Source organism: Pseudomonas sp. NFPP24, from assembly GCF_900112095.1.
GTDB classification, from domain to species: Bacteria; Pseudomonadota; Gammaproteobacteria; order Pseudomonadales; family Pseudomonadaceae; genus Aquipseudomonas; species Aquipseudomonas extremorientalis.
Map to the genome: position 1 here is coordinate 109,903 of NZ_FOKD01000008.1, position 55,723 is coordinate 165,625.

The 55,723-nt window shown below is 62.2% G+C and carries 57 protein-coding genes (2 of these 57 running past the window's edge); 31 read left to right on the plus strand and 26 right to left on the minus strand.

What is annotated here, in order from left to right:
* The 12 genes from nadD to BM026_RS18585 form a co-directional block, all read left to right on the plus strand.
* A protein-coding gene (nadD, locus tag BM026_RS18530; protein WP_071489888.1) for a nicotinate-nucleotide adenylyltransferase crosses the window boundary here: on the plus strand, positions 1–208 show its 3' portion. 437 nt of this gene lie to the left of the window's left edge; only the last 208 of its 645 coding nucleotides appear in the window; its start codon lies off the left edge, out of view; its stop codon occupies positions 206–208.
* 69 nt (positions 209–277) lie between these two features.
* Positions 278–772 (plus strand): ribosome silencing factor, encoded by a 495-nt coding sequence (gene rsfS / locus BM026_RS18535; protein WP_003176298.1) that lies wholly within the window; start codon positions 278–280, stop codon positions 770–772.
* A 9-nt stretch (positions 773–781) separates the two neighbouring features.
* A complete protein-coding gene (gene rlmH, locus BM026_RS18540; RefSeq protein ID WP_003176297.1) occupies positions 782–1,249 on the plus strand; it encodes a 23S rRNA (pseudouridine(1915)-N(3))-methyltransferase RlmH in 468 nt (155 codons plus the stop codon).
* A gap of 15 nt (positions 1,250–1,264) precedes the next feature.
* A complete protein-coding gene (gene mrdA, locus BM026_RS18545; protein WP_071489890.1) occupies positions 1,265–3,163 on the plus strand; it encodes a penicillin-binding protein 2 in 1,899 nt (632 codons plus the stop codon).
* A 31-nt stretch (positions 3,164–3,194) separates the two neighbouring features.
* Complete coding sequence (gene rodA / locus BM026_RS18550; protein ID WP_042570827.1) at positions 3,195–4,298, plus strand: rod shape-determining protein RodA; 1,104 nt, start codon at positions 3,195–3,197, stop codon at positions 4,296–4,298.
* A 17-nt stretch (positions 4,299–4,315) separates the two neighbouring features.
* Complete coding sequence (mltB, locus tag BM026_RS18555) at positions 4,316–5,326, plus strand: lytic murein transglycosylase B (protein ID WP_071489891.1); 1,011 nt, start codon at positions 4,316–4,318, stop codon at positions 5,324–5,326.
* Positions 5,326–6,324: a septal ring lytic transglycosylase RlpA family protein gene (locus BM026_RS18560; protein ID WP_071489892.1), complete on the plus strand. Its 999-nt coding sequence runs from the start codon at positions 5,326–5,328 to the stop codon at positions 6,322–6,324. The genes mltB and BM026_RS18560 overlap by 1 nt, the downstream gene beginning before the upstream one ends.
* A gap of 179 nt (positions 6,325–6,503) precedes the next feature.
* Positions 6,504–7,661: a D-alanyl-D-alanine carboxypeptidase family protein gene (locus BM026_RS18565; protein ID WP_071489893.1), complete on the plus strand. Its 1,158-nt coding sequence runs from the start codon at positions 6,504–6,506 to the stop codon at positions 7,659–7,661.
* A gap of 84 nt (positions 7,662–7,745) precedes the next feature.
* Positions 7,746–8,027 carry a DUF493 domain-containing protein gene (locus BM026_RS18570; protein WP_071489894.1) on the plus strand — a complete coding sequence of 94 codons (282 nt, stop codon included), beginning with the start codon at positions 7,746–7,748 and terminating at the stop codon, positions 8,025–8,027.
* Positions 8,027–8,674 (plus strand): lipoyl(octanoyl) transferase LipB, encoded by a 648-nt coding sequence (gene lipB, locus BM026_RS18575; RefSeq protein WP_093514307.1) that lies wholly within the window; start codon positions 8,027–8,029, stop codon positions 8,672–8,674. Before BM026_RS18570 ends, lipB begins: the two co-directional genes overlap by 1 nt.
* A 26-nt stretch (positions 8,675–8,700) precedes the next feature.
* Complete coding sequence (gene lipA / locus BM026_RS18580; RefSeq protein ID WP_166794335.1) at positions 8,701–9,702, plus strand: lipoyl synthase; 1,002 nt, start codon at positions 8,701–8,703, stop codon at positions 9,700–9,702.
* A gap of 148 nt (positions 9,703–9,850) precedes the next feature.
* Positions 9,851–10,771, plus strand: a complete 921-nt coding sequence (locus tag BM026_RS18585) for a S66 peptidase family protein (protein ID WP_093529647.1) — start codon at positions 9,851–9,853, stop codon at positions 10,769–10,771.
* A gap of 111 nt (positions 10,772–10,882) precedes the next feature.
* Here the strand turns inward: BM026_RS18585 and BM026_RS18590 are convergent, their stop codons facing one another.
* From BM026_RS18590 to leuS, 5 genes are all read right to left on the minus strand, one after another.
* Complete coding sequence (locus BM026_RS18590) at positions 10,883–12,208, minus strand: lytic murein transglycosylase (protein ID WP_093529649.1); 1,326 nt, start codon at positions 12,206–12,208, stop codon at positions 10,883–10,885.
* Between the two features lie 61 nt (positions 12,209–12,269).
* Positions 12,270–12,434 carry an alternative ribosome rescue factor ArfA gene (gene arfA, locus BM026_RS18595; RefSeq protein WP_071489899.1) on the minus strand — a complete coding sequence of 55 codons (165 nt, stop codon included), beginning with the start codon at positions 12,432–12,434 and terminating at the stop codon, positions 12,270–12,272.
* A gap of 83 nt (positions 12,435–12,517) precedes the next feature.
* Positions 12,518–13,555 carry a DNA polymerase III subunit delta gene (gene holA, locus BM026_RS18600; RefSeq protein WP_058427766.1) on the minus strand — a complete coding sequence of 346 codons (1,038 nt, stop codon included), beginning with the start codon at positions 13,553–13,555 and terminating at the stop codon, positions 12,518–12,520.
* 39 nt (positions 13,556–13,594) lie between these two features.
* On the minus strand, positions 13,595–14,200 hold the full coding sequence (gene lptE / locus BM026_RS18605) for an LPS-assembly lipoprotein LptE (protein ID WP_092248148.1): 606 nt from the start codon (positions 14,198–14,200) through the stop codon (positions 13,595–13,597).
* An 88-nt stretch (positions 14,201–14,288) separates the two neighbouring features.
* A complete protein-coding gene (leuS, locus tag BM026_RS18610) occupies positions 14,289–16,895 on the minus strand; it encodes a leucine--tRNA ligase (RefSeq protein ID WP_093529651.1) in 2,607 nt (868 codons plus the stop codon).
* Between the two features lie 261 nt (positions 16,896–17,156).
* On the opposite strand from leuS, the gene BM026_RS18615 reads away from it, so the two are divergent.
* A complete protein-coding gene (locus BM026_RS18615) occupies positions 17,157–17,474 on the plus strand; it encodes a hypothetical protein (protein WP_092248154.1) in 318 nt (105 codons plus the stop codon).
* Positions 17,475–17,572: 98 nt separating this feature from the next.
* Positions 17,573–18,334 (plus strand): YdcF family protein, encoded by a 762-nt coding sequence (locus tag BM026_RS18620; RefSeq protein WP_093514311.1) that lies wholly within the window; start codon positions 17,573–17,575, stop codon positions 18,332–18,334.
* 62 nt (positions 18,335–18,396) lie between these two features.
* Here the strand turns inward: BM026_RS18620 and lnt are convergent, their stop codons facing one another.
* From lnt to miaB, 5 genes are all read right to left on the minus strand, one after another.
* Positions 18,397–19,920 carry an apolipoprotein N-acyltransferase gene (gene lnt / locus BM026_RS18625; protein ID WP_092248159.1) on the minus strand — a complete coding sequence of 508 codons (1,524 nt, stop codon included), beginning with the start codon at positions 19,918–19,920 and terminating at the stop codon, positions 18,397–18,399.
* A gap of 8 nt (positions 19,921–19,928) precedes the next feature.
* Entirely contained in the window at positions 19,929–20,768 is an 840-nt protein-coding gene (locus tag BM026_RS18630; RefSeq protein WP_010206772.1) for an HlyC/CorC family transporter, read from the minus strand.
* A gap of 41 nt (positions 20,769–20,809) precedes the next feature.
* Positions 20,810–21,268, minus strand: coding sequence for an rRNA maturation RNase YbeY (gene ybeY, locus BM026_RS18635; RefSeq protein WP_093125711.1), 459 nt, complete (start codon positions 21,266–21,268; stop codon positions 20,810–20,812).
* Entirely contained in the window at positions 21,261–22,265 is a 1,005-nt protein-coding gene (locus tag BM026_RS18640) for a PhoH family protein (RefSeq protein WP_092248165.1), read from the minus strand. Before BM026_RS18640 ends, ybeY begins: the two co-directional genes overlap by 8 nt.
* Positions 22,266–22,468: 203 nt before the next feature.
* Positions 22,469–23,797: a tRNA (N6-isopentenyl adenosine(37)-C2)-methylthiotransferase MiaB gene (miaB, locus tag BM026_RS18645; protein WP_071489907.1), complete on the minus strand. Its 1,329-nt coding sequence runs from the start codon at positions 23,795–23,797 to the stop codon at positions 22,469–22,471.
* A 131-nt stretch (positions 23,798–23,928) separates the two neighbouring features.
* On the opposite strand from miaB, the gene BM026_RS18650 reads away from it, so the two are divergent.
* Positions 23,929–24,255, plus strand: a complete 327-nt coding sequence (locus BM026_RS18650; RefSeq protein WP_003194436.1) for a DUF1820 family protein — start codon at positions 23,929–23,931, stop codon at positions 24,253–24,255.
* A gap of 8 nt (positions 24,256–24,263) precedes the next feature.
* Here the strand turns inward: BM026_RS18650 and BM026_RS18655 are convergent, their stop codons facing one another.
* From BM026_RS18655 to BM026_RS18670, 4 genes are all read right to left on the minus strand, one after another.
* Complete coding sequence (locus BM026_RS18655) at positions 24,264–24,818, minus strand: tetratricopeptide repeat protein (protein WP_071489908.1); 555 nt, start codon at positions 24,816–24,818, stop codon at positions 24,264–24,266.
* A gap of 225 nt (positions 24,819–25,043) precedes the next feature.
* Positions 25,044–26,327 carry a glutamate-1-semialdehyde 2,1-aminomutase gene (gene hemL / locus BM026_RS18660; protein WP_092248174.1) on the minus strand — a complete coding sequence of 428 codons (1,284 nt, stop codon included), beginning with the start codon at positions 26,325–26,327 and terminating at the stop codon, positions 25,044–25,046.
* A gap of 11 nt (positions 26,328–26,338) precedes the next feature.
* Entirely contained in the window at positions 26,339–26,968 is a 630-nt protein-coding gene (thiE, locus tag BM026_RS18665) for a thiamine phosphate synthase (protein ID WP_092248177.1), read from the minus strand.
* 18 nt (positions 26,969–26,986) lie between these two features.
* Positions 26,987–27,784 (minus strand): hydroxymethylpyrimidine/phosphomethylpyrimidine kinase, encoded by a 798-nt coding sequence (locus BM026_RS18670; protein WP_092248180.1) that lies wholly within the window; start codon positions 27,782–27,784, stop codon positions 26,987–26,989.
* A 275-nt stretch (positions 27,785–28,059) separates the two neighbouring features.
* Between BM026_RS18670 and BM026_RS18675 the strand changes: the two genes are divergently transcribed.
* The 4 genes from BM026_RS18675 (at position 28,060) to BM026_RS18690 (ending at position 34,533) form a co-directional block, all read left to right on the plus strand.
* A complete protein-coding gene (locus BM026_RS18675; protein WP_093529653.1) occupies positions 28,060–30,450 on the plus strand; it encodes a hybrid sensor histidine kinase/response regulator in 2,391 nt (796 codons plus the stop codon).
* 69 nt (positions 30,451–30,519) lie between these two features.
* Positions 30,520–32,175 carry an acyl-CoA dehydrogenase family protein gene (locus BM026_RS18680; RefSeq protein ID WP_092248186.1) on the plus strand — a complete coding sequence of 552 codons (1,656 nt, stop codon included), beginning with the start codon at positions 30,520–30,522 and terminating at the stop codon, positions 32,173–32,175.
* Positions 32,176–32,353: 178 nt separating this feature from the next.
* Positions 32,354–33,826 carry an AMP nucleosidase gene (gene amn, locus BM026_RS18685; protein ID WP_161630243.1) on the plus strand — a complete coding sequence of 491 codons (1,473 nt, stop codon included), beginning with the start codon at positions 32,354–32,356 and terminating at the stop codon, positions 33,824–33,826.
* Between the two features lie 71 nt (positions 33,827–33,897).
* A complete protein-coding gene (locus tag BM026_RS18690; protein WP_071489914.1) occupies positions 33,898–34,533 on the plus strand; it encodes a pseudouridine synthase in 636 nt (211 codons plus the stop codon).
* Here the strand turns inward: BM026_RS18690 and BM026_RS18695 are convergent.
* Positions 34,528–34,737 carry a DUF2788 domain-containing protein gene (locus BM026_RS18695; RefSeq protein WP_025999909.1) on the minus strand — a complete coding sequence of 70 codons (210 nt, stop codon included), beginning with the start codon at positions 34,735–34,737 and terminating at the stop codon, positions 34,528–34,530. The two genes, BM026_RS18690 and BM026_RS18695, sit on opposite strands and share 6 nt — an antisense overlap.
* A 199-nt stretch (positions 34,738–34,936) precedes the next feature.
* Complete coding sequence (locus tag BM026_RS18700; protein WP_003194418.1) at positions 34,937–35,416, minus strand: Lrp/AsnC family transcriptional regulator; 480 nt, start codon at positions 35,414–35,416, stop codon at positions 34,937–34,939.
* A gap of 397 nt (positions 35,417–35,813) precedes the next feature.
* Between BM026_RS18700 and BM026_RS18705 the strand changes: the two genes are divergently transcribed.
* Entirely contained in the window at positions 35,814–36,740 is a 927-nt protein-coding gene (locus BM026_RS18705) for a DUF6515 family protein (RefSeq protein ID WP_093529655.1), read from the plus strand.
* Here BM026_RS18705 and BM026_RS18710 read toward each other — a convergent pair.
* Entirely contained in the window at positions 36,737–37,630 is an 894-nt protein-coding gene (locus BM026_RS18710) for a cation diffusion facilitator family transporter (RefSeq protein WP_093125738.1), read from the minus strand. The genes BM026_RS18705 and BM026_RS18710 overlap by 4 nt on opposite strands.
* 9 nt (positions 37,631–37,639) lie before the next feature.
* Entirely contained in the window at positions 37,640–38,059 is a 420-nt protein-coding gene (locus BM026_RS18715; protein WP_071489917.1) for a polyribonucleotide nucleotidyltransferase, read from the minus strand.
* A gap of 124 nt (positions 38,060–38,183) precedes the next feature.
* Between BM026_RS18715 and hrpB the strand changes: the two genes are divergently transcribed.
* Positions 38,184–40,694 carry an ATP-dependent helicase HrpB gene (gene hrpB / locus BM026_RS18720; protein WP_093529657.1) on the plus strand — a complete coding sequence of 837 codons (2,511 nt, stop codon included), beginning with the start codon at positions 38,184–38,186 and terminating at the stop codon, positions 40,692–40,694.
* 122 nt (positions 40,695–40,816) lie between these two features.
* Here the strand turns inward: hrpB and BM026_RS18725 are convergent, their stop codons facing one another.
* Positions 40,817–41,905, minus strand: a complete 1,089-nt coding sequence (locus tag BM026_RS18725; RefSeq protein WP_093529659.1) for an endonuclease/exonuclease/phosphatase family protein — start codon at positions 41,903–41,905, stop codon at positions 40,817–40,819.
* Positions 41,906–41,945: 40 nt separating this feature from the next.
* Positions 41,946–42,605, minus strand: coding sequence for a YciC family protein (locus BM026_RS18730; protein WP_093514403.1), 660 nt, complete (start codon positions 42,603–42,605; stop codon positions 41,946–41,948).
* A 175-nt stretch (positions 42,606–42,780) separates the two neighbouring features.
* Between BM026_RS18730 and BM026_RS18735 the strand changes: the two genes are divergently transcribed.
* The 3 genes from BM026_RS18735 to BM026_RS18745 all read left to right on the plus strand — a co-directional run bounded on the left by BM026_RS18735 (position 42,781) and on the right by BM026_RS18745 (position 44,750).
* The gene (locus tag BM026_RS18735; RefSeq protein WP_068932002.1) at positions 42,781–43,518 is read left to right on the plus strand and encodes a DUF2076 domain-containing protein; all 738 of its coding nucleotides are present in this window, start codon (positions 42,781–42,783) and stop codon (positions 43,516–43,518) included.
* A 118-nt stretch (positions 43,519–43,636) separates the two neighbouring features.
* The gene (locus BM026_RS18740) at positions 43,637–44,113 is read left to right on the plus strand and encodes a LabA-like NYN domain-containing protein (protein ID WP_025858209.1); all 477 of its coding nucleotides are present in this window, start codon (positions 43,637–43,639) and stop codon (positions 44,111–44,113) included.
* 25 nt (positions 44,114–44,138) lie between these two features.
* The gene (locus tag BM026_RS18745; protein ID WP_092248204.1) at positions 44,139–44,750 is read left to right on the plus strand and encodes a 3'-5' exonuclease; all 612 of its coding nucleotides are present in this window, start codon (positions 44,139–44,141) and stop codon (positions 44,748–44,750) included.
* A 91-nt stretch (positions 44,751–44,841) separates the two neighbouring features.
* Here the strand turns inward: BM026_RS18745 and BM026_RS18750 are convergent, their stop codons facing one another.
* Positions 44,842–45,138: a DUF6124 family protein gene (locus BM026_RS18750; protein ID WP_093529661.1), complete on the minus strand. Its 297-nt coding sequence runs from the start codon at positions 45,136–45,138 to the stop codon at positions 44,842–44,844.
* Positions 45,139–45,628: 490 nt separating this feature from the next.
* Between BM026_RS18750 and BM026_RS18755 the strand changes: the two genes are divergently transcribed.
* Both BM026_RS18755 and BM026_RS18760 read left to right on the plus strand, forming a co-directional pair.
* Positions 45,629–46,195, plus strand: coding sequence for a hypothetical protein (locus tag BM026_RS18755; protein ID WP_093529663.1), 567 nt, complete (start codon positions 45,629–45,631; stop codon positions 46,193–46,195).
* The gene (locus tag BM026_RS18760; RefSeq protein WP_093529665.1) at positions 46,185–46,448 is read left to right on the plus strand and encodes an acyl carrier protein; all 264 of its coding nucleotides are present in this window, start codon (positions 46,185–46,187) and stop codon (positions 46,446–46,448) included. Before BM026_RS18755 ends, BM026_RS18760 begins: the two co-directional genes overlap by 11 nt.
* Before the next feature lie 88 nt (positions 46,449–46,536).
* Here BM026_RS18760 and BM026_RS18765 read toward each other — a convergent pair whose 3' ends face one another.
* Positions 46,537–46,998, minus strand: a complete 462-nt coding sequence (locus BM026_RS18765; protein ID WP_058427742.1) for an Lrp/AsnC family transcriptional regulator — start codon at positions 46,996–46,998, stop codon at positions 46,537–46,539.
* Between the two features lie 160 nt (positions 46,999–47,158).
* Here BM026_RS18765 and yedA point away from each other — a divergent pair, with 160 nt between their 5' ends.
* Positions 47,159–48,055 carry a drug/metabolite exporter YedA gene (gene yedA, locus BM026_RS18770; RefSeq protein ID WP_092248213.1) on the plus strand — a complete coding sequence of 299 codons (897 nt, stop codon included), beginning with the start codon at positions 47,159–47,161 and terminating at the stop codon, positions 48,053–48,055.
* A gap of 48 nt (positions 48,056–48,103) precedes the next feature.
* Positions 48,104–49,438: an RNA helicase RhlE1 gene (locus BM026_RS18775; RefSeq protein WP_071489925.1), complete on the plus strand. Its 1,335-nt coding sequence runs from the start codon at positions 48,104–48,106 to the stop codon at positions 49,436–49,438.
* A gap of 121 nt (positions 49,439–49,559) precedes the next feature.
* Here the strand turns inward: BM026_RS18775 and BM026_RS18780 are convergent, their stop codons facing one another.
* A complete protein-coding gene (locus BM026_RS18780; protein WP_093529667.1) occupies positions 49,560–50,786 on the minus strand; it encodes a TIGR03862 family flavoprotein in 1,227 nt (408 codons plus the stop codon).
* A 166-nt stretch (positions 50,787–50,952) separates the two neighbouring features.
* Entirely contained in the window at positions 50,953–51,873 is a 921-nt protein-coding gene (locus tag BM026_RS18785; protein WP_093125762.1) for a histone deacetylase family protein, read from the minus strand.
* Positions 51,874–51,948: 75 nt separating this feature from the next.
* Here BM026_RS18785 and BM026_RS18790 point away from each other — a divergent pair, with 75 nt between their 5' ends.
* From BM026_RS18790 to BM026_RS18800, 3 genes are read left to right on the plus strand one after another with little or no spacing between them, the layout of a single operon-like run.
* Positions 51,949–52,518, plus strand: a complete 570-nt coding sequence (locus BM026_RS18790) for a GNAT family N-acetyltransferase (protein ID WP_071489928.1) — start codon at positions 51,949–51,951, stop codon at positions 52,516–52,518.
* A gap of 38 nt (positions 52,519–52,556) precedes the next feature.
* Complete coding sequence (gene tesB, locus BM026_RS18795; protein WP_092248219.1) at positions 52,557–53,426, plus strand: acyl-CoA thioesterase II; 870 nt, start codon at positions 52,557–52,559, stop codon at positions 53,424–53,426.
* The gene (locus tag BM026_RS18800) at positions 53,423–54,022 is read left to right on the plus strand and encodes an HAD family hydrolase (protein ID WP_092248221.1); all 600 of its coding nucleotides are present in this window, start codon (positions 53,423–53,425) and stop codon (positions 54,020–54,022) included. The genes tesB and BM026_RS18800 overlap by 4 nt, the downstream gene beginning before the upstream one ends.
* A 99-nt stretch (positions 54,023–54,121) precedes the next feature.
* Here BM026_RS18800 and BM026_RS18805 read toward each other — a convergent pair whose 3' ends face one another.
* A complete protein-coding gene (locus BM026_RS18805) occupies positions 54,122–55,096 on the minus strand; it encodes a hypothetical protein (protein WP_093529669.1) in 975 nt (324 codons plus the stop codon).
* Positions 55,097–55,723: the 3' portion of a KPN_02809 family neutral zinc metallopeptidase gene (locus BM026_RS18810; protein WP_092248227.1), read on the minus strand. The gene runs 261 nt beyond the window's last position; only the last 627 of its 888 coding nucleotides appear in the window; the start codon falls outside the window, past its right edge; its stop codon occupies positions 55,097–55,099.

The window sequence follows — 55,723 nt, forward strand, 5'->3', positions numbered from 1 at the left end:
CAACCTGCTGGCCGCGCGGTCGGTAAGTGACCCCTTGGCCCTGACCGGGCCGAACGGGAATATTGCATTCGTCTGGCAGACCCCGCTTGCGGTGTCCGCCACCCAGATCCGTCAACTGCTGGCCAGCGGGAAGTCGGTACGTTTCCTGGTGCCTGACGCGGTCCTGGCCTACATCGATGCGCACGGGCTTTACCGTGCGTCGAACTGAAAAGGCGCGCTTGAACGCACGAAAAATCGTACGGCAGGCGCCCGAACATACGAGCAAAACGAGTTTTATATGACGAACAAAGACGTAAGCAAAGTTAAGCGCAAAGGCACTTTCAAAAGCGCGCCGCTGCCGGTTGAAGCCCACGTAGGCCCGGAACTGGCCGGCGAAGAGCTGGTAAAGGTCGCCGTGGCTGCCCTGGAGGACGTCAAGGCCCAGGATATCCAGGTGCTGGACGTGCGCGACAAGCAGAGCATCACCGACTTCATGATCATCGCCACCGGTACCTCGAACCGCCAGATCGGCGCGATGCTCGACAAGGTCCGCGAAGCCGTCAAAGCCCAAGGCGTGAAGCCGCTGGGTGAAGAAGGCAAGGGCGACAGCGACTGGGTGCTGCTGGACATGGACGATGTGATCGTTCACATGATGACCTCCAACGCTCGCCAGTTCTACGACCTGGAGCGTCTGTGGAAAGGCGCCGAGCAGAGCCGTGCCGCCGATGGCAAGCACCACAGCCCGGAAGTGGGCCACGCGCACTTCGACAAGCTGAACAAAGACCAGGAATAAGGAACGGCTGTGCGCCTGCGTCTGATTGCTGTCGGTTCACGCATGCCCAAGTGGGTGGAAGAAGGCTGGCACGAGTATGCCAAGCGTCTGCCCGCCGAGCTGTCGCTGGAACTGGTAGAGATACCGCTCAATACCCGGGGCAAGAATGCCGACGTGGCGCGCTTTATCCGTCAGGAAGGCGAAGCCATGCTGGCCAAGGTCGGCCCCAACGAGCGCATCGTCACCCTCGAAGTGCACGGCAAGCCCTGGAGCACCGAGCAGCTGGCGGTGGAACTGGATCGCTGGCGCCTGGACTCGCGTACGGTCAACTTCATGGTCGGCGGTCCCGAAGGGCTGGCGCCGGAAGTCTGTGCGCGGGCGGACCAGCGCTGGTCGCTGTCGGCGCTGACGCTGCCGCACCCGTTGGTAAGGATCCTGATCGGTGAACAGCTGTATCGCGCCTGGACAGTCCTGTCCGGGCACCCTTACCACAAATAATCTGCGCCCCTCCCGATGACCCAACCGATCCGCATCAAGGACCACGAGAAAGACGCACGTCTCGTACGCGCACGCGTGGTGTTTGGCGCGATCATGGTGGTGGCGTTGTTGGGCGTGCTGATCGCCCGTCTGTATTTCCTGCAGGTGATCCAGTACGACTATCACTCCACGCTGTCGGAAAACAACCGGGTGCATGTGCAGCCGATCCCGCCGACCCGTGGGCTGATTTTCGACCGTAATGGCGTGGTGGTGGCGGACAACCGGCCCAGCTTCAGCCTGAGCATGACCCGCGAGCGCTCTGGCGACTGGCAGCAGATCCTCGATGTGATCGTCGAGGTGCTGCAGCTGACGCCGGAAGACCGGGTGATCTTCGAGAAACGCATGAAGCAGGGGCGCCGGCCTTTCGAGCCGGTGCCGATCCTGTTCGAGCTGACCGAAGAGCAGATCGCGCGGATCGCGGTGAACCAGTTCCGCCTGCCGGGTGTGGAAGTGGTGGCGCAGTTGGTGCGGCATTACCCGCAGGGGCCGCACTTTGCTCACTCCGTCGGCTATATGGGGCGGATTAACGAGAAAGAGCTGAAAACCCTCGATCCGGTGAATTACAGCGGCACCCACCATATCGGCAAGACCGGCATCGAGCGTTTTTATGAGCCCGAGCTGCACGGCCAGGTGGGTTACGAGGAAGTCGAGACCAACGCCCGTGGCCGCGTGCTGCGGGTGCTCAAGCGCACCGACCCGGTGCCGGGCAAGGACATCGTACTGAGCCTGGACATCAAGTTGCAGGAAGCGGCGGAGATGGCCCTGGGCGGGCGTCGCGGCGCGGTGGTTGCCCTGGACCCGGCTACCGGTGAAGTCCTGGCGATGGTCAGCCAGCCGAGTTTCGACCCCAACCTGTTTGTGACCGGGATCAGCTTCAAGGCCTACGCCGAGTTGCGCGATTCCATTGATCGTCCGCTGTTCAACCGCGTGCTGCGCGGCCTGTACCCGCCGGGTTCGACCATCAAGCCGGCGGTGGCGATTGCCGGCCTGGACGCGGGTGTGGTTACCGCTTCCAGCCGCGTGTTCGACCCGGGCTACTACATGCTGCCCAACTACGATCACAAATACCGTAACTGGAACCGCACCGGCGACGGCTTTGTCGACCTGGACACCGCAATCATGCGCTCCAACGACACCTATTTTTACGACCTGGCCCATAAGCTCGGGATCGATCGCCTGTCTGCCTACATGGGCAAGTTCGGCCTCGGCCAGAAAGTCTCCCTGGACATGTTCGAAGAGTCCCCCGGCCTGATGCCGTCGCGGGAGTGGAAGCGCGCAACCCGCCGCCAGGCGTGGTTCCCGGGCGAAACCCTGATCCTCGGTATCGGCCAGGGCTACATGCAGGCCACGCCGCTGCAACTGGCCCAGGCCACGGCGTTGGTCGCCAACAAAGGCATCTGGAACCGTCCGCACCTGGCCAAGACTATCGAGGGCGAGAAGCCCCTGGATGAAAACCCGATCCCGAACATCGTGCTGCGCGATCCGTCCGACTGGACCAAGGTCAACCATGGCATGCAGCAAGTGATGCACGGTGCACGCGGCACCGCACGCAAGGCGGCCATTGGTGCGCAGTACCGCATTGCCGGCAAGAGCGGTACCGCCCAGGTGGTGGCGATCAAGCAGGGCGAAAAATACGACCGCTCCAAGGTTCAGGAACGCCACCGCGACCACGCCTTGTTTGTCGGCTTTGCCCCGGCGGACGATCCGAAGATCGTGGTCGCGGTGATGGTCGAGAACGGCGAGTCCGGCTCCGGCGTCGCGGCGCCCGTGGTGCGCCAGGTGATGGACGCCTGGCTGCTGGCCGACGACGGCAGGCTCAAGCCCGAATATGGCGGCCCCCCTTCAAGCACCGAGGTTACGGCCCGTGAAGAGTAATTTTGACCGCATCCTCTCCAGTGAGGATGTGATGCGTCGCCGTGCGACGTTGCTGCAACGCATGCACATTGATGGCCCGCTGCTGATCCTGCTGCTGACCCTGGCGGCCGGCAGCCTGTTCGTGCTGTATTCGGCCAGCGGCAAGAACTGGGACCTGCTGATCAAGCAGGCGTCGTCGTTCGGCCTGGGCTTGTTGTCGATGGTGGTGATCGCCCAGCTCGAGCCGCGTTTCATGGCGCGCTGGGTGCCGTTGGGCTACGTCGCCGGGGTGTTGTTGCTGGTGGTGGTCGACGTGATGGGCCACAACGCCATGGGTGCCACCCGCTGGATCAACATTCCGGGGGTGATTCGCTTCCAGCCGTCGGAATTCATGAAAATCCTGATGCCCGCGACCATTGCCTGGTACCTGTCCAAGCGCACCTTGCCGCCGCAGCTCAAGCACGTGGGGATCAGCCTGATCCTGATTGGCGTGCCGTTCATCCTGATCGTGCGCCAGCCCGACCTCGGCACCTCGCTGCTGATCCTGGCGGGTGGCGCGTTCGTGCTGTTCATGGGCGGCTTGCGCTGGCGCTGGATCCTCAGCGTGCTTGCCGCTGCCGTGCCGGTGGCCGTGGCCATGTGGTTCTTCTTTATGCACGACTACCAGAAGCAGCGGATCCTCACGTTCCTCGACCCGGAAAGCGATCCGTTGGGTACCGGCTGGAACATCATCCAGTCGAAGGCCGCCATCGGCTCCGGCGGGGTATTTGGTAAGGGTTGGTTACTGGGCACCCAGTCGCACCTGGACTTTTTGCCCGAGAGCCACACCGACTTCATTATTGCGGTGATGGGCGAAGAGTTCGGCCTGGTGGGCATTTGCGCGCTGTTGCTGATCTATCTGCTGTTGATTGGTCGCGGCCTGGTGATCACCGCGCAGGCGCAGACGCTGTTCGGCAAATTGCTCGCCGGCGCCCTGACCATGACTTTTTTTGTTTACGTTTTCGTCAACATCGGTATGGTCAGTGGCCTGTTGCCGGTGGTTGGGGTGCCGTTGCCATTCATTAGCTATGGCGGAACTTCGCTGGTGACATTGCTGTCAGCGTTTGGGGTTTTGATGTCGATTCATACGCATCGCAAATGGATCGCACAGGTTTGAATAAGGTGAAGATGTCAATGCAAGTAATGCGCGGCTGGGCGACTCGGCACGCGTCCTGGATGGGCCTGATTGGGCTGCTGGGCGCAACGCAGGAGGCGCAGGCCGGTGACTATGATGGTTCACCCCAGGTCGCCGAATTTGTCGGTGAGATGACCCGCGACTATGGTTTCGCCGGTGAACAGCTGATGGGCGTGTTCCGCGAAGCGCAGAAAAAGCAGGCGATCCTCGACGCCATCTCGCGCCCCGCCGAACGTGTGAAGCAGTGGAAGGAATATCGCCCGATGTTCCTCACCGACGCCCGCGTGGCCCGTGGCGTGGACTTCTGGCGCCAGCACGAGGCCGTGCTGGCTCGCGCCGAGCAGGAGTACGGCGTGCCGGCCCAGGTCATCGTTGCGATCATTGGCATTGAAACCTTCTACGGGCGCAATACCGGCAGCTATCGGGTGATCGACGCCTTGTCGACCCTGGGCTTCGATTATCCGCCCCGCGCCGAGTTCTTCCGCAAGGAACTGCGCGAGTTCCTGCTGCTGGCCCGCGAAGAGCAGGTCGACCCGCTGAGCCTCAAGGGTTCCTATGCCGGTGCGATGGGCTTGCCGCAGTTCATGCCGAGCAGCTTCCGCGCCTATGCAGTGGACTTCGACGGCGACGGGCATATCAATATCTGGAGCAACCCCGACGACGCCGTCGGCAGCGTGGCCAGCTACTTCAAGCGCCATGGCTGGGTCGCCGGCGAGCCGGTGGTGATCCGCGCCGATGTCAGTGGGGACCGCGTCGATGAAGGTCTGACTCAGGGCATCGAGCCGGCCAAGACGGTCGGGGAGTTGCGGGCGCTGGGCTGGTCGAGTCAGAATGCGCTGCCTGACGATATGCCGGTCACGGCATTCCGCCTTGAGGGCGAAAACGGCCCGGAATACTGGATGGGCCTGAAGAATTTCTACGCAATCACGCGTTATAACCGCAGTGTGATGTACGCCATGGCCGTGCATCAGCTGTCAGACATGCTGGTCCAAGCACGGGGCACTAAGTAATGCGGGCATCGCCGTTCAATCAACCGCTCAAGCTGGTGGCGTTCGTCGCGTTGTCCCTGCTGGTCGTCAGTTGCTCCACCAGCCGCGGTCCGGCGCAGAAGTCCGGGGGCACCGCAGTTCGTTCCCAGCCGGGCCTGGACATCAACCGTGCGCACAAAGACGGCGCGCCGTGGTGGGATGTCGATGTGTCGAAGATCCCGGACGCCACGCCCACCCTGCACACCGGTGCCTACAAGGCCAACCCGTACACCGTGCTGGGCAAGACCTATTTCCCGTTGCAGGACTCCAAGACCTACGTGCAATCGGGCACGGCTTCCTGGTACGGCACCAAGTTCCATGGCCAGAACACTGCCAACGGCGAAGTGTATGACCTGTATGGCATGAGTGCGGCGCACAAGACCCTGCCGCTGCCGAGCTATGTGCGGGTGACCAACCTGGACAACAACCGCACGGTGATCCTGCGCGTCAACGACCGTGGCCCGTTTTACTCGGACCGTATCATCGACCTGTCCTACGCCGCCGCGAAGAAACTCGGCTACGCCGAAACCGGCACTGCGCGGGTCAAGGTCGAAGGCATCGATCCGGCGCAGTACTGGGCCCAGCGCGGCAAGCCGGCACCGTTGATGCTCAACGAGCCGCAGACACCACAACCGCAAATCACCGCATCGGCCGGCAAGGTCGAGCAGTGGACACCGCCGCCACAGCAGCACGCCCCGGACACCGTGGCTGTGCCGCAGGCTGCCCAGGGCGCTTCGCTGGCTGGCGGCCAATACTTGCAGGTGGGCGCTTTCGCCAACCCGGATGCGGCAGAACTGTTAAGGTCCAAGCTCAGCAGCATGGTCAACGCGCCGGTCTTCATCAGTTCCATCGTGCGTAACCAGCAGACATTGCACCGTGTGCGCATGGGCCCGATCGGCTCGCCGAGCGAAGTGGCGCAAGTGCAGAACAGCGTGCGCCTGGCCAACCTGGGGCAACCCAGCGTGGTCACCGCTGAATAAACAGAATTGATGGTTCTGGCCCGTGCGCGGGGCAGGGCTGTGGTTGCTGGCTCGTTGAACAATAAAAACCCGGGGGCAAGGGGTGAGCGGGCAACCGAACACGTGACAGTCTGGTAGCGGACTGTCTGAATAAGTTTTGCCCGCGAGGGCAAGTTTCCATAAGCAATTTCGAGAGACGGATGAACATCACCACCTTAGCCAAACGCACGTGCCTGCTTCTTTCGCTGATCATCACCCCAGCCGCCTGGGCGGTTGAAATGGTGCCGGCTTCCCCGCAACTGGCTGCCAAGGCCTGGGTCCTCATGGATGCCGCCAGCGGCAATGTGCTGGTCGAGAACAACGGTGACCAGCGCCTGCCACCGGCCAGCCTGACCAAACTGATGACCGCCTACATCGCGACCCTGGAAATCCGTCGCGGCCAGATCGGCGAGAACGACCCGGTTACCGTCAGTGAAAACGCCTGGCGTACCGGCGGTTCGCGGATGTTCATCAAAGTGGGTTCGCAGGTGACTGTGAGCGACCTGCTGCACGGCATCATCATCCAGTCCGGTAACGACGCCAGCGTCGCCCTGGCCGAGCACATCGCCGGCAGCGAAGACGCGTTCGCCGACATGATGAACAAAACCGTGGCCGACCTGGGCATGACCAACAGCCACTTCATGAACCCGACCGGCCTGCCGAACCCGGAGCACTACTCGTCGGCGCACGACATGGCGATCCTGGCGCGCGCGATCATTCGTGTCGACCCGGTGCACTACGCGATCTACTCCCAGAAGGAGTTCTTCTGGAACAACATCAAGCAGCCTAACCGCAACCTGCTGCTGTGGCGCGACAAGACCGTCGACGGTCTGAAAACCGGCCACACCGAAGAAGCCGGCTACTGCATGGTGTCGTCCGCTGTGCGCGACGGCCAACGCCTGATCGCCGTAGTCTTCGGCACCAACAGCGAGCAGGCCCGTGCGGCCGAGACGCAGAAACTGCTGACCTACGGTTTCCGTTTCTTCGAAACCCAGACCTTCTACCAGAAGGGTACTGAGCTGGCGACCGCGCCGGTGTGGAAGGGCGCTACCTCCCAAGTCAAGGCCGGCCTGGCTGAAGACCTGACCCTGACCATGCCTAAAGGCCAGCTGAAGAAGCTCGCTGCCAGCATGACCATGAACCCGCAACTGGTTGCGCCCATCGCCAAGGGCGACGTGATCGGTAAAGTCGAAGTGAAGCTGGACGACAAGGTGGTGCACAGCGCCGACCTGATCGCCCTGGACGCCGTCGACGAAGGTGGTATCTTCCGCCGCGTGTGGGATAGCATCCGTCTATTCTTCTACAGCCTGTTCAACTGATTGTGTGCACCTGCAAGGCCCCGTGTTGATCCGACGCGGGGCTTTGCCCGTCGCCACGGCTTACGCTTACGAGGCCGTTACGCCATGACCGATAAAGAAGCAGAAGTAAAGGCGCCCAAGATCGAATTCCCAGTGACGGATTATCCCGTCAAGGTGATCAGCGATACCGGCGTGGGCCGTAAGGACACCATTCTCGCGATCGTTCGCAAATACGCGACGATCAATGACAACCGCGTGGACGAGCGTCAAAGCTCCACCGGCAAATACACCACGATCCAGTTGCACATCGTTGCGACGGATCAGGACCAGCTCTACAACATCAACAGCGAACTGCGGGCCACCGGCTTCGTGCACATGGTGCTGTGATGTCACAGGTCCTGGGCTTTCGCGAGCTCGGCCGGATGGACTACGAGCCCGTCTGGCACGCCATGCAGCGCTTCACTAACGAGCGCGGCACGTCGGCCCCCGATGAGATCTGGCTGGTGGAACACCCGCCCGTGTTCACCCAGGGCCAGGCCGGCAAGGCCGAGCATCTGCTGCTGCCGGGGGAAATTCCGGTGGTGCAGGTCGACCGAGGTGGCCAAGTGACTTACCATGGGCCCGGCCAACTCGTGGCTTATTTGCTGCTGGATGTGCGCAAGCTGGGGTTTGGCGTGCGCGACCTGGTCAGCCGCATGGAGGGTTGCCTGATCGAGCTGCTGGCCAGTTACGGAGTGACTGCTGCGGCCAAGCCGGATGCGCCGGGTGTGTACGTTGATGGCGCGAAGATCGCCTCCCTGGGGCTGCGGATTCGCCACGGCTGTTCCTTTCATGGCCTGGCCCTGAACGTGGACATGGACCTGGCACCGTTCCGGCGGATCAACCCGTGTGGCTATGCCGGGTTGGCGATGACGCAACTGAGCGACCACGCCACACCGATTAAATTTGCCGAGGTAAGTGCCCGGCTGCGTGCGCAGCTCGTCAAACACCTCGACTATGCTGAGCAGACGACCCTTACGGGCGGAATCGACTGATTATGACTACTGATGCAGTGCAAACCATGATCCCGACGGTGGACGTTACCGAACGCCCAGCCCCGGCCCCGCGTGCCAAGGTGGAAGCCGGCGTCAAGCTGCGCGGCGCCGAAAAGGTTGCACGCATCCCGGTGAAGATCATTCCGACCACCGAACTGCCGAAGAAACCCGACTGGATCCGCGTGCGCATCCCGGTTTCGCCGGAAGTCGACCGTATCAAGGCGCTGCTGCGCAAACACAAGCTGCACAGCGTCTGCGAAGAGGCCTCCTGCCCGAACCTGGGCGAGTGCTTTTCCGGCGGCACCGCCACCTTCATGATCATGGGGGATATCTGCACCCGTCGTTGCCCGTTCTGCGACGTTGGCCACGGCCGTCCGAAGCCACTTGACGTCAACGAGCCGGAAAGCCTGGCCATCGCCATCGCCGACCTGCGCCTCAAGTACGTGGTGATCACCTCGGTAGACCGCGACGACCTGCGTGACGGCGGTGCCCAGCACTTTGCCGACTGCATCCGCGAAATCCGCAAGCTGTCGCCGAACGTGATGCTCGAAACCCTGGTGCCGGACTACCGCGGTCGCATGGACGTGGCGCTGGAAATCACCGCAGCCGAGCCGCCGGATGTGTTCAACCACAACCTGGAAACCGTGCCGCGCCTGTACAAGGCTGCCCGCCCCGGTTCGGACTACCAGTGGTCGCTGACCCTGCTGCAGAAATTCAAGCAGATGATGCCGCACATCCCGACCAAGTCCGGCTTGATGCTGGGCCTGGGCGAGACCGACGAAGAAGTCATCGAAGTCATGAAGCGCATGCGCGAACACGACATCGACATGCTGACCCTCGGCCAGTACCTGCAACCGTCCCGCAGCCACTTGCCGGTGCAGCGTTTCGTGCACCCGGACACCTTCGCCTGGTTCGCCGAGGAAGGCTACAAGATGGGCTTCAAGAACGTGGCGTCCGGCCCGCTGGTGCGTTCTTCGTACCATGCGGACGAGCAGGCCAAGCTGGTCAAGGCAAGCCTGGTTTCCTGATAGCGCTGTGAGCGGCACCGCAGGTTAATGTGGGAGGGGGCTTGCCCCCGATAGCGGACTGTCAGTCAGCACTTCTGATACTGATACACCGCCATCGGGGACAAGCCTCCTCCCACAGTTGTTTCGCGTTAGCCAAGGAGAGTCGTGGATGACCGCTGCAGTACCTGCCCTCCGTAGCGAAGGCACCATCGCCCTGATCGCCCCCGCCGGCCCCGCCATCCTGGACGTTGAAAAAGCCGGCCAATGGATGCGCACCCGCGGCTACGACCTGCGCATCTTCCCGGGTGTCTATGAACGCGACGGCTACCTCGCCGGCAGCGATAAAACCCGCCTCAACGACCTGCACACAGCTTTCGCCGACCCTGAAATCGACGCCATCTTCTGCCTGCGTGGCGGCTACGGCACGCCGCGCCTGCTCGATAGCCTGGACTTCGACCTGCTACGCGCCAATGCCAAACCCTTCGTGGGTTACAGCGACATCACCGCGTTGCACCTGGCAATCAGCCGTTACGCCGGCTTCGTGACCTTCCATGGGCCGATGCTCAACGCCGATCTCTTGGGCGACAAGCAACCACCTACCGAGTCTTCATTGTTCAGCATGCTGCGCGGCCAGTTGGGCGCTGGCAGCGAGTTGACGCACCCCGTGGCGTACCCGCTGACCACAATCGAGCCTGGCATTGCCTGTGGGCGCTTGCTGGGTGGCAATCTGTCGATGATCGCGGCAGTCATGGGCACACCCTTTGAGATCGACGCAGATGGCATCATCCTGTTGATCGAGGACGTCAACGAGCCGATCTACCGTATCGACCGCCTGCTGACGCACCTGCGCCTGGCGGGCAAGCTGGAGCAGGTCGCCGGCGTACTGGTAGGGGACGTGGCGGGTGTGGATCAGGTTGCGCTGGAGCGCTTGCTCAAGCAGACCTTCGAGCCATTGCGCATCCCGGTGTTGTCCGGTTGGCGCAGTGGGCATTGCGACCCGAACCTGACGTTGCCGATGGGCGCATTGGTGCGGTTGGATGCGGGGGAGCAGCGGGTGGTGTTGGAGCAGGATGTGGTGTTCAAAGCCTGAGCTTTTTAGTCTTTCAGTCCGTCATCGGGGGCAAGCCCCCTCCCACAATGGAATGCTGTCGAAATGTGGGAGGGGGCTTGCCCCCGATAGCGATAGCCGCCATAAGCAGCGCTATCGATTCTGCAACGACTCCAACAGTTTAACCGTCGGATACCCATCCGCCGGCCAGCCCAAGGCCTGCTGCGCCGCACGAATCGCCTTGCGCGTATTGGCGCCGATAATTCCATCCGGGTTGCCCGCGTCATAGCCGTTGGCACTCAAGGCCGTCTGCAAGTCGATGCGCTGCGAGCGGCTCAATGGCAGCTCATCCTTCGGCCAATCGCCACGAATCACTCCACCGCCACCAAAGCGTTCCGACAACAAGCCAACCGCCAGTGCATAGGACGACGAGTTGTTGTACTTGAGGATCGCACGGAAGTTATCCAGCACCAGGAACGCCGGGCCACGGTAGCCGGCCGGCAACAGCAGCGCAGCGGAGAGTTGGTCGACGTTGGGCGGCATGCTTGCGCCTGGCGGCAGTTGGATACCCAGTTTCAGCCATTCTGCGACCGTCTTGCGGATGCCGCCATCGGCCAGGGCGTAATCGAAGTTCGCCGGCAGTTGTTTCACTTCGAAACCCCACGGTTGGCCTTTCTGCCAGCCGGAGCTCTGCAGGTAGTGTGCGGTGGAGGCGAGGGCGTCTGACGGGCTGTTCCAGATATCGCGGCGACCGTCGCCATCGAAGTCGACGGCGTGGGTGTTGTAGGTGGTCGGGATAAATTGGGTCTGGCCCATGGCGCCGGCCCAGGAGCCTTTCATCTGGTCGGCCTGGATATCGCCGTGCTGGATGATCTGCAGCGCCGCCAGCAATTGCGCCTGGGCAAATGCCGGGCGGCGGCCTTCGTAGGCCAGGGTCGCCAGCGAGCGGATCACCGAGTTGTTGCCCTGGAACTGGCCGAAGTTACTTTCCATGCCCCATACCGACACCAGCGCCTGGCGGTCGACGCCATAACGTTGTTCGATGCTTTGCAGGATGTCGGCGTACTTGACCAGCAACGCCTGGCCGTTGCGCACGCGCACGGGCGACAGGGCGCCGTCGAGGTATTCCCACACCGGGCGGGAAAACTCCGGCTGGCTGCGATCGGCGCGGATCACCGCCATGTCGGGGGTAACGTTGGCGAATGCGTTGTCGAACACGGCGGCGGTGATGCCGGCCTGCAGGGCTTGCACGCGGAAGGCCGCCTGCCATTCGGCGAAGGTCTGGGTCGGCTGGATATCAAGATTATCCACAGCCAGCGGGGCCACGACAGCGGGCGCAACCACAGGGGCAGTCTGGAGCTTGGGCAGCGGTTGAGCGTCGGCGGCGGTGGGTTTCTCCGCACAGGCGACGAGCAGGATGAGGCTGGAGGCAGCGATCAGTTGGCGAAAGTGCCAACGACGGGAAAGACTAGAGGGCATGCACAGGTCCAGGGATTGCAAATCAGGTGCAGACCTTATCATGCCAGAGGGCTGCTTGCCTTCAGGCAGCCAGAAAGTAAGAAGCCTCCCAGCTTTTAGACTGGAAGGCTTCGCGGCGGTAGCTGCCTTTGCCCTTGCCGGCGCGTTCCTGACGGCTACGGAACAGTGGCTGGGCGATGATGGATTTGGCCTTGTTGGGGCCATGCTTGGATGGCTTTTTGCTCATGGTCGTTACTCTCGTTGGGTGGTTGAAGCGGTGCAAATCATCTGCCGATGTTGCGCCGCTGTAAAGCCCTTCGAGAGGTAGGACTATTCTGCCGGCAATGTCAGGCGCTGGCCGGCCATCAACAATGATAAACGGCTCAGGCTCATCCACGGCGAACCCGCCGCCTGGCCCTTGATCTGCGCGTCGATGCGTTGCGCTTCCAGCAGCAATTGCGCCCAGCGTTGCGCCGAGTGCCGCTGCAGTGCTTTGCTCATCAAGGGTTTGCGCTTGTCCCACACCGGTGGCTTGGCCTGGCTGAAGCATTTGTCCAGCGGCGTACCCTGGCTATATTGCAGGGCAATATTGGCCAGCACCCGCAGTTCCCGGGCCAGGGCCCAGAGAATCACCGGCGGTTCCACGCCTTCGCCGCGCAGGCCTTCGAGCATGCGCAGGGCGTGGGCGGGCTCACCGTTGAGGATCGCATCCACCAGCCCGAACACATCGAAGCGCGCGCTATCGGCCACGGCGCCCTGGACGGTTTCGACGGTAATCTGCCCGTCTTCGGCCATCAGCTTGAGCTTTTCGATCTCCTGGGCAGCGGCCAGCAAATTGCCTTCAACCCGGGCGGCGATCAACTCCACTGCGTCCTGGGTCGCCGACAGTCCCGACTGCGACAGCCGCTGGCGAATCCATTGCGGCAACTGGCTGCTGTCCACCGGCCAGATCTGGATGAACTGGGTCTGCGCCCCTTCCACCAGGGCCTTGCCCCACTTGGTTTTCTGCGCGCTGCCATCAAGCTTGGGCAGGCTGATCAACAGCACGGTGTCTTCGGCGGGGCGCGAGCAGTATTCCATCAGGGCGGCCGCGCCTTTGTCGCCAGGCTTGCCCGAAGGCAGGCGCAGTTCCAGCAGGCGCTTCTCGGCAAACAGCGACATGCTCGCACCGGCCTGCAGCAGCGTGCCCCAGTCGAAGCTGGCGTCGGCGCTGAAGACCTGGCGTTCGTCGAAACCTTGCTGGCGTGCCGCCGTGCGAATGGCGTCGGCGGCTTCCTGACACAGCAGCGGATCATCACCGCTGACAATGTAGACAGGCGCAAGGCCACCTTGCAGGTGTTTGGCGAGTTGGGCAGGGGCGAGTTTCATAGGCGGGGTAAACGGGGCGCTTGGGGCGCCCCGTCCGGCTTACTCGACAGGGACTTCAACAGGCGACTGTTTCGGTGTGTTGTCTTCGTACTCTTTGGCAGCTTTCAGCGCGTCGGCCTCGGCCTTGGCCTTGTTGTCAGCCTGTTGCTGCAGGGTCTCCAGTTGTTCCGGAGTCAGCATCGACAGGCGCAGCACAATGCGCTGTACCAGTTCGCGACGCATTTCCTTGCGCACCTGCTGGATTTCGGAGTCCGAACCCACCAGGTTGTTGCCATCGTGGCTGACCACTTTCTGCACCTGAATCTTGTCACCCATCAGCGGCAGATGATCGCGGCCCTGGATTTCGAAGTTGAGCGCAGTGCTCAGTTCGATGTCGGACGCACGCCCGGCGCTGGCGTAGCTCAGGTTACGCTGGGTTTCTCTTTCGTCCACCAGGAACAGTTTGTACGTCGCGCCGGTGTAGACGTGCACGCCGCTGTTTTCCAGCACCTGACGCAATTGCGTCACCGTATCGCCGTAGGCGTTGCGGGCGCTGACGTCGAGTTCCTTGATCGTCAGGTCATTGGTGGCAGTACCGCGCAGCTGGAAGCCGCATGCGCTCAGCAGCACGGCAAGGCCCATCACCAGCAAATTGCGTTTGATCATTTTGTTGCTCCCCTTGAAACCATGTGGGCCTTATCGAGGCCCTGAAGGCTTTGTTCGACGCAGGGCCCAAGCCCTGCGCCCGATCCGATTAGCTCGCGACGATATTGACCAGTTTGCCAGGCACCACGATCACTTTGCGAATCGTCAGGCCTTCGGTAAAGCGCAGCACGTTTTCGTTGACGCGGGCGGCCGCTTCAACGTCTTCGCGGCTGGCGGTGGCTGGCATGTCGATCTGGCCACGCAGTTTACCGTTGACCTGGATCACCAGTTGCAGCGTGTCCTGTACCAGGGCGCTGTCATCCTGCACCGGCCAGCGCGCATCGATGACGGCGTCGCTGTGGCCCAGGCGGTTCCACAGGTCGTGGCTGATGTGCGGCGTGATCGGCGCCAGCAGCAGGGTGACCGTTTCCAGGCCTTCCTGTACCAGTGCGCGATCCTGCTCAGTCACTTGTGGGGCTTTTTCCAGCACATTCATCAGCGTCATTACCTGGGCGATGGCGGTGTTGAACTTGTGGTTCTGGCCCACGTCCTGGCTAGCTTGCTTGATGGCCAGGTGGGTGCTGCGGCGAATGAGTTTCTGCTCGTCGCTCAAGGCGGCCACGTCCAGCTTGCCCGGCAGGCCCTGGCTGATGTGAGCGTGCGCCAGGCGCCAGACGCGCTTGAGGAAACGGTGCGAGCCTTCGACGCCGGAGTCGGACCATTCGGCGCTCATGTCAGGCGGCGAGGCGAACATCATGAACAGGCGGCAGGTGTCCGCGCCGAACTGATCGATCATCGACTGCGGGTCAACGCCATTGTTCTTGGACTTGGCCATCTTCTCGGTGCCGCCGATTTCCACCGGCAGGCCGTCGGCGATCAGCTTGGCGCTGATGACCTTGGCTTTGCTGTCGCGCTCAAGCTCGACGTCTGCCGGGTTGAACCAGGTGTAGGCGCCATTGGCTTCACGGCGATAGTAGGTCTCGGCGACCACCATGCCCTGGGTCAGCAGGTTCTTGAACGGCTCATCGGAGCTCACCAGGCCTTCGTCACGCATCAGCTTGTGGAAGAAGCGCGCGTACAACAGGTGAAGGATGGCGTGTTCGATACCGCCGATATACTGGTCAACCGGCAACCAGTGGTCGGCCGCGGATTTCTCTACCAGGCCGCCTTCATAGTGCGGCGAGGCGTAGCGGGCGTAATACCACGAGGACTCCACGAAGGTGTCCATGGTGTCGGTTTCACGTTTGGCAGGCGCGCCGCATTTGGGGCAACTGCATTCGTAGAATTCGGGCATGCGCGCCAATGGCGAACCGGCGCCGTCCGGCACCACGTCTTCCGGCAGGACGACTGGCAGTTGATCTTCCGGTACTGGCACGTCGCCACAGCTTTCGCAGTGGATGATCGGGATCGGGCAGCCCCAGTAGCGCTGGCGGCTGATACCCCAGTCGCGCAGGCGGAACTGGGTGCGCGAGGCACCGAGGTTTTTCTTGATCAGGGCGACTTCAATGGCGTCGAAGGCGCCCTGGAAGTCCAGGCCATCAAACTCGCCGGAATTGATCAGCTCACCGTGCTCGCCGTAGGCGTCCTGCCACGGGGCCGGGTTGGTGTCGCCCGAGCTGGTACGCACCACGGACTTGATCGGCAGGCTGTACTTGGTGGCGAATTCGAAATCGCGCTCGTCGTGAGCCGGCACAGCCATGACAGCGCCATCGCCGTAGTGCATCAGCACGTAGTTGGCCACCCACACCGGCAGCTTTTCACCGGTGAGAGGGTGCTCGACGAACAGGCCGGTCGGCAGGCCTTTTTTCTCCTGGGTGGCGACGTCGGCCTCGGCCACGCTACCGCCTTTGCATTCGGCGATGAACGCCTGCAACTCAGGGTTGTTCTGTGCAGCCTGGGTGGCCAGCGGGTGTTCGGCGGCCACGGCGACGTAGGTCGCGCCCATCAGGGTATCCGGGCGGGTGGTGAAGACTTTCAGTGCGCCCGCTTCGCCGATCGAGTCGACGTTGTACGGGAACTGCACTTCCATGCCCTTGGATTTGCCGATCCAGTTGCGTTGCATGGTCTTGACCTGCTCCGGCCAGCCCGGCAGGTCGTCGAGGCTCGACAACAGTTCATCCGCGTAGGCGGTGATCTTGAAGTAGTACATCGGGATTTCGCGCTTTTCGATCAGCGCGCCGGAGCGCCAGCCGCGACCGTCGATCACTTGCTCGTTGGCAAGGACGGTCTGGTCGATCGGGTCCCAGTTCACGGTGCCGCTTTTTTTGTAGATCACACCTTTTTCGAACAGGCGCGTGAACAGCCATTGTTCCCAGCGGTAGTAATCCGGCTTGCAGGTGGTGACTTCGCGGGACCAGTCCACCGCCAGGCCCAGGCTGCGCAGCTGGGTCTTCATGTAGGCGATGTTTTCGTAGGTCCACTTGGCGGGGGCCACGTTGTTTTTCATCGCGGCGTTTTCCGCCGGCATGCCGAAGGCGTCCCAACCCATGGGTTGCAGGACGTTCTTGCCTTGCATGCGCTGGTAACGGGAAATCACGTCGCCGATGGTGTAGTTACGCACGTGCCCCATGTGTAGCTTGCCGCTGGGGTAAGGGAACATCGATAGGCAGTAGTAAGTCTCCTTGCCTGGCTGTTCACTGACTTCAAAGGACTTTTGCTCCTCCCAGAAGGTTTGGGCGGCATTTTCTATTTCACGGGGCTGATATTGTTCGTGCATGGCTACTTTTGAACTGAATAGGGGTGGCCTAATCCTCTTCGGTGCAACATTCAGGTTGATCGACACCAAAAAGCGGCGCGTCCGTGCCCAAACCCTGCGGGAAGTGGAGTTACAGGAAGCGCCGTAGCATACATGACCCCACTCTATCGAGGGAAACCCTGATTGCTCTGGCAGGGCCGTCTGTCGCGGCGCCGGGCAGGCGCAGCCACGGGGGCTACGCTGTTTATTGGGGAGCAAGTCTTTCTTCAATGAGGTGAGGGGATGGTTGAATCGCAGCGAATCGTAACGAAACCGGAAATCTACGAAGGACTGATCGACCGATTGGGTCGTGCATTGGATGCAGCGAGGACAGCGGGCCGATTGCGTGATGAACGGCCTGTGGAGTTGGAACTGCGCGGTTTGACCCGCGCGGAGCTGGAACTGATCAAGGCTTTTCTGGAACGGAATGGGCGCGGTGCGCCTCCTCTGGTGGCAACCCCGCCACCCAAGGAGCCCACGCACTCTGCCAAGGTGGTGTGGCTCAAGGACTTGTCGGTCGGTCGCGGCCCGGAAAAACGCCGCTTCGTACGCTACAAGTAGTTCACTCCCCCAGAGCAACACCTTCGCGTCATGTCACGATAAAGATTGTCGCTAAACCCCGTTACACCTTAGGCTTCGGGCATTTTTGGAGATGCCCGATGCCTATTCGTTACTTCATCAAACAACTGCTCCTGCCGCCCGGCATTCTTTTGCTGTTGCTGGCCCTTGCCTGGTGGTTTCGGCGCAGCCGGCCACGCTTGGCGGGTTGCTGCTTTGCGCTGGGGTTTGGCGGTATGTGGCTGATCAGCCTGCCGGTGATGGTGGAGTGGGGCGCGCGAACCCTGGAAACCGAGCCGCCGTTGGCGCGGGAAGACTGGTCGACGCTGGCGCAGCGCGCCGATGCGATCGTGGTGTTGGGCTCCGGGCGGGAGCGCGGGGACCCGGCCTGGGGCACCGATCAGCCGACGGGTATCGGCCTGGAGCGCCAGCGCTATGCCGCACGATTGGCCAAGGCCTCCGGGCTGCCGGTGCTGACTACCGGCGGCCTGCATTACGGCACACCGCCCAGCGAGGCGGAACTGATGGCGGTATCTATGCAGGATGACTTCGGCGTGACAGTGCGCTGGAAGGAAGAACGCAGCCGAACCACCTGGGAAAACGCGCAGATGAGCGCGGAAATTCTCTTGCCCGAAGGCATCAGGCGCGTGGTGGTGGTGACCCAGGCCTGGCACATGCCGCGTTCGGTGTGGAGCTTCGAGAAGGCCGGTTTCACCGTGGTGCCTGCGCCGGTGGGCTTCCTGGGCGTGGATAACGCCCGGCCACTGGGTGGCTGGATGCCTGAGTTCGTATCAGTGTGGCGCAGCGGGCAGTTGATCAACGAAGCGGTGGGGCAGCTGGGTTATCGGTTGTTCTATCGATAACGCGGCAGATCAACATCTGGGAGGGGGCAACCCCCCCTCCCACATTGGTTATGGGTTGTCTGTCAGACGGTTTTGGACATGCGGCCCGCCAGCAGCGCCCAACCGAACAGCCCCAGGCACAGGATGATCAACGGCCACGAACGCCATTGCAGGTACGGCGTGAGGTTGTGCATCGGCACCACTTCGCCGTAGAGAATGCCGCGTTCGAATTGCGGGATCTGCGCCGTGATCTGCCCGAACGGGTTGATCAGGCCGGTCACGCCATTGTTGGTGGCGCGGATCATCCAGCGCCCGGCTTCCAGCGCACGCATCTGCGCCATTTGCAGGTGCTGCAACGGGCCGATGGAGCGGCCGAACCAGGTGTCGTTGCTGATGGTCAGCAGCAGATCGCTCTGGGCTGACAGGCCGGCGGCGAATTCCGGGTACACCACTTCGTAGCAAATGAACGGCGCAATCTGATAACCCTTGGCCTGCAGCATCGCCTGGTCAGAGGGACCGCGGGCGAAGTCCGACATCGGTAGATCAAAAAAGGCAATCAGGCCACGCAACATGTCCTGCAGCGGCACGTATTCACCGAACGGCACCAGCTTCTGCTTGAGGTAGGTACCGTCGCCTTCGCCGACCACGGTGATGCCATTGAAGTAGCGCTTCTGGTGGTGCACTTCCTGGCGAATCGGTACCCCGGTGATCAGCGCGGTGTGCCGGTCGGCGGCGAACTTGCCCATCATGCCCAGGTAGCCTTCGACAGACTCCTTGAGCACCGGCACCGCCGTTTCCGGCCATACCAGCAAGTCGACACGCTTGGAGCTGAAGCTCATGTCGCGATACAGCGCCAGCTGCGCGTTGAGCTGCTCCGGGTCCCACTTCATGCTCTGTTCGACGTTGCCCTGGATGGCGGCCACGCTCAGCGGCGCGCCGGACGGACTGGTCCAGGCGTGATGCTTGAGTGCCAGGCCGATCGCCCAGGGTGCTACCAGCAATACCAGGCCGGCACCGATAAAGGCGTTGCGCTTGCCGGCCAGCAGGCGCGGCAGGTTGCACAGCAGCGCGGCGGTGAGTGCCAGGGCAAAGGAGATCAGCCACATCCCGCCCAGCGGCGCGAGGCCGGTGAGCGGGCCATCGAGTTGGCTGTACCCGGAATACAACCATGGGAAACCGGTGAGGAACCAGCCGCGAAATGCTTCCTGGCCCACCCACAACGCCGCGAAGGTCAGGGCATCGGCCAGCGGCGCTTCGTTGCGACGCAACCAGCGCGCCCACAGCCAGGCGGGCAGGGCGAAGAACCAGGCGATGGCGGCGGTGAACAGCAGCATCAGGAACCCCGCCAGCAACACCGAAGCGCCGCCGAAGTGGTGGATGCTGTAGTAGATCCAGCTGGTGCCGGCGCCGAACAGGCCGAAGCCGAAACACCAGCCACGGCCCAGGGCCTGGCGTGGGCTCAGTTCCCGCAGCCCGACATAGAACAGGCCGACCGCCACCAGCGCAAAAGGCCACAGGTCGAACGGCGCCAGCGCCAGGGTGGTGATGGCGCCGGCCACCACGGCCAGCAAATTACCGGGCCAGCCGGGGCGGGTTAGGCGCTGCATGTCATTCCTTAGCGGGCAATTGGTGTCAGGCGGATCAGGTGGATGCGACGGCTGTCGGCATTCAGGATGCGGAAGCGATACGCGCCGATCTCGGTGGTTTCGTTACGCTTGGGCAGGTGCCCGAACGCACTCATCACCAGGCCGCCAACGGTGTCGAACTCATCGTCGGAGAATTCGCTGTCGAAGAACTCGTTGAAGTTCTCGATCGGCGTCAGCGCCTTGATCAGGAAGTCACCGCTGGGCAGTGGCTTGATGTAGCTGTCTTCTTCGACGTCGTGTTCGTCTTCGATATCGCCGACGATCTGTTCCAGCACGTCTTCAATCGTCACCAGGCCAGCTACGCCGCCGTATTCGTCGATCACAATGGCCATGTGATTGTGGTTGGCGCGGAATTCGCGCAGCAACACGTTCAGGCGCTTGGATTCAGGCACGAAGGTGGCCGGACGCAGCAAGTCCTTGATATTGAAGCTGTCGCCGTTCTCCTTGAGGATCAGCGGCAGCAGGTCCTTGGCCAGCAGGACGCCCATGACATCGTCATGGCTTTCACCGATCACCGGGTAGCGCGAGTGCGCCGAGTCGATCACGGCCGGGAGGAACTCCCGTGGGGTCTGGGTCGCCTTGATGCTGATCATCTGCGAGCGCGGGACCATGATGTCCCGTACTTGCAGGTCAGCCACCTGGATGGCGCCCTCGACAATGGCCAGCGCTTCGCTGTCCAGCAACTTGTTCTGATGGGCCTCGCGCAGCAGCTCCAAGAGCTCCTGGCGGTTTTTCGGCTCGTGGGCAAAAGCCTGGGTCAGTTTACCCAGCCATGACTTCTGCCCGTTGCTCGATCGGTCTTCGCTCATAGCGATTACTCTGAATCCTTTATTGTTACAGTTGAGTGTTTTTAAGCTTCGTCGTCGGCATATGGGTCCGGATGACCCAATTCTGCAAGCAACGTTTGTTCCAGTGTTTCCATTTCCTCGGCTTCCTCATCGTCTATATGGTCGTAACCCAAGAGATGCAAGCAGCCGTGGATGACTAGATGGGCCCAGTGGGCTTCAAGTTCCTTGCCTTGTTCCTTTGCCTCGCGCTCCACCACGGCGACACAGATGACCAGATCGCCCAGCAACGGGATATCCAGCAGCTCATCCGGCACATCGGCGGGGAAGGACAGCACATTGGTCGCGTAATCCTTCTGGCGCCAGGTGTGATTCAGTTCGCGGCCCTCGGGCTCGTCCACCAGGCGAATGGTCAGTTCCGAGTCGGCGGTGCGCTGGCGCAGGGCCAGGGCGCACCACTGACGGAACTGGGCTTCGCTGGGGGCGGGCGCTTCGGTGGCCAGCTGCAGGTCTAGCTCAAGCATCGCGGCGAAGGTCCTTGGCCGGTGCATCGTCGCGATGGTCGAAGCGCTCGTAGGCTTCGACGATGCGCTGCACCAGCGGGTGACGAACCACATCCTTGGGCATGAAGTGCGTGAAGCTGATGCCCGGCACGTCCTTGAGCACCTCGATCACCTGGGCCAGGCCCGACTTGGTGCCTTTGGGCAGGTCGACCTGGGTGACATCGCCGGTGATCACGGCGGTGGAGCCGAAACCGATGCGGGTGAGGAACATCTTCATCTGCTCGACCGTGGTGTTCTGGCTTTCGTCGAGGATGATGAAGCTGTTGTTCAAGGTACGACCACGCATGTAGGCCAGCGGGGCGATCTCGATCACCTGGCGTTCGATCAGCTTGGCCACGTATTCGAAGCCGAGCATCTCGTACAGTGCGTCGTAGAGCGGGCGCAGGTACGGGTCGATCTTCTGGGCGAGGTCGCCGGGCAGGAAGCCGAGCTTCTCGCCAGCCTCGACCGCCGGGCGTACCAACAGGATGCGGCGCACTTGCTCGCGCTCCAGCGCATCGACCGCACAGGCCACGGCCAGGTAGGTCTTGCCGGTACCGGCGGGGCCGATGCCGAAGTTGATGTCGTTGCCGAGGATTTCCTTGACGTACTTCTGCTGATTCAAGCCGCGCGGGCGAATCATGCCTTTTTTGGTACGCAGGGCCACGCTGGCTTCGGCCACGGGGTTATTGGCCAGGTCTTCGACGGCCGATTCCTGCAGGTACAGGTGCACGGTTTCCGGCGACAGCTCGCTACCCTTGGTTTCGCGGTAGAGGCGGCGCAGCAGGTTTTCTGCGGACGTGGTGTGTTGGGGTTCACCAATGAGCTCGAACTGATTGCCGCGGTTGCGGATCTCGATGCTCAGGCGTTGTTCGATCAGGCGCAGGTGCTCGTCGAACTGTCCGCACAGATTGGCGAAACGGCGAGCCTCAAAGGGCTCGAGGAGAAAACGATGGGGTTCTGCTATGGGTGCGTTCAAGGTTGTTTTTAGCCGCCCTTTGGCTGTTGAGGTGAAAGAGAGAATAACGCCAGCTGCCCGTGCGCGAAAGCACTTACGTCATCGGAATGTTGCGCGGTCAGAATGTGGGAGGGCGCTTGCCCCCGATAGCGCCGGTTCAGATAAAACATCTGTATCTGACACGCCGTCAGCGGGGGCAAGCCCCCTCCCACCTAATCAGGCAATTATTGCCGCAATGACCCGCGCAACGAATGCGGCTGCGCCGCATCGATGTGCACATCGGCAAACTGGCCGATCAGGGTCGGATTATCGCAACGGAAGTTTACGATTCGGTTGTTCTCGGTACGCCCCTGCAATTCGCCCGGGTCTTTTTTCGAATAGTCGGTGACCAGGATGCGCTGGACAGACCCGACCATTTGTCGGCTGATCTCGAAACCCTGCTGGTTCAAGCGGTGTTGCAGCGCATTGAGGCGCTCTTTTTTCAGCGCTTCCGGGGTGTCGTCCGCCAGATCGGCCGCCGGGGTGCCGGGGCGTTGGCTGTAGACGAACGAATAGGAGAAGTCGAAACCGACGTCTTCGATCAGCTTCATGGTCTGCTCGAAGTCTTTCTCGGTCTCGCCGGGGAAGCCGACGATAAAGTCCGAACTGATGCAGATGCCCGGCACCGCTGCGCGCAATTTGCGCAGTTTGGATTTGTATTCCAGGGCGGTGTGGTTGCGCTTCATGGCCGCCAGGATGCGGTCCGAGCCCGATTGCACCGGCAAGTGCAGGTGCTTGACCAATTCCGGCACTTCAGCGTGGGCCTGGATCAGGCTGTCGGAGAACTCCAGCGGGTGTGAGGTGGTGTAGCGGATGCGCTCGATACCGTCCACGGCAGCCACCACGCGGATCAGCTCCGCCAGGTCGGCCAGGCGGCCATCCTCGGTCAGGCCGCGGTAGCCATTGACGTTCTGGCCCAGCAGGGTCACTTCGCGCACGCCGTTTTCGGCCAGGTGGATGATTTCCGACAGTACATCGTCAAATGGCCGGCTGACTTCTTCACCGCGGGTGTAGGGCACCACGCAGAAGGTGCAGTACTTGCTGCAGCCTTCCATCACCGACACGTAGGCGCTTGGCCCATCGATACGGGGTTCGGGCAAGTGGTCGAATTTTTCGATCTCCGGGAACGACACATCCACCTGCGGCAGCTTGGTAACGCGTGCGGCATCGATCATTTCCGGCAGGCGGTGCAGGGTCTGCGGGCCGAAGACCACGTCGACATAAGGTGCGCGGTCGCGGATCGCGGCGCCTTCCTGGCTGGCCACGCAACCGCCGACGGCGATCACCATGTCCGGGTTGGCCAGTTTCAATTCGCGCCAGCGGCCCAGTTGCGAGTACACACGGTCCTGGGCCCGCTCGCGGATCGAGCAGGTATTGAGCAGGATCACGTCGGCATCTTCGGCGCGGGCGGTGACTTCCAGGGCCTGGTGTTCGCCCAGCAGATCGACCATGCGCGAGCTGTCGTACTCGTTCATCTGGCAACCGTGGGTTTCGATGTAAAGCTTCTTGGCCATGGGAATCGTCAACTGGTGGTAAAGAACCGCGCATTATAGGGGGCATGCCCATTGGTTCCTAGCGTTGTGCATCGGGTGCCATGCTATAGTTCGCGCCCTCTTTTATATCCCCGATGTGTTGTTCGCCCACCATGACCAAACGTGAAGCTCCAATCTACAAGGTGATTTTCCTCAACCAGGGCCAGGTGTTCGAAATGTACGCCAAGCAGATCTATCAAAGTGATCTGTGGGGTTTCCTGGAGGTGGAAGAGTTCGTCTTTGGCGAGCGCACCCAGTTGGTCGTCGACCCGGGCGAAGAGAAGCTCAAGGCGCAGTTCGAAGGCGTGGTGCGCAGCTTTGTGCCGATGCATTCGATTGTGCGCATCGATGAAGTCGAGCGCCTGGGCACGCCGAAGATCAGCGAGGCGCGGGGCACCAGCAATGTGATGCCATTTCCGATGCCAATGCCGGAGAAGTAGGGCGGCTGTCAGGGCAGCGGTGAGAAGGGCGAACGCCCATCGGCGCTCTGCAGTTCCAGAAGGTAGTTGCGGAAAATCTGGCCCAGCACCTGGGTCGCCACTTCCAGTTCATCGCGCTGCATGTGCTCGGCGACTTCGTCGGCGGTGTCCAGCGCGTCTTCAGCGCCGTTGACCGCGGCCATTTTCAGCACGATGTAGGCCTGGACGTTGTTGGCCGGCACGCCTTCGCCCTTGAAGAACATGTTGCCCAACTGGAATTGCGCTTGGGCATGGCCCTGCAACGATGCTTTCTCGAAGTAGCTCAAGGCCTTGTTGAGGTCGCGGGCAGGGTTCTTGCTGTCGTGGAAGTACTCGCCCAACTCGTATTGCGCCTGCGCATCCCCGCCGTCGGCCTGCTTCTGGCACGCGCTCAGGGCTTCGGCCTGGCTGTCTGGCTGGGTATTGAGGGTGCAACGACCCATCGCTGGGATTAACAACGAGTTGCCGCCTGCTTGTGCATGTGCCAGCAGCGGCTGAAGGAGCAACAGGCAGCCCAGAACCAGGGTGCGGCCGGTGCGTTTCATGGGAATCGACTTACCTCTGACGGGGCACGCGGACCCTCGGGGGATCCAATAAGCGCGCATTATGAAATAAGCAGGCCTCTGCTTACAAAGTCTTTACTCGTTTTTCTGCTGCTTGGGCAAGTTATCTGCCGGATTGCAGGTGAATTCTCGGAAAAACTCGGAAATATCTGTAAGCAAAGTAGCAAATCAGACACCGTTTGCGGGGTGCCTGATGGTTGCGGCCTGTTACTTCAGTGCGGCGAAGGCGCGTTCGGCGGCGTCGAGGGTCAGTTTCAGCTCGGCTTCGCCGTGGGCGATCGAGGTGAAGCCGGCTTCGAAAGCGCTCGGTGCCAGGTATACGCCGCCTTCCAGCATCAGGTGGAAGAAGCGTTTGAACAGACCGGCATCGCTGCCCATTACGTCGTCAAAAGTGACGATATCGTCGGCACCGCTGAAGTACAGGCCGAACATACCGCCCGCCTGGGTGGTGACAAACGGAATGCCGGCGGCATCGGCGCGCTGTTGCAGGCCGTCGAGCAGGCGCGTGGTGTAGTCGGTCAGCTCGGCGTGGAAGCCCGGGCGGCTGATCAGGCGCAGGGTGGTCAGGCCGGCGGCCATGGCCAGTGGGTTACCCGACAAGGTGCCCGCCTGGTACACCGGGCCCAGCGGCGCGATGTGTTGCATGATCTCGCGCTTGCCGCCGAAGCAACCCACCGGCATGCCGCCGCCGATGATCTTGCCGAAGGTGCTCAGGTCCGGCGTGACGCCGTAGTGCGCCTGGGCGCCGCCGAGGGCGACGCGGAAACCGGTCATCACTTCGTCGAAAATCAGCACCACGCCGTGTTTGTCGCACTGTTCGCGCAGGCCTTCCAGAAAGCCTGGCGCGGGCGGCACGCAGTTCATATTGCCGGCCACCGGCTCGACGATGATGCAGGCCACGTCCTGGCCCACTTCATTGAGCATCTGCTCGACGGCGGCGATGTCGTTGAACGGCAGGGTCAGGGTGTGCTTGGCAAACGCGGCAGGCACGCCCGCCGAGCTAGGGACACCTTGGGTCAGCGCGCCAGAACCGGCCTTGACCAACAGGCTGTCGGAGTGGCCGTGGTAGCAGCCTTCGAACTTGATGATGCTGTCGCGGCCGGTGAAACCACGGGCCAGGCGGATTGCGCTCATGGTGGCTTCGGTGCCGGAGCTGACCATGCGCACCATTTCCATCGACGGCACGATCGAGCAGACCAGGTCCGCCATCTCGGTTTCCATGGCGGTCGGCGCGCCGTAGGACAGGCCGTGTTCCAGTTGCTTGCGCACCGCGTCCAGTACGTCCGGGTGGCTGTGGCCGAGGATCATCGGGCCCCAGGAGCCGACGTAGTCCACGTAGCGCTTGTCATCTTCGTCGGTGACGTAGGCGCCTTCGGCATGCTTGAAGAACAGCGGCGTGCCGCCCACGCTCTTGAACGCACGCACGGGGGAGTTCACACCGCCGGGGATGTGTTTCTGGGCATTGGCAAACAGCGTTTCGGAACGGGACATGATCGGGCTCTCTAAACTGAAATTTTAAGAAGGTCGTTGAACGCACGGGCGCGGCGCGTGACTTCCTGGGTGCTATCGGCGCCAAACAGGCCGTGCACCACCGCCAGCAGGTCGGCACCGTGGGCCACCAGGGGTTCGGCGTTCTCCAGGGTGATGCCGCCGATCACGCAGATCGGCAGCTGCAGGCGCGCACGGGCCAGGGCCAGCATTTCGACGGTGGCGGCCGGGGCGCCGGGCTTGGTACTGGAATTGAAGAAGCGACCGAAGGCGACGTAGCTCGCACCTTCCTTGGCAGCCTGCTCGGCCAGTTCGATCTGGCTGTGGCAGGTGGAACCGATGATGGCCTTGGAGCCGAGCAGGGCACGGGCCGGGGTCAGCGGGCCGTCGGTCTGGCCCAGGTGCACGCCGACGCCGAGGCGCGCGGCCAGTTCGGCGTCGTCGTTGATAATGAGTTGGGTTTTGTAGCGCGAGCACAGCTCCCGCAGCTTTTCTGCTTCACGCAGGCGCCGGGCTTCGTCGCTGCTTTTGTCGCGGTATTGCAGCAGGGTCACGCCACCGTCCAGCGCCGCTTCGACGTAGGCGAGGAATTTGCCGGCCAACAGTTGGCTGTCGGTAATGGCGTAAAGGCCACGTAGTTTCATCAGGCAGGCCTCGTGCTGTTAAGAGCAGAAATCCAGCGGCAGACGGCGCGGCACGAACTGGCCCTGGCCGAGTTGTTCTGCGTCACGCAGGGTGCGCCAAGTGTAGTTGAGGGCCGATTGCACGGCGCTCACCAGGCCTTCGCCCTGGGCGATCCGGCCCGACAGGGCACTGGCCAGCGTGCAGCCCGAACCGTGATAACTGCCAGGCAGGCGCTGGCAGGTAAAGGTCTGGCGCGTGCCGTCGCGGCTGTAGAGGCGGTTGTGTACTTCGTGCTCGTCGCCATGCCCGCCGGTGATCAGCAAATGCCTGATATACGGCAGCAGCTTCTCGGCGCATTCGTCCGCCGAGCCTTCCGGCAGCTCGGCGAGGATGCGCGCTTCGGGCAGGTTCGGCGTGGCGATCAGCGACAACGGCAACAGCCGCTCGCGCATCGCATAACCGACCTCGTCCTTGCCCAGGCTACCGCCGCCACCGGCGCGCAGTACCGGGTCGCACACCACCGGCAGGTGCGGATGCGCCTGCAGCAGTTCGACCACGGTGTCGACCATCGCGGTGGAACCGAGCATGCCGAGCTTGACCGCCGCCACTTCGGAGTCGCCGAGCACGGCATTGGCCTGGGCCAGTACCCATTCGCGGTCGAGCACGCGGAAGTCGCTGACGTTGACCGTGTTCTGCACGGTCAGCGCGGTGACGGCCGGAGCCGCGTGGCAACCCTGGGCGAGCAGGGCTTCGATATCTGCCTGCAAGCCGGCGCCACCACTGGGGTCATGGCCGGAGAGACAGAGGACAACGGGGCGAGAGCTGTAGATATTCATGGTGCGCGAGCTTACCACCAAACGCTTTTGGCGGGGCTGTTGCGCGAAAGAGGATTTTCACCGCGGGTGGAAGGTTTCAGCAATCCAGGTGAGTGCATGAACATTGCTGAAAGCCGCGTTCTAGAGCCTTTCAAAAAATTATTTCAATGGTGTCTAATAGCCTTTAGTGGCTATGCTAGAGTGGATCCAAACTACTAACTGTATTGCCGGTTTACGTCTTCTCAAAAGGAATGGGGGGCTTTTTGACATAACCGGGCAGGCCACGCTGGGGCTCTATGCGCTATTTGCTGATTTTATTGTTGTGCGGGCTGCCGCTGCTCGCCAGCGCCATCGAGTTCAACCAGGACACGCGAAGCCTGCCGCTGGGTCGAGCCTTGCAAGTGCTCGAAGACCCGACCGATGCCCTCACGATCGCCGATGTCAGCGCACCCTCTGCCGTCACGCAGTTCAAGCCCCACGATAAAGACACGCTCAACGCCGGTTACTCACGTTCGGTGTTCTGGCTCAAGGTCAATCTGCACTACCTGCCTCAGAATCCTGAAGCCCAACGCACCTGGTTGCTGGAGCTGGCCTACCCGCCGCTCGACCATCTGGACCTGTACCTGCCCGACAGCACAGGCACCTATCGCCTCGCCGGGCGCACAGGGGATGCGCTGCCGTTTGCCGCCCGTGAGATTCGCCAGAACAACTACCTGTTCAAGCTCGACTTCACGCCGGGCGAAGCGAAAACCGTCTACCTGCGCCTGCAAAGCGAAGGCTCGATCCAGGCGCCCTTGACGCTGTGGTCCAGCACCGCCTACCTGGAACAACAGCCGCTGCGCCTGTATGTGTTGGGCCTGATCTACGGCGTGTTGCTGGGCATGCTGGTGTACAACCTGTTCATCTATCTCAGCGTGCGCGACACCAGCTACCTCTATTACATCCTGTATATCGCTTCATTCGGCATGTACCAGCTGTCGGTCAATGGCGCGGCAGTGGAGTACTTCTGGCCGGACAACCCCTGGTGGGCGAATGCGGCGACGCCGTTCCTGATTGGCTCGGCCGCGTTGTTCGGCAGCCTGTTTGCGCGCAGCTTTCTGCACACGGCCCAGCACAGCCGCTGGATCAACCGTCTGTTGCTGGGGCTGGTGGCGTGTGGCGGTGTGGTGATGCTGCTGTCGTTGATGACCAGCTACGCCCTGGCGCTGCGCCTGGCCACCGGCTTGGCGCTGATATTTACCGTGACCATCTTTGTCGCGGCCATCAAGGCCTGGTATTGCGGGCAGCGGGTGGCGCGCTATTTCATCATTGCCTGGTCGGCGTTCCTGCTCGGCGGGGTGGTCAATACCCTGATGGTGCTGGGCTACCTGCCGAATGTGTTCCTGACCATGTACGCCAGCCAGATCGGTTCGGCGATCGAAGTAGCGTTGTTGTCCCTGGCCCTGGCCGACCGCATCAACGCAATGCGTGAGCAACAGGCGCAGATCCTGTTCGATGCCAGCCAGAAGCTCGAAGTGCTCAACCAGCAATTGGCCCGCAGCAACCGCCTCAAGGATGAATTCCTCGCCACCCTGACTCACGAACTGCGCACCCCGATGAACGGCGTGATCGGCTCCCTCGAACTCATGCAAACCGTGCCGCTGGATGCGGACCTGGCGCAGTACCAGCAAACCGCTGCCGGCTCGGCGCGGGACATGATGCGCATGGTCAACGGCATCCTCACCCTCACCGAGTTGCAGGCCGGGCGCCTGGTTGCGCGGCCCGAGGTGTTCAGCCTGCGCGGTACGCTCGACACCTTGCGCCAGCAGTTCAGCGCCAGCGCCCAGAGCAAGGGCCTGGCCTTTTCCATCGATGTGGCGGACGAGCTGCCGGACCGCGTGCTGGGCGATGCCGACAAACTGCTGCAGTGCCTCGATTGCCTGCTGGATAACGCCTTCAAGTTCACCCACGAAGGTTCGGTGCGCCTGCGGGTGGTCGGTGTGCCCCACAGCGATGGTCGCCTTCGCCTGAGTTTTATCGTCACCGACACCGGGATCGGCTTTGCTTTCCTTGATGAAGCCACCCTGTACCAGCGCTTCTTCCAGCTGGATGGCTCCACCACTCGTGAGTACGGCGGCCTGGGCATCGGCCTGGCCATCTGCCGGCAACTGGTCGAACTGCTGGGCGGGCGCCTCACCCATCATTCCGAGCCGCGCAAAGGCAGCCGCTTTCAGCTGGAAGTAGAGGTCAGCCCGGTCCCGTCCGAGTCAAAGCCTGGACCGGACAAACAACGTGCGCCCCAGGAATGCTCGGTGCTGTTGGTGGATGACAACAGCGTCGGCCAATTGGCGGTGCGCGGTATGTTGCTCAAGCTCGGTTACCGGGTGAAAACCGTGGACAGCGGCCCGAGCGCGCTGGCGGCGTTGCAGGCAGCGGATTTCGATGCAGTGCTGTTGGATGTTCCAGAAGGCGGTTTCTCGTTGTGCTGTCAGATTCGTGCGTTGCCTGGCTGCGGCGAATTACCGGTGATCGCCTTGAGCTCGTCACTGAATGTGTCGGAGCGCGAGGGCTGCCATGGCATCGGGATTTCCGAGCGCCTGGCCAAGCCTGTACGTTTCGAGGCGTTGCAGGTGGTGTTGGAGCGTCGGTTGTTGTGTCCGTTAGAGGGCAAAAGCGCCGGACAATCGGCGGGTATGTCACTTTTTTAAGCGGTATGACGGTGCTTAACTGAAATGCAGGCCTCAACTGAACGTGGCCTTTTTTCTTGGAGGCCCGTCATGAACCTGCATCAATTTGCCGAAACCCACGACGTCACCAACCAGCCGCCGTCCCTGGACGGCACCAACCTGTACCGTATCGATCTGCCCCTGCAGGAATGGTCGCGCCGCTTTGGCGCCGGCTGGGCGCAGGCGCGTATCGACGCCTACGGTGCGTTGGCGGGTGGGCCGTTGATGGAAGCCGGGTTCCTGGCCAACCAGAACAAGCCGGTGTTCAACAGCCATGACCGTTATGGTCGTCGCATCGACCTCGTGGAATTTCACCCGGCTTATCACGAGCTGATGCGCACCGCCGTCGAACACGGCCTGCCGTCACTGCCCTGGGCCCATCCGCAGTCCGGCGCCCACGTGGCCCGCGCCGCCATGACCTACCTGCACAGCCAGGCCGAAGCGGGCACCGGCTGTCCGCTGACCATGACCTTCGCCTGTGTGCCGGCGCTGCGTTTGCAGCCGGACCTGGCCGATATCTGGCTGCCGAAAGTCCTCGGCACCCAATACGATTCGCGCAACGTTGGCATCGCCCACAAGGCCGGTGCCACCATCGGCATGGCCATGACTGAGAAGCAGGGCGGCACCGATGTGCGTGCCAACACCACCCGGGCATATCCGGTGGGCGCTGGCGGGCCAGGGCAGGCCTATGAACTGGTGGGCCACAAGTGGTTCTGTTCGGCACCGATGTGTGATGCGTTCTTGACCCTGGCGCAAACCGACAAGGGCCTCACCTGTTTCCTGCTGCCCCGGCACCGTCCGGATGACACACGCAACGAGTTCTACATCCAGCGCCTGAAAAACAAACTCGGCAACTGCTCCAACGCTTCCAGCGAAGTCGAATTCCGTGGCGCCCTGGCCTGGATGATCGGCGAAGAAGGCCGTGGCGTGCCGACCATCATCGAGATGGTCGCCATGACTCGCTTCGATTGCATGGTCGGCTCCAGCGCCCTGATGCGCCAGGCGCTGACCCAGGCCAGCCATCATTGTGCCCATCGTTCGGTCGGCGGCCGCGTGCTCAGCGAGCAGCCGTTGATGCAGAACGTGCTGGCGGACCTGGCGCTGGAAAGCGAATCCGCACTGGCCCTGAGCCTGCGCATGGGCCGTGCGCTGGATCATCTGGACGATGAACAGGAAGCCAAGTTCGCCCGGCTGGTGACGGCGGTGGGCAAGTATTGGATCTGCAAACGTGCGCCAGCGATGATCAACGAGGCCGCTGAGTGCATGGGCGGCGCGGGGTATGTCGAAGACAGCATTCTGCCGCGCCTGTACCGTGAGGCACCGGTGAACTCGACGTGGGAAGGGTCCGGCAATGTGCAGTGCCTGGACGTGTTGCGGGCGTTGTCGAAAGAGCCGGGCGTGCTGGAGGCGCTGTTTGTCGAACTGGGCGATGGGCACGGCGACCGGCAGTTGGCGCGGCATATCGAGCAGTTGAAGTCGGCATTCATGGACACCCAGGACATCCAGTACCGTGCGCGGCAACTCACCGAAGACATCGCCGTGGCATTGCAGGCCAAGTTGTTGCTGGAGGCGGGGAATGCGGCGGTGAGTGATGGGTTTATTGCCAGTCGGTTGGGTGGCTTGTCTGGCCGTGTGTATGGAACCTTGCCACGCGGCGTAGATGTGGAGGCTCTCATCGCCCGTTCCACCCCCAATCTATCGGACTAAAATGCGGTAAACATGTGGGAGGGGGCTTGCCCCCGATAGCGGTGTGTCAGCGATAGATGTGTTGGCTGACAGTCAGCTATCGGGGCAAGCCCCCTCCCACATTTACCGCATTCCAACTCTGGTGTTTCGGTGAGGCCGGTATACAGGCAAGATAAAGGCCTGCAAGTCAGAACACAGGATGCTTACCGTGACCGAAGCTTTTGTTGTCGTTCAAACCGCTGAAGAAGCCGTGGACCGGCTGGCGGCCCTGCACGAGCGTGCCACTGGCGCGCTCAATCAAGCCCTCAAGCAATACCTCAAAGACCGCGTCGAGCCCGACGCCGAACAACGTGCGCTGTTTCGCTACCCGGAACTGCGCCTGACCTACCATTGCCACGGCGAAGTCCCACAGACCACCCGGGCGTATGCCAAGGTCCAGTTGCCGGGAACCTACAGCGTCACCGTCACCCATCCTGCGGCGTTCCGTAAATACCTGCTGGAGCAACTGGTGCCGTTGATGCACGACTTCACCGTGACCGTGGAAGTCGGCGTGAGCCAGCAGAACATCCCGTACCCGTACGTGGTGGAGCAGGGCGACGAACTGGCCGGTTCCGGCGTGACCGCCGCGACCCTGGCCCGTGTATTCCCCAGCACCGACCTGTCGGCCGCCACCGATGGCATCGCCGACGGCTTGTACGACTGGGAAAACACCGACCCACTGCCCCTGGCACTGTTCGATGCGGCCCGCGTGGACTTCTCCCTGCGCCGCCTGGTGCACTACACCGGCAGCGACTGGCGCCATGTGCAGCCGTGGATCCTGCTGACCAACTACCACCGGTATGTCGACCAGTTCATCCTGCATGGCCTGGAGCAACTGCGCAGCGACCCGCGCTTTATCCGCATGGTGCTGCCGGGCAACGTGGTGATCGACAAGAGCATGGATCACGGCGAGGCGTCGGCAATTGCCGCCGGTGTGGTGTGGCACCGTTACCAGATGCCGGCCTATCACCTGCAGGCCACTGATGGCCATGGCGTGACCCTGGTGAACATCGGCGTCGGCCCGTCCAACGCCAAGAACATCACCGACCACTTGGCCGTGCTGCGTCCGCATTGCTGGTTGATGATCGGCCACTGCGGCGGCCTGCGCCAATCACAGACCATCGGCGACTACGTACTGGCGCACGCCTACATGCGCCGCGACGGTATTCTCGACCGCGTGGTGCCGCCGAACATCCCGATCCCGGCGCTGGCTGAAGTGCAGCTTGCGTTGCAGCAAGCGGCGGCTAACGTTACCGGCGAAAAAGGCGAAGAGCTGAAAAAACGCCTGCGTACCGGCACCGTGTTGACCTACGACGACCGTAACTGGGAATTGCGCTGGGCCCAGGAACGCCCACTGATCAACCTGTCCCGCGCCGTGGCCGTGGACATGGAGAGCGGCACCATCGCCGCGCAAGGCTATCGTTTGCGGGTGCCGTACGGCACCTTGTTGTGTGTATCGGACAAACCGCTGCACAGCGAAATCAAGCTGCCGGGTTCGGCCAACGCGTTCTATGAGCGTGCGGTCAGCCAGCACTTGAAGATCGGCATCGAGGCGGTGGACCTGTTGCGCACCGAACTCAACTCGCTGCACTCGCGCAAACTGCGCAGCTTCGACGAGCCGCCGTTCCGCTAAGCGGTTGGGATGGTCATTTAACGGTCAGGCCACTAGCATTGTCGGTCCTGACCGTTAGATGTTCCTTTGCCATGTCCCGTCCCACCCGTCCCGATTCGCGCCGCCCTGGCGTGAAACCCCCGTATTCCGCTGCGCGGCGTGTCGCCAAGGCGCCTCCGGCCGAACCGAAGTTGATCCTGTTCAATAAACCGTTCGATGTGCTGACCCAGTTCAGCGACGAAGGCGGCCGCGCGACGCTCAAGGATTTCATCGATATTCCCGGCATCTACCCGGCGGGCCGTTTGGACCGTGATAGCGAAGGCCTGCTGCTGCTGACCAATGACGGCCAGTTGCAGGCACGGATTGCCGATCCCAAACACAAGCTGGCGAAAACCTACTGGGTGCAGGTGGAAGGCGAACCCACCGAAGAACAGTTGCAACGCCTGCGCAAAGGCGTCGAACTGAACGACGGCATGACCTTGCCCGCCGAGGCTCGGCAGTTGGATGAGCCCGAGCTGTGGCCGCGCAACCCGCCCGTGCGCTTTCGCAAAAGCGTCCCGACGCATTGGCTGGAACTGGTCATTCGTGAGGGGCGCAACCGACAGGTACGGCGCATGACCGCTGCTGTCGGTTTGCCTACTTTGCGTCTGGTGCGCGTGCGGATTGGCGATTGGTCGATCGACGGCCTGGATCAAGGCCAGTGGAAGGAAGTGCCGGCGCGCTTATAAGGCGCCGGACTCGATCAGGCCGATCACCACGCTCTTGATGATGAACGCGGCCACGCCCAGGCCCAGCACGAAGAACAGAATGAACGAGCCAAAGCGCCCGGCCTTGGACTTCTTCGCCAGGTCCCAGACGATAAAACCCATGAAAATGATCAGGATGGTGACCAGGCCGGTCATCATCCATTCTTCGAAGAGGGCGGGGTCGATGTTGTTCATGGGGGATTTTTCCGACAGGGCAGGCGGGCAGTATACGGCAGCGTTACCGACGCAACATTGACCTGGATCGAAGTGCAATCCAAATGTGGGAGGGGGCTTGCCCCCGATAGCGGTGGGTCAGTTGATAAATAACTGACTGACACTCAGCCATCGGGGGCAAGCCCCCTCCCACATTTGACCTTCACCGATCTTAAGTGCGCAGGTGGGTCAGGGGCAGTTCGGTGCTGTTCAATACCTGATTGAGCACAAAGCTGGAGCGCACGCTGGTCACACCTTCGATGCGGGTCAAGTGTCCGAGCAGCAATTTCTGGTAGTGGTCCATGTCCGGCACCACCACCTTCAACTGATAGTCCGCATCCATCCCCGTCACCAAACTGCACTCCAGCACCTGGGGCAGGGTGCGGATCGCCGCCTCGAAGTTCTCGAAACGCTCGGGGGTGTGGCGGTCCATGCCGATCAGCACGTAGGCGGTCAGGCTCAGGCCGAGCATCTTTCGGTCGAGCAACGCCACCTGGCGGGCGATGTACCCGTCATCCTCCAGTTGCTTGACCCGGCGTGAGCAGGGCGACGGCGACAGGCCGATGCGTTCGGCCAACTCCTGGTTGGAGATCCTCGCGTCGCGCTGCAATTCCGCCAAAATACTCAGGTCGTATCGGTCAAGCTTGCTCATTGGGTTGGCCTTTGTCGTAACTATTGCGGCGAATTATCCATGAAGGGTTAAAAATTGCGCAAGCACTGTTTATTGACGCAATCTTCGCAATCATCTGTCGGGCGCCTACGGGTATCTTTATCAACAGAATCACCGCCTGGACAACAGTCCACAGCAGCCCGCCCAATCAGGCTCGCTGCGGCCGCTACCCCAGCAGGGTTGAGCCGGCCTCCAGGCTGCACACTGTCCATAAGACGGCGTGAGGTGAGCCAACGTCAAAAGCGTTGAGCCAGGACGAAGTTCTCAAGGGGTGGCCGACGGGTCACCCCTTTTCTTTTGCCTGCTGATAACCTGTGCGAGAACCGGGCCTGGCTTTTCCAGTCTCATGGACAGGCCCTAATCCGCAGTGAGGAATAGCATGAAGCGCATCTGGCGTATGGCAGGTGTAGGTTTGCTGGTGGTTACCGTTGGCGCCCAGGCAGTGGCCGACGAACGTGACAACGGGCCGCGTGGTGAAGGCGGTGGTCAGCATGAAAGAGGGCCGGAGGGCGGACGGCCAGGGGGCAATGAACAGCCGCGCCCCCAGGGCAATGAGCAGGGGCGGCCGGTGCAACCCCCACCGCCACAACCGTCGAACAACCTGCCGATCCAGGGCCGCCCCGACACCGTACGCCAGACCCAGGAGCCCCGTCAGGGCTACTACCGCGACATCCCGCGCCGCAATGACGGCAATCCACACTGGGAAGCCGGCGGGCCCGGCTCGCGCCCCGGCGACAACCGCTGGCCAGGGCGCCCCGACGGCCACGGCAATGGCTGGGGCCCAGGCCCGCAACATCGCCCAGGCTATGTGATCGACCGTTTCCCCGACCGCAACTACCGTGTGCCTTACCGTGGCCAGGATTACTTCTACTCCGGCGGCTATTGGTATCGCCCGCAAGGCCCGCGTTATGTGGTGGTGACGCCACCGTACGGCATCCGTGTGCATTACCTGCCGGACTACGCGCGTGAAGTGTGGGTGGGTGGCGCGCTGTTCTTCCTCGCCGCGGGTGCCTATTACACCTACGAAAGCAGCTCCCAGCAGTACGTGGTCGTGCAACCACCGACGCAGGTGCCGCCGCCGCCCGCGCCGCAAGGCAATGGCTATGATGTGGTGGCATATCCCACCAACGGCCAGTCGCCGGCCCAGGTGCAGCAGGACGGTTATGACTGCTATCGCTGGGCGGTGCAGCAAAGCGGTTTCGACCCGCAGCAAGTGACCTACGCCCCCGACCCTGCAGTGGTGCAAACCTATCGCCAGGCCCAGGGCAACTGCCTGAGCAGTCGCGGCTATCAGGTGCAGTACTAGGGTTTATTGCCCGTGACCACTTCCCGTGGGTCGGCGTGCACCAGCACTTCGGCACGCGGGTAGGCTTTGTGAATGGCATCGGCGGCCTGGTCGCTGATGCCGTGGGCCACTGACAGCGTCAACTCCCCCGGCAATTCCAAGTGCAACTGTACGAACCAGTGGCTGCCGGAAATCCGCGTGCGCAAATCATGGGCGCCCAACACTCCGGGCACACCACGGGCCAGTTCCAGCATGTGCTGGCTGACCTCCGGCGGCAGCTCCTCGTCCATCAGTACTGCAAAACTTTCCCGGGCGATCTGGATCGCGCTCCACAAGATATAAGCGGCAATGCCCAGGCCGAACCAGGCGTCCACCTGATGGTAGCCAAACCCTGCCAGCACCAGCGCCACCAGGATGCTGCCGTTGAGCAGCAGGTCCGAGCGATAGTGCAGTGAGTCGGCGCGCACGGCGTTGGAGCCGGTTTCGCGGATCACCCGGTGTTGCAGCATCAACAAGGCCACGGTCAGGACCAGGGAAAACACAATCACGCCAATGCTCAGCCACGGTGCGCCGACCGGCTCCGGGTGTTGCAGGCGCTGGTAGGCCTGGAACGCGATCAACACCGCACTGCCGCCGATGAATAGCGCCTGGGCCATGCCGGACAGCGACTCAGCCTTGCCATGCCCATAGCGGTGATCGTCATCGGCCGGGCGCAAGGCGTAGTGCACCGCGAGCAAATTCAACAGCGAGGTCACGCCGTCCAACAGCGAATCGGTCAAGCCGGCGAGCATGCTCACCGAGCCGCTGAGCCACCAGGCGATGGCCTTGGTGATAATCAGCGCACAGGCCACGCCCACCGAAGCGCGGGTGGCCAGGCGCAAGAGCCTGGCGTGTTCGGGACTGCTGGTCATGGACGGTCCTTATGCGGCGGGTTGCAGGCCCAGGGACGCGAGTTGCTGCACACTGCCCTTGAACTGGATCATGCGCGGGTCGTCCAGCGGCAGGCTGCGGCCGGTTTCCTTCTGGATGATGCTTTGCAGCTTGGCATTGTCGACCTTGCCGTCGGCGCCAATGGCGTCGTGGAGTTTGGCCGGGTCGACCTGGGCAGTCTTGCCCGGTTCGAAATAGATGGCGCCGGTGGCGAAGTCCACACCGAACGCGATCAGGCCGGGGATCACATAGAACAGCAGGCCCACGGCGTCGAGCACGGCGATGGTCGGGTCGATCTTGCCGTCGATCTGGCCACGGCGGTCGGGGTAGAAAATCGACCCGCAGGCGGTGAGTTGGCTCAGCAGGGTGACGGCGAGGACACCGCCGATGACACGGGAAGCGATACGCATGGGGACTCTCCTGAACACGGTGGATACGCGACTATATAGCAACGGCCTTACAGCAATGGCCTTGAGACCATCGTCGGCATTCGGCAGTTCGCCGTTATACTCGCCGCTCTGCTTTGGAGCCAGTATGAATTCGTTGCCGATCGATGAAGTTTTACCCGCACTGCGTGACGCCTTGGCGAATCGCCATGAAGCCGTGCTGGAAGCACCGCCCGGCGCCGGTAAAACCACCCGTGTGCCTTTGGCGTTGTTGAACGAGCCCTGGCTGGCCGGGCAGACCATCCTCATGCTCGAACCCCGCCGCCTGGCCGCCCGTGCCGCCGCCGAACGCCTGGCCAGCGAGCTGGGTGAAAAGGTCGGCGAAACGGTCGGCTATCGCATCCGCCTGGACAGCAAAGTCGGCCCTGACACCCGTATCGAAGTGGTCACCGAAGGCATCCTCACCCGCCGTCTGCAGGACGACCCGGCGCTGGACGGTGTGGGCCTGTTGATCTTCGACGAGTTCCACGAGCGCAGCCTCGACGCCGACCTGGCGCTGGCCCTGAGCCTCAACGGCCGCGAACTGTTTCGCGATGAGCAACCGCTGAAGATCCTGCTGATGTCCGCCACTCTGGAAGGCGAGCGTCTGGCCAGCCTGCTGGATGACGCGCCGATCCTGCGCAGTGAAGGCCGCATGTTCCCGGTGCAGATGCGCTGGGGCCGCCCTTATCAGCCCGGTGAATTCATCGAACCGCGGGCGGTGCAAACCATCCTCGAAGCCCTGCACGACGAAACCGGCAGCGTGCTGGTCTTTCTGCCAGGGCAGGCAGAAATTCGTCGGGTCCACCAGCAACTGGCCGACGTCCTCGGCGAGCGCCCCGATGTGCTGTTGTGTCCGCTGCATGGCGAGTTGGACCTCAACGCTCAACGCGCCGCCATCGACCCGGCGCCCGCCGGTAAACGCAAAGTCGTGCTGGCGACCAACATTGCCGAGACCAGCCTCACCATCAACGGCGTGCGCGTGGTGATCGATGCCGGGCTGGCACGCGTACCGCGTTTCGACCCGGGCAGCGGCATGACTCGCCTCGACACCCAGCGCATCTCCCGCGCCAGCGCCATCCAGCGCGCCGGTCGGGCAGGGCGCCTTGAGCCGGGCGTGTGTTATCGCCTGTGGTCCGAAGACCAGCATGAAGGCCTGGCCGCCTACGGCAGTGCGGAAATCCTCGCCGCCGACCTGGCGGGCCTGGCCCTGCAGCTGGCGCGCTGGGGCGTTACACCCAATCAATTGGTGTGGCTGGATGTGCCGCCGACCGCCGCGTATGCCCAGGCCCAGGATTTGCTGGTGCGCCTCGGTGCGTTGAATGACGACACACTCACCGCCCACGGCCAGAAAATGGCCGAACTGCCGGCCCACCCGCGTATCGCCCATCTGCTGTTACGCGGGCAGGACCTGGGGCTGGCAAGCACCGCGTGCGATGTCGCCGCGCTGTTGGGCGAGCGCGATATCTTGCGCGGCAGCGGTGCGGACTTGCACAGTCGCCTGGCGCTGCTGTCCGGTGAAGAGCGCTCGCGCGGTACGCAAGGCGGCGTGCAACGGGCCAGGCAGTTGGCCCGGCAATACTGCGGCTATTTAAGAGGGCAGGCGACTCAAGCAGTGGCCGACCCCGATCATCCGCGCTGGCTCGGCGCCTTGCTGGCACTGGCCTACCCGGACCGCGTTGCCCAGCAACGTCGCCCAGGCGGTGCCGAGTACCGCCTGGCCAACGGCCGCGCGGCGCTGTTCGCCGAGGCCGATAGCCTGATGAAACAACCCTGGCTGGTCATCGCCGACCTGGGCAGCCGCCAGGGCCAGCGTGAAGAGCGCATCTACCTGGCGGCGGATTTTGACCCGGCGCTGTTCGACACGGTGCTTGCCGAACAAGTGCGCAGCGTCGATCAACTCGACTGGGACGAGCGTGAAGGCGTGCTGCGCGCCGAGCGCCAACGCAAAGTTGGTGAGTTAGTGCTCAGCCGCGAACCCCTCACCGGCCTCGATGAGTCCGCGCGCAGTCAGGCACTGGTCAACCTGGTGCGTCGCAAAGGCCTGGAACTGCTGCCGTGGACGCCGGAACTGCGCCAATGGCAGGCCCGCGTCATGCTGCTGCGTCACCTTGACGCCGGCAAAACCAGTGAATGGCCGGATATCAGCGACAGTGCCTTGCTCGCCAGCCTCGAACACTGGCTGATGCCCTACCTGGGCAAAGTGTCGCGCCTGAGCCATTTCGCCAACCTGGATATCTCCAGTTTCCTGCACAACCTGCTGCCGTGGCCGCTGCCCCAGCGTCTCGATGAACTGGCGCCGCAGCATGTGAAAGTGCCGTCGGGCTCGTCGGTGCGGCTGGACTACAGCGAACAGCCACCGATCCTCGCGGTGCGCTTGCAGGAGTTGTTCGGGCTGGCCGACACCCCGCGCATTGCCGGTGGGCGCCAGGTGGTGAAGCTGCACCTGCTGTCCCCGGCGCGACGGCCGGTGCAGGTCACCCAGGATCTGGCGAACTTCTGGCGCAGCACCTACGCCGAGGTGAAGAAGGATCTGAAGGGGCGCTATCCCAAGCATTACTGGCCGGATGATCCGTTGGTGGCCGAGGCAACAGCGCGGATCAAACCCCGCAAGTCATAACACCACAGGGTCCAAATGTGGGAGGGGGCTTGCCCCCGATAGCGGTCTGTCAGCTAGAGAGGTATTGGCTGGCACACTGTAATCGGGGGCAAGCCCCCTCCCACATGGGTTTGTGTTGTTGGTTATGGCGCGGGGGGGAGCAGGAACCGGGCGATCACGGGCAGGTGGTTGGAAATGCGCAAGGTATCTTCCTGCCGCACTTTCGCTTCGACCCGCTTGATCCGTGGGCTGTAGAACAGGTAATCCAGCGTGCGGTCCGGCCCGTCCACGCTTGGGTCGTTAGGGAAGTGCGTCAGCCACTTCTCACGGTCGATGCCGCTGGATTGGCTGTTGCTCGGGACCATCGGGTATTTGTCCCACAGCAGATGCAGCTCGCTGTCCGGCGAATACTGCCCGCGCTTGCCGGCGTCCAGGCGCAGGAATTGGCCCAGGGGCAGCAGGTTGAAATCCCCGCCGATCAGCCAGGGCGTGCCGCGCCCTTCGAATTTATCCAGCAGCTTGACCGTGGTCTGTACTTGTTCCAATACCGCGCTGCGCCCTGGGGCGTCACCGTCCAGGCGCGTGTTGAGCACCGCCAGTTGGCCGCCGTCGCTCAGGGGCAGGTAAGTCAGCAGCAAAGCCGGCTTGGGCTGGAACTGGCGGCTGAGGATGTTGGCCTCGGACGCCGGCAATTGCAGGCGTTCGGCGTGTTCGATCTGATAGCGGCTGAGTGTCGCGAGCTTGCGGCCGACGCTGCCGAAGATATGCCAATCGGGCACGAAGTCGGCTTTCCAGTCGAAGGCCTGGGCGCTGCATGGGTACAGGTCGACCAGGCGTTCCTGCAGCAGGGCCAGTTGGTCCTGATAGTGGGAAGGCTTGGCGTTTTCGTCGAGCTCCTGCAAGAGCAGGATGTCGGGTTGTTCGTCGCGGATCACCCGCGCCACTTCGTCAAGGCTGGCGGCCATGTCTTCCACGGTAGGCCGATCATCCGGGCCGCTGCCATCGGCCGTGTCGTACCAGAACACGTAGTTCTTGCCGGCCAGGTATTGCAGGTTCCAGGTCATGACCTTGAGCGCCTGCCCCGGCAGCAGCGTGGGCGCACGCGGCGCAACGCAACTCACCGGCAGGGTTTCCTTGGGCTCGGGACGCCAGGTCAGGCTGTAGACCATGGCTGCAAACAGCCCCGCGATGATCAGCAGGCTCAGCAAGGTGATGCGCAATAAACGGGTCATCGGCTCGGCTTATAGCGTTTCAGAAGTGGCACGGAGCATATCACCGCGCGTCGGCATCGCCACCGATCAGCATGAATAAACGGAACAGTACCACGCTGGTAAACAGCTGCAGGAAGCTGTGGGCGCTGTCCAGTAACAGGCCCAGCAGCGGCGCGGGCGCGGGGTAGGCCGCTACGCTGGCGCCCTTGAGCAGCCACAACGGCGTCATCACACACAGCAGGCACACCAGGATCCTCCAGAAATGCCCACGGCTCAGGCGGAAACTTTCCTTCATCGCCTCCAGCGCTGGCATGCCGCGCAGCACCAGCAGGTACTCGGCAAACGCCAGCACCACCATCAGCCACAGGCCCGGCAGGAAATACAGCGACAGCCCCAGCAGGATCAGCAGTGTGCTCATGGCCGTCAGCAGGGCAAAGCGCGGCCACAGGGTCAGGGCCATGGCCCAGACATCCTTGGTGCGCGGCGACTCGCCACGGGTGCGGGCATCCAGAAACAGGATCAAGGCCCCGGTGTACAGCGGGTACACCAGCAACCCCACCACCACGCTGTAGCCGGGGAATGCATCCTCGCCCACCACGTGATTCAGCACCTGTTGCAGCAGGGCTTCGAAAATCACCAACGGCAAGCACAACTGGACGATGGCGCCCAAGTTGCGTTGGGTGAAACGGAAAGAGTCGCGCAGCACGTCTAACGGATTCATCAAGTTCATCGCAGGCCTGAAAGCAAGGGCAACACTTTAACCGATCATCACCGGCGGTGAGCAAACGTAAACCTTGAGTAAAGACCATTGAAACAACTCGTAACACCCCCATAACTAGAGCGGCGCCTGATGACAGGCACACCACGATTTCTACCGGCAATCTAACGAGGTCGCCATGAACAGCGAAGAGCAAACCCTGATCGATGGACTGTTTTCACGGTTGCAACAAGCCGAAACGGACTCAGCCCCCCGCGACGCCCAGGCCGAAGCGCGGATCAAGGAGCACATGACGCGCCAACCGGCGGCCGGGTACTACATGACCCAGTCGATCCTGGTGCAGGAACATGCGCTCAAGAGCCTCGACGCGCAGAACAAGCAGCAGGCGCAGCAGATCCAGCAATTGCAGGATGAACTGCAGAGGGCCAAATCCGCGCAGCCTGCTCCGGCGAGCAGCGGCGGTTTCCTGTCGAGCATCTTTGGCGGCGGTGGTTCCCGTGATCAGCAGCCGGCTCAAAGTGCACCGCCTTCTTCTGGTGGCGGCTGGCGCGAACCGGCGCGGCCTGGGTTCAGCCAACCTGCCCCGCAGCAGAATTATCAACAGCCTGCTCCAGCCGCTCCGGTGGGCAGCGGTTTCCTCGGCGGCGCGATGAAAACCGCAGCCGGCGTGGCCGGTGGTGTATTGCTGGCCGAAGGCATCAGCAGCCTGTTCAACCACAATTCGCAACAGCCGCAAGTCGTGGAAGAAATCATTCGTGAGGAGCCAGCGCCTGCCAGTGACAACGGCAACTGGGGCAATGATGACCAGAAATACGCCGGCAACGACAGCTGGGGCAGCAACAATTCGGACAGCTTTGCCGACAGCGATTATTCCGACGATTCTTCCTCCTTCGGCGACGACGATTCCTTCGTCTGACCTACCTTGGCCCGGGGCGCTGCGTCGCCCCGGTCTGATTTTTCCCGGCAACCCTCTCGCGGCTGGCATACTTGCACCCTTTCCGGGCCCTGGCGCCTGGCTGTCATGAGGAAGTGCGGTGAAGAAAATTGCAGTGTTCGCCGATGTGCAAAACCTCTACTACACCGTCCGCCAGGCCTATGGTTGCCACTTCAACTACGCCGCGCTGTGGGCTGACATCAGCGCGCGCGGGCAGATCGTCGAGGCGTACGCCTATGCCATCGACCGTGGCGACAGCAAGCAGCAGCAATTCCAGCAGATCCTGCGCAACCTGGGCTTCACGGTAAAACTCAAGCCCTACATCCAGCGCAGCGACGGCTCGGCCAAGGGCGACTGGGACGTGGGCATCACCCTCGACATCATGGACGCCGCCGACCACGTCGATGAAATTGTGCTGGCCTCCGGCGACGGTGATTTCGACATGCTGCTCGACCGGGTTATCCACAAGCATGGCGTCGAGGCCGTGGCCTATGGCGTACCGGGGCTGACGGCCAATTCATTGATACGCGCCGCCAGCCGCTACGTGCCGATCGAAGGCGCTTTGTTGCTTAAATAGATCTTCAGATGGAGTTGGAACAGGTTTGGAACGTATAGCGGTCATCGACTTTGAAACCACCGGCATCACCCCGAGCAGCCGTTGCCGTGCCACGGAAATCGCGGTGGTCATCCTTGAGCGTGGCCAGATCGTGGACCGCTACCAGAGCCTGATGAAAACCGGCGTGCACGTGCCCGCGTTCATCGAACAACTCACCGGCATCAGCAACGCCATGCTGCGCAGCGCGCCGCCGGCGGAGCGGGTGATGAACGAGGTCAATGAGTTCGTCGGGACTACGCCGCTGATGGCGCACAACGCTGCGTTCGACCAGAAGTTCTGGGATTACGAATTGGGCTTGATCCGCCGCACGCGTTTGCAGAAGTTTGCGTGTTCTCTGTTATTGGCGCGACGCCTGATGCCGTCGGCGCCAAACCATAAGCTCGGCACGTTGAACGCCTTCGCTCAACTGCCCCACACCGGCCAGGCTCACCGCGCGCTGGCGGATGCGGAGATGGCGGCCAACCTCACGGCGCACCTGGCTCAGGAGCTGCGCCGTACCCACGGCCTGCGCGAACTGTCCCACGACCTGCTGTGCACCTTGCAGAAAGTGCCGGCGGCGAAGATCAATGAGCACTTGAAGAAGCATCGCGGGTTCTGACCTCGCCACACGCTCCAGAACACTGGGCTCTGAATGTGAAACTCAACATGTGGGAGGGGGCAAGCCCCCTCCCACATGGGTTCTGCGGTGTTTAGCGAGGCTGCACACAGGCCAACGCCCGATCCACTACACCCTTGGCCATCTCCACTAAATGCATCACGGCCCGCTGTTGCGCCTTCATCGCTTCACTCGACGCGTGCGCCGTCTCCACCGCGCAATGCAGCAAATCTGCCGCATGGGCCAGGGCCTCTTCGAAACTCAGGTTGTCGTTCGGGGTGAAGGTGGGCGCATCCGGGGCGGACGCTTTGAGGTAGTAGTCGATGGCGCGGCGGTTGAGCAGGGCGTCTTCGCTGAGGAAGCATGGTGGGTCGGGGGTTACTTTGACCATGGTGAACACTCCTTGCTGGGAAGAAGTCGACACCCTTCGCTTGCACGCGAATGAGGGTGGCAACTGTACGTAGGTGTGCAAGACCGGGGCAAGGAGCTAAACCCAGCAGACCCGAAGGTCTCCCACGCACAGCCGCCATAACGGGCGAACGCCAAGCATCAAGCTGGGCATTAAGCTGTAGGTTTATTTGTGGATTCTGCTTGCCGTCGGACTTGCACGTCCGTTCACCGAACATTCGATGAAGCAGCGAGACTAGCTACCTGATCCGACGGAAACAAGGCCGTCGGATTCTCTCGGAAACGTCCTTCAAATGAAAGAGATGGGTCTTGCTGGCCATTGAAAACCTGGCTTTTGAAGGCGGGTTTCTGAATGGTCAGTAGGCAGAATCCTAGTGCTGCGTAGGACCCTTCTGTTTTTCCGCTTCATTCGCCTACCACCTCTTTTTGCGACCTACCATCCCGCCTGCCATTTACGTACAGGGATTACAGGCATGCGGGAAAGCGATCTTCATACAGCGATCATGAGAAGTCACCTCGAACTCGGGTTAAATCGTATTGATCTAGGCTCAACCTCTAGCCTGGCGTTTCATTTGGGTAACTCGATGACAAGCTGTCCTGCGGTCATGGCACTGCCGAACTCCCCAGGTATTAGCAGCGGCGGCAGTTATCACCTGCTTAAACCCATTTATGCCGATTCGACGGGTCCAAACACCACGGCTGAGGACCTCTGGAAATGCACTCAGGAGCACTATGGGTTGACGGCAGCAACATTTGTCACCGCGTCGGCAGGCATACCAATCAGCAAAATAGCCGTGGGTACTTGGGTTCACGTGGGTTCAAGCAAAACGACAAACCTGGCTAGCCTCATTGGCATGCGCTTTTTCCCTCGCACGCTAATCAGGCAGCCCACAATGGCTAGGATGGCCAAGGCAACGTTTGGCACAGTCCGGGTATTTGGCATTATCGGGCGAGGTATTCCCTTCGTTGCTGCAGGACTGGCCGTCTTTGATTTAATCAGTATTGGTAAGTGTGCCTATGAGGCAAGAAATGGACGGTAATCTGACCAGGGCCGAGATCAGCGAAAAGGTGATTCAACTGTTCGTCGACATCATTGGCTTCATCGACCGAAGCCAGGTGACGGAACAAACGGATTTCATCCGCGACTTCAAGATTATTGATGACGACCTGACCTGCTTCGTCATGCAGATCAAGTGGCAATTCAATCTGCAAGCCACTCAGGCGGATTGGGATCACATCACCACGATCAAGCAGATTGTCGATTTGATTGTTGAGCGCTCAAGTCTGCTTTGATGCAACTGACGTCATCGCAGGCAAGCCAGCTCCCGCCGTTGGAATGCATTTCAACTGTGGGAGCTGGCTTGCCTGCGATGGCGGCGGTTCAGCCACCATTTTTCCCATTGCCCTCCAACTGCCCCAACGGCACCCGCCTCTCTATCGCACTCGACAAAATAATCGAGGTCTTGCTGAACCCGAACTTCGCGATCCGGTTGATCAAATTCTCCAACTCCGGCATCGACCCCACCGCCGCCTGCATGATCACGCACGGGTCGCCGGTCACCCGATGGCATTCTGTCAGCTCGGGAATTTCCGCCAGCGCGTCGTACACCTTCTGACTGCCATGATTGGTCAACCGCAGTTCAATCACGCACTGGATCGGCAACCCCACCTTGGATAAATCCACCTTGGCCTGATACCCGGTGATCACCCCGCTGGCCTCCAATTTGGCCACGCGCTCGGCCACGGCAGGGGCGGAGAGGTTTACCGTGCGGGCCAGTTGCGCGTAGGACGCGCGGCCGTCTTCGAGCAGGGCGCTGAGGAGCATGCGGTCGTATTTGTCCATGATAAGGCTCCGGTTACGCGTGACTTTCGAAAGCACGGTTTATAGCCTTCACAACCATGCTTTGAAAAGTGTAACGGCGTTTTAAACAGGTTTTGTAACTTATGTTTAACGACCTGTCTTTTTAGAATAAGCCTCCCATCTCCTGCCATAGAGCTGCCCAATGCCTGGCCCACGTCGCTTTCCCTTACCGTTGATCGCCGCTTTTTTTGCGCTGTATGTGATCTGGGGGTCCACCTATCTGGTGATTCGCATCGGCGTTGAGTACTGGCCGCCGTTGTTGCTGGCGGGGATTCGGTTTTGCACGGCGGGGGCGTTGATGTATGGCTTCCTGCGCTGGCGTGGGGTGCCGGCGCCGACGTGGCCGCAGTGGAAAGCAGCCGGGATGATTGGTCTTTTGCTGCTCACCGTGGGCAACGGCGGTGTCAGCGTGGCGGAACACATGGGGGTGTCTTCCGGCGTGGCGGCGCTGGCCGTGGCGACGGTGCCGTTGTTCACCTTGCTGTGTGGGTATTTCTGGGGCGCGCGCAACACTCGCTTGGAGTGGGCGGGGGTGATTCTGGGGATCATCGGCATCGCCATGCTCAATATGGGCAGCACGTTGCAGTCGAGCCCGATGGGTGCTGTGTTGCTGTTGGTGGCGGCGGCTTCCTGGGCGTTTGGTTCGGTGTGGAGCCGGCAATTGCCGTTGCCCCAGGGCGCGATGGCCAGTGCTGCGGAGATGCTGGTCGCCGGTGTGGCGCTGTTGTTCGTCAGCGCGCTATCCGGTGAACGCCTGCAGGCCGCGCCGCCGCTGGAAGGCTGGCTGGCCCTGGCCTATCTGACGGTATTCGGCTCGATCATCGCCTTCAATGCCTACATGTACCTGCTCAAGCACGTACGCCCGGCGGCGGCGACCAGCTATGCCTACGTCAACCCGGCGGTGGCGGTATTGCTGGGGATTGTATTCGTGGGCGAGACCATCGGGCTGGAAGAAGCCCTGGCGATGCTGGTGATCATTAGCGCCGTCCTGCTGATCAGCCTGCCCCAGTGGCGCAAGCCCAAGCCGGAAATAAGGTAAACTGCGGCGCATTGCGACCTTGCGCTGAATTTTTCCTACGGTAAACACATGACTTTCGCCACCCTTGGCCTGATCGAACCTTTGCTGCGCGCCCTTGAGACGCTTGGCTACCAGACCCCGACGCCGGTGCAGGCGCAAGCCATTCCGGCAGTGCTGGCCGGTCGCGACCTGATGGCCGCGGCCCAGACCGGCACCGGCAAGACCGCCGGTTTCGCCCTGCCGCTCCTGCAACTGCTGACGATGGAAGGGCCGAAAGTCGCCGCCAACTCGGCGCGTGCGCTGATCCTGTGCCCGACCCGCGAGCTGGCCGAGCAGGTGCACGCCAGCGTCGCCGAGTACGCCCAACACCTGCCACTCACCACCTACGCGGTGTACGGCGGCGTGAGCATCAACCCGCAGATGATGAAGCTGCGCAAGGGCGTCGACATTCTGGTCGCCACGCCCGGTCGCCTGATCGACCTGTTCCGCCAGAACGCGCTGAAGCTCAACCAACTGCAAACCCTGGTGCTCGACGAAGCCGACCGCATGCTCGACCTGGGCTTCTCGGAAGAGCTGGCGAACATCTACCGCATGCTGCCGAAAAAGCGCCAGACCCTGCTGTTCTCCGCGACCTTCTCCGATGACATCCGCCTGCTGGCCGGGCAGATGCTCAACGACCCGCTGAGCATCGAAGTCAGCCCGCGCAACGTTGCTGCCAACACCGTGAAGCAGTGGATCGTGCCGGTGGACAAGAAGCGCAAGCCGGAGCTGTTTGTGCACCTGATGCGCAAAGGCCGCTGGAAGCAGGTGCTGGTGTTCGCCAAGACCCGTAACGGCGTGGATGCGCTGGTGGATAAGTTGCAGGGCCTGGGCATCAATGCCGACGGCATCCATGGCGACAAGCCTCAAGCGACCCGCCAACGTGCGCTGGACCGTTTCAAATCCAGTGAAGTGCAGATCCTGGTAGCCACTGATGTGGCAGCCCGTGGCCTGGACATCGAAGACTTGCCGCTGGTGGTCAACTTCGACTTGCCGATCGTGGCTGAAGACTACATCCACCGAATCGGCCGTACCGGGCGTGCGGGCAATACCGGTGAGGCGATTTCCCTGGTGTGTGCCGATGAAGTGAACATGCTGTCGGCCATCGAGATGCTCACGCGTCAGACCCTGACCCGCAAGATGGAGCCGGACTTCGAACCGGAGCACCGCGTGCCGGACACCGACGCCAGCGGGCAGGTGGTAAAGAAGCCGAAGAAACCGAAGAAGCCTAAAACGTCCGGTGGTGGCGGTAAGCGCAACCTGGGCAAGTGGGTGGACAGCGGTGAAGTGACGCCGGCGGAGCCTTCGATCAAGCCGGTGCGCAAGGTGCCCGTTTTTAATACCGGGCCGCGCAAGAAGAAGTAAGTTCTTCAGCGCGGCTGATGGCCTCATCGGGGGCAAGCCCCCTCCCACACTTTGATTTGTGAATACAGTCAAATGTGGGAGGGGGCTTGCCCCCGATGGCGGCTTTGAATTCACCGCAATCTCAGCGATTGAGCCACTCCAACATCCCCCGCCCAGCCGCCCGGCCGCTGGCAAAACACCCCGTCAGCAAATACCCCCCGGTCGGCGCTTCCCAATCCAGCATCTCCCCCGCACAAAACACTCCCGGCAACTGCTTGAGCATCAAGCGCTCATCCAGCGCCTCAAACTGCACGCCGCCTGCGGTGCTGATGGCCTCATCCATCGGCCGTGTCTTCACCAGCGTCAATGGCAGCGCCTTGATCGCCACCGCCAACTTCGCCGGATCGTTGAAGTGCTCACCCGGCGCCAACTCACGCAGCAGTGCCGCTTTGACCCCCTCCAACCCCAACTGACTGTGCAGGTGTTTGCTCATCGAGCGCGAACCACGCGGCTTGGCCAGGGCAGCCAGGACCTTGTCCAGCGGCTTGCCCGGCAAAAGGTCGATATGCACGGTGGCCGCACCGTCGCGGTTGATCGCTTCGCGAATCGGCGCGGCCAGCGCGTAGATCAAGCTGCCTTCGATGCCGGTAGCGGTGATCACGCATTCGCCCAGCCGAGGCTTGTCGTCCCCCAGCCCGATGGCGACGTTTTTCAACGGCGCGCCAGCGAATTTGCTGACCATCAATTCGCTCCAGGCCGACACCTCGAAACCGCAGTTGCTCGGTTGCAGCGGGGCGCAGGGCACGCCGCGATCCGCCAGCAACGGGAGCCACGCACCGTCCGAGCCCAGGCGCGACCAGCTGCCGCCGCCCAGCGCCAGCAGCACGGCATCGCTGCGGACCGTTTTTTCGCCTTCGGGGCTGTGGATAAGTAAGTCGCCCTCGGCATTCCAGCCTACCCAACGATGCCGGGTGTGGATAACCACGCCCTGGTCGCGCAGACGCTTGAGCCAGGCGCGCAGCAGCGGGGCGGCTTTCATATCTGTAGGAAACACTCGGCCCGAGCTGCCGACAAAGGTCTTGATCCCCAAGCCATGAATCCACTCGCACAACGCCTCGGCCCCAAAACTACGCAGCAGTGGCGCCATGTGCGGCGCACGTTCGGCATAGCGCGACAGAAACGCCGGGTACGCCTCGGAGTGGGTGATGTTCATGCCGCCCACGCCGGCCAGCAGGAACTTGCGCCCCACGGACGGCATGCCGTCGTACAGGTCCACCCGTACGCCCGCCTGGCTCAGGACTTCGGCGGCCATCAATCCGGCAGGGCCGCCGCCGATGATGATGACGTGTGGGGGAGGGGTATCGGGCATGGGCTGCGCTCGCATAAATTAGCCGAGCATTCTACCCGACGAGAGTGAAAACGCCTGATCAAAAAACGTACAGCTTCCTACAGGCCTTATGATTAGTAGCTCTCACACGCTTACACTCAAGTTATCCACAGGTGGTTCCACAGGCATTGTGGGTAACGCTCACAGTTCAGTGACAACCTGATGACGTCCATACCCGTTGCGCACTGTGGTGCAGAATGCCGTGGCGGCGGGCCAGGGCCGGGCGGTCCTTGCTGTAGCCGCCGCCGATCACGCCCATCACCGGGATGTTGCGGCCCAGGCAGTGGCGCATCACGCTTTCGTCGCGGGCGGCGACGCCTTGGTCTGTCAGCTTGAGGTAACCGAGGGCGTCGTCCTTGTGCACATCGACGCCGGCGTCGTACAGCACCAGGTCCGGCTGGTAGAGCGGCAGCAGGTAGTTGAGCGCGTCGTCCACCACCTTGAGGTAATCGGCGTCGCCCATGCCCATCGGCAGAGGGATGTCCCAGTCACTCTGGGCCTTGCGGGCCGGGAAGTTCTTTTCGCAGTGCAGCGATACGGTGATGGCGTCCGGCGTGTCGTGGAGGATGCGTGCCGTGCCATCGCCCTGGTGCACGTCGCAATCGAAGATCAGCACGCGGTTGACCCGGCCACTGGCAAGCAGGTAATGGCTGATCACCGCCAGGTCATTGAAGATGCAGAAGCCCGCCGGGTAATCGTAGTGAGCGTGGTGGGTGCCGCCTGCAAGGTGGCAGGCCAGGCCGTGTTCCAGTGCTTGCTCCGCTGCCAGGATGGAGCCACCGACCGCGCGCACGGTGCGCCGGGCCAGGGCTTCGTTCCAGGGCAGGCCGAGGCGACGTTGGTCCTCGCGGGACAACTCGCCGCCCATGTAGCGTTCGATATACCCAGCGTCATGGGCCAGGGCCAGAATCTCTGGCGGGCACAGCTGCGGGCGCAGCAGTTGGCTGTCCTCGGTCAGTCCGGTGGACACCAGGTGGTCGCGCAGCAGGCGGAACTTGTCCATGGGGAACCGGTGGTCCGCCGGGAACTCGGGGCTGTAGTCATCGTGGTAGATCAATGGCAGAGGCATGGGATTTTCTGACGGGAACCTGCGACGCATCTTACCCGCGTTGTACACTCACGCACATGGCAAGGGAGGGGACCCATGGAGCCGATACTCGAATTGGAAAGCGCACGCCTTTTGTTGCGCCAATGGCGCGACAGCGACCTGCCGGACTTTGCGCGCATGTGCGCCGACCCGCAGGTGATGCGTTATTTCCCGGCCACACTGAGCCACCTGGAAAGCGCCGCGTTGATCGGGCGGATTCGTGGCCACTTCGCCGAATACGGCTTTGGCCTGTGGGCGTTGCAACGCAAGGACACGGGGGAATTCATCGGTCTCACCGGGTTGCTGAATGTCAGCTTCGATGCCGACTTTACCCCGGCGGTGGAAATCGGCTGGCGCCTGGCTCGCGAACACTGGGGCCTGGGCTATGCCAGCGAGGCCGCGTGGACCGCATTGCGCTGTGGTTTTGATCGTCTGAACCTGGACGAGATTGTCGCCTTCACCACCGAATCCAATCTGCCATCACAAAAAGTCATGCAGGCCATCGGTATGCATTACGATCCCCAGGCAGATTTTGAACACCCCAAGGTCGCAGCCGATGACCCGCTGCGCCATCATGTTTTGTACCGCATCACCCGCGCCCAATGGTTGGACACGCTGCACGGATAGGCAGCCCGGAATGCCCGATAGATTTTAGGAGTTGCTCTATGAGCCAAGTATTGGAAGATCTGGTGGACCTGCTGACCCTGGAGCCGATCGAGGAAAACCTCTTTCGTGGCCGCAGCCAGGACCTGGGTTTTCGCCAACTGTTCGGCGGCCAGGTGCTCGGCCAGTCGCTGTCGGCGGCCAGCCAGACCGTAGAAGAAGCGCGGCATGTGCATTCGCTGCACGGTTACTTCCTGCGCCCCGGCGACGCGAAATTACCGGTGGTGTACTCGGTGGACCGCGTGCGGGATGGCGGCAGTTTCAGCACGCGTCGCGTGACCGCGATCCAGAAGGGCCACCCGATCTTCACCTGCAGTGCATCCTTCCAATATGACGAAGAAGGTTTTGCGCATCAGAGCACCATGCCGGTGGTAGTCGGCCCGGAAAACCTGCCGTCGGAGCTGGAACTGACCCAGCAACGCGCGCACCTGATCCCCGAGCACATGCGCGACAAGCTGCTGTGCCCCAAGCCGATCGAAGTGCGCCCGGTCACCGAGAAAGACCCGTTCAACCCGCAACCGTCCGACCCGGTCAAGTACGTGTGGTTCCGCGCCGACGGCGCCCTGGCCGATGCACCGGCGCTGCACAAATACCTGCTGGCCTACGCCTCGGACTTCGGCCTGCTGACCACTTCGCTGCTGCCCCACGGCAAAACCGTGTGGCAGAAAGACATGCAGGTCGCCAGCCTCGATCACGCGCTGTGGTTCCACGCCGACCTGCGTGCCGATGACTGGTTGCTCTACGCCATGGACAGCCCGTGGGCCGGCAATTCCAGGGGGTTCTCCCGAGGCAGCGTGTACAACCGCGCCGGGCAACTGGTGGCCTCGGTCACCCAGGAAGGCCTGATTCGCCATCGCAAGGATTGGGCATGAGCCTGACAGAGGTTAAACATTGGGTGTTCGACATGGACGGCACCCTGACGGTGGCCGTGCATGATTTCGCGGCCATTCGCGTGGCCCTGGAGATTCCACCTGAAGACGACATCCTCACGCACCTGGCGGCGTTGCCGAAGGAGGTTGCGGCGGCCAAGCATGCCTGGTTGCTGGAGCACGAGCGTGAGCTGGCGTTGGAGTCGGTGGCCGCCGAAGGCGCGGTAGAACTGGTGCGCGAACTGGCCGGGCGTGGCTATCGCCTGGGCATCCTGACGCGCAATGCGCGGGAGTTGGCGCATATCACCCTGGACGCGATTGGCCTGGCGGACTGTTTTGCCATGGAGGACGTACTGGGGCGTGACGATGCGCAACCGAAGCCGGATCCGGACGGCCTGCTGAAACTCGCGGCGGCGTGGGATGTGGCGCCAAGCGAGATGGTGATGGTCGGTGATTACCGCTTTGACCTGGACTGCGGCCGGGCGGCGGGGACGCGAACGGTGTTGGTGAATCTGCCGGAGAACCCGTGGCCGGAGTTGGCGGATTGGCATGCATCGGACTGCGCGGTGCTGCACCAGATGATCCAGCCCAGACAATAGAGATCAACTGTGGGAGGGGGCTTGCCCCCGATAGCGGTGTATAAATCAGCACATGTGTAGTTGGCAGACCGCAATCGGGGGCAAGCCCCCTCCCACAGGTTATGGCGTGAACAGTACTTTCTGGCCCTCGGGCGACGTAAACATCCCATCCCCGTTATGCCCCACTCCCGGCACTTCCACCAGCGTGTGACTCAACTGCGGGTGCCGCTGCTTGAGGTAGTCAAAATAGTTGTGCCCACGAATCAGGCGGTACGCGCCCTGGGTCTCGGCGGCGCAGCTTTTGTCCAGCGCCGGGTGGTTCGGGTCGGTGTCCTGCTGGCCCAGCAGGTAGGTGATATTGCGTGACACGTAAGCCTGCTCCAGCTGTTGGGCGCTCTGGCCCTTGGCGTAGTCGGGCAGGTCTTGCAGGCCGTACTTCCAGTCGTTGAAGCCTGGGCAACTCGCCGTGTCGAACTTCACTGGGCGTTGTGGGGTGAAGTAGGCGTAGGACGAAGGGTTGGCCACCACGTAACGCAGGCTGATGCCTTCGGTTTGCAGCAGCGGATGGTCGTGCCCGGTGAGGGCGAAGCGCTGCACCACCTGGCCGCCACCGGAGTGGCCGGCCACGACGATTTCCTTCAGCGCCGGGAACAGCGTGCGGTTGCCCAGGTGCTTGATGATCTGGTCGAGGGCGCCGTAGGAACTGATGTGTCCCGGACCGGTGGAGGGCTCGCCGGCCATCCAGTCATTGCCGTTCCAGCGCAGTACCTGATTGTCCAGGTGGTTGCGCTTGACGTCGGACGCATTCAGAAACTGCGGCGCAATCACCAGTGTGTTGGCGCTCTGGCCTGCGTGCTCGGCGGCGTCTTCGGCGCTTTGCAGGTAGGTTTGCGCATTGCGCAGGCGGCCGTGCACGATGATCAATGCGCGGGTGACCTGGGGCAGTGGCTGGCGCCAATCCTGGCTCAAACCGAGGCTGAGATCGCCGGCCTCCAGGTGGAAACGATGGGGGCTGACGTCCTTGACGCCGTGTTCGGCGGCCCAGGTTGAACACGTGACTAACAAGCCCAGCAGCCATCCCAATCGTTTATTCATTTAAAGACTCTTGGCGGTAAACGTGTCGCATTGAGTGATCTGGCCCTGGGCGAAGCCGGTCTTGAACCAGCGAACCCGCTGTGCCGAGGTGCCGTGGGTAAACGAGTCCGGCACAACACGCCCCTGACCCTGTTGCTGCAAGCGGTCATCGCCAATGGCGTTGGCCGCGTTCAGTGCTTCTTCGATATCGCCGGGTTCCAGCCAGTTGAGGCGCTTTTGCGCACGGTTGGCCCAGACCCCGGCGAAGCAGTCGGCCTGCAGTTCCTGGCGCACCAGCAGGCCGCCATCACCTTGCATCGGCCGACCCTGCTGGCGTGCGGCCTGGATTTTCGACGAGATGCCCAGCAAGGTCTGCACGTGATGCCCGACTTCGTGGGCGATCACGTAGGCCTGGGCGAAATCACCGGCGGCCTGGAAGCGCTGCGACATTTCCCGGAAGAAATCCAGGTCCAGGTACACCTGCTGGTCAGCCGGGCAATAGAACGGGCCGCTGGCCGAGGTGGCTCCCCCGCAGGCGGAATTGACCCGGCCACGGAACAGAATCAGTTTCGGATTCTTGTAGGCCAGGCCGTTTTCCTGGAACACCTGGCCCCAGGTGTCTTCGGTATCGCCCAGCACGGCGCGGAC

Coding starts and splice junctions, on each gene's coding strand:
- BM026_RS18690 (WP_071489914.1), top strand. CDS start 33,898: ATGTCCCGTCCCACCCGTCCCGATTCGCGCCGCCCTGGCGTGAAACCC.
- amn (WP_161630243.1), top strand. CDS start 32,354: ATGCTTACCGTGACCGAAGCTTTTGTTGTCGTTCAAACCGCTGAAGAA.
- BM026_RS18650 (WP_003194436.1), top strand. CDS start 23,929: ATGACCAAACGTGAAGCTCCAATCTACAAGGTGATTTTCCTCAACCAG.
- BM026_RS18800 (WP_092248221.1), top strand. CDS start 53,423: ATGAGCCTGACAGAGGTTAAACATTGGGTGTTCGACATGGACGGCACC.
- mrdA (WP_071489890.1), top strand. CDS start 1,265: ATGACCCAACCGATCCGCATCAAGGACCACGAGAAAGACGCACGTCTC.
- BM026_RS18615 (WP_092248154.1), top strand. CDS start 17,157: ATGGTTGAATCGCAGCGAATCGTAACGAAACCGGAAATCTACGAAGGA.
- BM026_RS18805 (WP_093529669.1), bottom strand. CDS start 55,096: ATGAATAAACGATTGGGATGGCTGCTGGGCTTGTTAGTCACGTGTTCA.
- ybeY (WP_093125711.1), bottom strand. CDS start 21,268: ATGCTTGAGCTAGACCTGCAGCTGGCCACCGAAGCGCCCGCCCCCAGC.
- BM026_RS18790 (WP_071489928.1), top strand. CDS start 51,949: ATGGAGCCGATACTCGAATTGGAAAGCGCACGCCTTTTGTTGCGCCAA.
- holA (WP_058427766.1), bottom strand. CDS start 13,555: ATGAAACTCGCCCCTGCCCAACTCGCCAAACACCTGCAAGGTGGCCTT.
- thiE (WP_092248177.1), bottom strand. CDS start 26,968: ATGAAACTACGTGGCCTTTACGCCATTACCGACAGCCAACTGTTGGCC.
- BM026_RS18735 (WP_068932002.1), top strand. CDS start 42,781: ATGAACAGCGAAGAGCAAACCCTGATCGATGGACTGTTTTCACGGTTG.
- BM026_RS18680 (WP_092248186.1), top strand. CDS start 30,520: ATGAACCTGCATCAATTTGCCGAAACCCACGACGTCACCAACCAGCCG.
- lipA (WP_166794335.1), top strand. CDS start 8,701: ATGATCCCGACGGTGGACGTTACCGAACGCCCAGCCCCGGCCCCGCGT.
- BM026_RS18620 (WP_093514311.1), top strand. CDS start 17,573: ATGCCTATTCGTTACTTCATCAAACAACTGCTCCTGCCGCCCGGCATT.
- tesB (WP_092248219.1), top strand. CDS start 52,557: ATGAGCCAAGTATTGGAAGATCTGGTGGACCTGCTGACCCTGGAGCCG.
- leuS (WP_093529651.1), bottom strand. CDS start 16,895: ATGCACGAACAATATCAGCCCCGTGAAATAGAAAATGCCGCCCAAACC.
- BM026_RS18570 (WP_071489894.1), top strand. CDS start 7,746: ATGACCGATAAAGAAGCAGAAGTAAAGGCGCCCAAGATCGAATTCCCA.
- BM026_RS18715 (WP_071489917.1), bottom strand. CDS start 38,059: ATGCGTATCGCTTCCCGTGTCATCGGCGGTGTCCTCGCCGTCACCCTG.
- BM026_RS18675 (WP_093529653.1), top strand. CDS start 28,060: ATGCGCTATTTGCTGATTTTATTGTTGTGCGGGCTGCCGCTGCTCGCC.
- BM026_RS18590 (WP_093529649.1), bottom strand. CDS start 12,208: ATGCCCTCTAGTCTTTCCCGTCGTTGGCACTTTCGCCAACTGATCGCT.
- yedA (WP_092248213.1), top strand. CDS start 47,159: ATGCCTGGCCCACGTCGCTTTCCCTTACCGTTGATCGCCGCTTTTTTT.
- BM026_RS18775 (WP_071489925.1), top strand. CDS start 48,104: ATGACTTTCGCCACCCTTGGCCTGATCGAACCTTTGCTGCGCGCCCTT.
- BM026_RS18765 (WP_058427742.1), bottom strand. CDS start 46,998: ATGGACAAATACGACCGCATGCTCCTCAGCGCCCTGCTCGAAGACGGC.
- BM026_RS18585 (WP_093529647.1), top strand. CDS start 9,851: ATGACCGCTGCAGTACCTGCCCTCCGTAGCGAAGGCACCATCGCCCTG.
- hrpB (WP_093529657.1), top strand. CDS start 38,184: ATGAATTCGTTGCCGATCGATGAAGTTTTACCCGCACTGCGTGACGCC.
- BM026_RS18760 (WP_093529665.1), top strand. CDS start 46,185: ATGGACGGTAATCTGACCAGGGCCGAGATCAGCGAAAAGGTGATTCAA.
- BM026_RS18725 (WP_093529659.1), bottom strand. CDS start 41,905: ATGACCCGTTTATTGCGCATCACCTTGCTGAGCCTGCTGATCATCGCG.
- rsfS (WP_003176298.1), top strand. CDS start 278: ATGACGAACAAAGACGTAAGCAAAGTTAAGCGCAAAGGCACTTTCAAA.
- BM026_RS18655 (WP_071489908.1), bottom strand. CDS start 24,818: ATGAAACGCACCGGCCGCACCCTGGTTCTGGGCTGCCTGTTGCTCCTT.
- lipB (WP_093514307.1), top strand. CDS start 8,027: ATGTCACAGGTCCTGGGCTTTCGCGAGCTCGGCCGGATGGACTACGAG.
- lnt (WP_092248159.1), bottom strand. CDS start 19,920: ATGCAGCGCCTAACCCGCCCCGGCTGGCCCGGTAATTTGCTGGCCGTG.
- BM026_RS18670 (WP_092248180.1), bottom strand. CDS start 27,784: ATGAATATCTACAGCTCTCGCCCCGTTGTCCTCTGTCTCTCCGGCCAT.
- rodA (WP_042570827.1), top strand. CDS start 3,195: ATGCGTCGCCGTGCGACGTTGCTGCAACGCATGCACATTGATGGCCCG.
- hemL (WP_092248174.1), bottom strand. CDS start 26,327: ATGTCCCGTTCCGAAACGCTGTTTGCCAATGCCCAGAAACACATCCCC.
- BM026_RS18700 (WP_003194418.1), bottom strand. CDS start 35,416: ATGAGCAAGCTTGACCGATACGACCTGAGTATTTTGGCGGAATTGCAG.
- arfA (WP_071489899.1), bottom strand. CDS start 12,434: ATGAGCAAAAAGCCATCCAAGCATGGCCCCAACAAGGCCAAATCCATC.
- BM026_RS18780 (WP_093529667.1), bottom strand. CDS start 50,786: ATGCCCGATACCCCTCCCCCACACGTCATCATCATCGGCGGCGGCCCT.
- miaB (WP_071489907.1), bottom strand. CDS start 23,797: ATGGCCAAGAAGCTTTACATCGAAACCCACGGTTGCCAGATGAACGAG.
- BM026_RS18560 (WP_071489892.1), top strand. CDS start 5,326: ATGCGGGCATCGCCGTTCAATCAACCGCTCAAGCTGGTGGCGTTCGTC.
- BM026_RS18710 (WP_093125738.1), bottom strand. CDS start 37,630: ATGACCAGCAGTCCCGAACACGCCAGGCTCTTGCGCCTGGCCACCCGC.
- BM026_RS18730 (WP_093514403.1), bottom strand. CDS start 42,605: ATGAATCCGTTAGACGTGCTGCGCGACTCTTTCCGTTTCACCCAACGC.
- mltB (WP_071489891.1), top strand. CDS start 4,316: ATGCAAGTAATGCGCGGCTGGGCGACTCGGCACGCGTCCTGGATGGGC.
- BM026_RS18750 (WP_093529661.1), bottom strand. CDS start 45,138: ATGGTCAAAGTAACCCCCGACCCACCATGCTTCCTCAGCGAAGACGCC.
- BM026_RS18565 (WP_071489893.1), top strand. CDS start 6,504: ATGAACATCACCACCTTAGCCAAACGCACGTGCCTGCTTCTTTCGCTG.
- BM026_RS18705 (WP_093529655.1), top strand. CDS start 35,814: ATGAAGCGCATCTGGCGTATGGCAGGTGTAGGTTTGCTGGTGGTTACC.
- lptE (WP_092248148.1), bottom strand. CDS start 14,200: ATGATCAAACGCAATTTGCTGGTGATGGGCCTTGCCGTGCTGCTGAGC.
- BM026_RS18755 (WP_093529663.1), top strand. CDS start 45,629: ATGCGGGAAAGCGATCTTCATACAGCGATCATGAGAAGTCACCTCGAA.
- BM026_RS18785 (WP_093125762.1), bottom strand. CDS start 51,873: ATGCCTCTGCCATTGATCTACCACGATGACTACAGCCCCGAGTTCCCG.
- BM026_RS18630 (WP_010206772.1), bottom strand. CDS start 20,768: ATGAGCGAAGACCGATCGAGCAACGGGCAGAAGTCATGGCTGGGTAAA.